This window comes from Lederbergia citrisecunda (assembly GCF_018343695.1).
GTDB lineage: Bacteria > Bacillota > Bacilli > Bacillales > Bacillaceae_C > Lederbergia > Lederbergia citrisecunda.
The window spans coordinates 561-58,231 of the sequence record NZ_JAGYPJ010000002.1; the positions used below are offsets into that span (position 1 = coordinate 561).

Here is a 57,671-nt window from a genome sequence, read left to right on the forward strand (position 1 = left end):
GGGAAGCCGTTTAAATGGGGTGGAACAACGACAAAAGGATTTGATGCTTCTGGATTTACTCAATATGTGTATGCAAAAAGTGTAAAGGTTACTTTACCGCGTACGAGTGCTGATCAATTTAAAAAAGGTAAAGATGTAAAGTTGAAGGATCTTAAGCCAGGGGATTTAGTATTTTATAAAACAAACGGGAAGTCAGTATCATTTGTCGGAATTTATGTAGGGAAGCAACAATTTATTGGTGCAACATCTAATGGTGTTAAAGTTCAATCCATGAACACAACTTATTGGAAGACCAAGTACGCTGGAGCCAAAAGAATTGTAAACTAAAAAAAACTTACAGGAGAAACTATCATGAAACGGGCCAAAATAAAGGAATTCATTCACTTTCTGATTTATATATTAATAGCTGTGTTCCTTTTCGGATTAGTTACTCTCCTCGTTATCTTTTTGTTTATCCAATCCTGATCTTCGTAGTGAATGTAACTAGGGAGATTTTTTATATTAGAATGAAGCACTCTGTAATAGGTATCCTCTTAATATTAATCCAAGAAAAAAAAATAATATTAATTAGACGAAAAAGCTTGATTTTTAATAACATCCTTAGTATAATTGATTTTGTTGTTCAATATTATTATCGCGGGGTGGAGCAGTCCGGTAGCTCGTCGGGCTCATAACCCGAAGGTCGCAGGTTCAAATCCTGCCCCCGCAATTTTTTTTTTTGCGCGGATATTGGTCCCGTGGTGTAGCGGTTAACATGCCTGCCTGTCACGCAGGAGATCGCGGGTTCGATTCCCGTCGGGACCGCCATATGTAAATTTAAAGTGAAAACGAAACTTAGTTTCGTTTTTTTTTCATATTGGGAAAGAAAGTATATAATTTTTAAATAAGGTTTATATATTCGCGGCGAGCCTTTTGTCAAAAAAAGCTCGTCGCTGAACAAGGCGCTTATGCTTTTCTAATTATCATGTACTAAAGAGGGAGAGTTCGAATGGGAAGTTTTGAGTTTAAATCGAATAGCCCCGAAGACACGTATGCTATCGCAAAGAATTTGGGAAAATTGCTTCAAAAAAATGATATTCTTCTATTAGAAGGGGACCTAGGTGCAGGAAAGACTACTTTTACAAAAGGTCTTGCCGCTGGTTTAGAGATTAAAAAAAATGTAAATAGCCCGACTTTTACCATCATAAAAGAATATAACGGAAGGCTTCCGCTCTTTCATATGGATGTCTATCGGGTCGAAGATGGCTTTGAAGATTTGGGAATTGATGAATATTTTTTTAGTGGTGGGGTAACAGTGATTGAATGGGCTCATATTATAGAGGAACAGCTACCACCCGAACACCTGTCCATTTATATAACCCACGATGGTGATCATAACCGAAAATTGAAATTTGAACCGACTGGGGAAAGATATGAAGCCTTATGTAAGGAGCTATTCAATGAAAATCTTAGCGATTGATACTTCCAATGATTGTTTAGGTATTGCACTTATTAGTGAAGAGAAAATAATTGGGGAATACATTACCAATATCAAAAAAAATCATAGTGTCCGAGTCATGCCAGCTATTGAGCGATTGCTTTCGGATTGCGAGACGCAAACTTCCGATTTGAGTAAAATTGTTGTGGCACAAGGGCCAGGCTCCTATACTGGTGTGCGAATTGGTGTGACGATTGCTAAGACAATGGCTTGGAGCCTAGAAATTCCATTAGTTGGGGTATCAAGTCTTGCAGTCTTAGCGGCTGCTCCCCGTTATTTTACCGGTTATCTTTGCCCTCTATTTGATGCGAGAAGAGGGTTAATTTATACGGGATTATATAAGTATGAAAATGGTGTTTTAACGAATGTCTTGGAAGATAGAAATATTTTAGCAAGTGAATGGGCAAAGACATTACAATCTTATCATGAACCTATTTTATTTATTGGAAATGATGTCCCAATTCATAAAGATACCTTTCAAGTTACATTGGAGGAAAAAGCGATTTTTGCACAAATTCCTGAACAAAATCCTAGACCGGGTGAGCTTGGAATGTTAGGAAAAAATCTTCCAGCCGTAGATGTACATTCTTTTACTCCAAATTATTTACGTTTAGTAGAGGCAGAAGCAAAATGGCTGGAAAAACAGGAGCGAACAAATGATTGAGTATGGGCAAGATACTTGTGAAATTTCGTTTCGGATTGCAAGGGAAGATGATATCGAAAGCCTTTTTGATATTGAACAAAAATCTTTTTCTGTTCCATGGCCAAAAGAAGCTTTTTACCAAGATATCATCAGTAATCGTTTTGCGCTTTACTTAATAATGGAGTGTAATAGAAAAGTTGCGGGATATTGTGGCGTATGGCTTGTAATGGATGAAGCACATATTACAAATATTGCCGTTTTGCCTGAATTTCGTGGCCGGAAGCTAGGGGAGGCATTATTAAGAAAAATGATGTCTTTAGCTCAAGAAGCAGGTACAAAAACGATGACGCTGGAAGTCCGTGTCAGTAATATTCCAGCTAGATCCCTGTATAAAAAATTAGGTTTTCAAGAAGGCGGCATCAGGAAAAACTATTATACTGACAACAATGAAGATGCCATTGTCATGTGGGTGAAAATATGAATAAAGATTTAATCGTATTAGGAATTGAAACAAGCTGCGATGAGACAGCAGCATCGATTGTAAAAAATGGGACAGAGATTATATCAAACGTAGTTGCTTCACAAATTGAGAGTCATAAACGATTCGGTGGGGTCGTTCCTGAACTTGCATCTAGGCACCACGTTGAGCAAATGACGATCGTAATAGAAGAAGCATTGAAGCAAGCGAATGTTTCTATAAAAGAAGTTGATGCCATTGCTGTAACCGAAGGTCCAGGTTTAGTAGGAGCATTACTTGTGGGAGTAAATGCAGCAAAGGCTCTTGCATTTTCGCATCAAATTCCACTCGTTCCTGTTCACCATATTGCGGGACATATTTATGCGAACCGTCTTATGACCGAATTAACATTTCCATTATTATCTCTAGTCGTTTCTGGTGGTCATACAGAATTAGTTTATATGGAGAAACACGGTTCCTTCAAAGTAATCGGGGAAACGCTTGATGATGCGGCAGGTGAAGCTTATGACAAAGTAGCTCGTACATTGCAGCTTCCTTATCCTGGCGGTCCTCATATTGACAGGCTTGCCCATGAAGGGAAACCAACTATTGATCTACCTAGGGCATGGCTTGAGGAAGGCTCATATGATTTCAGTTTCAGTGGTCTGAAATCAGCCGTTATCAACACTCTTCACAATGCTGAACAAAGAGGCGAGATCGTTAGCCCTGAGGATTTAGCAGCAAGTTTTCAAGCGAGTGTTGTGGAAGTCTTGACTGAAAAAACAATACGTGCCGCAAAAGAATATAATGTACGACAAGTTCTTTTAGCTGGTGGAGTTGCAGCAAATAAAGGACTGCGAAATTCTTTAACATCTACATTTAATAATGAGCCTGACATTGAGCTTGTTATTCCGCCACTTTTCCTATGTACAGATAATGCTGCTATGATTGCTGCAGCAGGTAGCATATTATTTGAAATGGGGAAAAGGGGCACAATGGAAATGAATGCTCATCCATGTTTAGACATCGAAATATAGATTTGTAAACCCATTAGATAAAAGTCTAATGGGTTTCCTTTTATAAAAAAATGAACGAAAATGTCACTTAAAATGGTTATCCACCTATGTATCGATCAAAATCATTGCTGCAATTAAAATGTCCACTGTTAGATCGATACAGAATAAACAAATACTTCTTTTCCCCATTTATTTATTGTTTTGATCGCTTTCATTCCAATTCGTTCTGCAACTCTCGTAGATGGAATATTATTAACATCGGGTAATGAGATCATCTTTCTTAATTTCAACTGTTCAAACCCATATTCCTTACAAGCTATTGCTGCTTCGGTCGCATATCCATTTCCCCAGGCACGTCTAACAAATAAATATCCAATCTCCATCTCAATGACACCATCTACTTCTTGAGGGACAATTCCACATTGCCCCAGAAAACCGCCTGTTACTTTATCCTCTACGATCCAGAGACCTACACCATATGTAGCATAATTATTTAGGGTCCAGTTAATCCATTCGATCGTTTGTTTTTCATTTTTTGTTGAGGGATAGTATTTCATTGCTTCAGGATCTGAGAAAATTTCCATTAAATTCTCAACATCATCTTTTGTCATTTTTCTTAAAATTAATCTTTCCGTCGCTATGACTGGCGTGATCAAATTTATCCCTCCTTCGATTAGTACAAATTAAATTCAATGTGATACTAGCAAGTCGATATGATGTTAATTGGCTGTTAGTAATTCCACAATTTTTATATTTATCTTAACATTTATCAACAATCAATATTTCCCGTGAAATACATTGTTGAGATACACCTTTAAAGCAATCCGTTAATAAAAGTTTGATTGTGGATAAGTTGTGGATATTTTCATAGGAGAAATGAGTAATCCCAACTGTTCACTTTTATTTGTGGATAAAATTCATTTTCATTGTGGATATTGTGGAAAAACCTTAAAATAACCCTTATTTACAGTATTATGTCTGTGAATAACGTTGTGGAAAAAAACAGCACCCATCACAGGTGCTATTCTTGAAGAAGCTCTGAAACTTCTTCCCATTCTTCTAAGAGCTGATCCATTTCTTTCTTTATTCCTTCAATTTGTTCATTTATTTCCATTACTTTTTCATGATCTTCAAATATATCAGGACGGCAGAGCAGCTCTTCTAGTTCAGTCATGTTCTCTTCCAAAATTCCGAGGCGTTCTTCTATTTCTTCGACTCTACGTTTTCTTTGTCTTTCGAGTCTTTTTGTTTCTTTATCTTGCTGGAAGGAAGTTTTCGTTGTACGGCTTTCCGTTCGTGTTTTTTGTTGTAATTTTTCCGCGTCCAGCCTAGCGATTTCTAGCATCTCTGCTTTTTTCTCGACATAGTAATCATAATCTCCAAGATATTCTATCGTTCCGTTTGGAGAAAGCTCGACAACTTTTGATGCGATTCTGTTAATAAAATATCGATCGTGCGATACAAAGAGAATCGTACCTGGATAATCAACAAGAGCATTTTCAAGGACTTCTTTACTATCTAAATCTAAATGGTTCGTCGGTTCGTCAAGGATTAGAAAATTGGCTTGTTCAAGCATTAAGATGGCAAGGGCAAGACGAGCCTTTTCACCGCCGCTTAAAGTAGAGACCGATTTTTGCACATCATCTCCACTAAATAAGAAGTTACCGAGCATTGTGCGAATCTCTTTTTCTTCTTTTAGTGGATAATGATCCCAAAGCTCTTGTAAAACAGTTTTATTGGAGGACAACTCTGCTTGTTCTTGGTCATAATAGCCAATCGTTACATTTGTTCCGTAATCGACTTCACCCGAGAGCAACGCAATTCTTTTAATAATCGTTTTTAATAAGGTAGATTTTCCAACTCCATTAGGTCCAACTAGCGCGATGCTATCTCCGCGAAAAATGGAAAAACGAATATTTTTCGATAAAGGCGTATGCTCATATCCAATGGCAGCATCTTTAACTTTCAACACATCATTGCCGCTTTGCCTTTCAATGTCAAAAGAAATGGAAGCTGACTTATCCCCACTTGCAGGCCTATCCATTAATTGCATTTTTTCAAGCTGCTTCCGTCTACTTTGTGCTCTTTTCGTAGTAGAGGCACGAGCTAAATTACGTTGGATAAAATCTTGCAATTTCGCAACTTCATCCTGTTGTTTTTCATATAATTTCATTTCACGTTCATAATTTTCCGCTTTTTGCGCTAAATATTTGCTGTAGTTTCCATAATACTTCTTTAATTCATGCATGGAAAGCTCATAAACTTGTGTTACGATTTTATCTAGAAAATAGCGGTCGTGCGAAACAATTAAAATAGCTCCTGGATATCCTACTAAATATTGTTCTAACCAGGAAAGAGTTTCAATATCTAAATGATTCGTAGGCTCATCTAGAATCAATATATCTGGTTTTGTTAATAATAATTTTGCAAGGGCAAGACGTGTCTTTTGACCTCCGCTTAACGTCGCGATGCGTGTAGTATAATCTTGTTCATAAAAACGCAACCCGTGTAGGACCGAGCGAATATCAGATTCAAACTGGTAGCCTCCAGCTTCTTCAAATTTTAGTTGGAGCTGATCATATTCTCTCAATAATTTTTCTGTTAATTCGCCATGCGAACTATTTGCAAGCTCTAGCTCAATATTACGAAGATTTTCTTCCATTTTTTTTATATAATCAAAAACAGAAAGCATTTCATCCCAAATACATAACGATGATTCCAGACCAGTATTTTGTGCTAAATACCCGATCGATACATCTTTCGGTTTTACAATTTGACCAGAATCATAGGATAAATGTCCTGCAATCATCTTCAATAAAGTTGATTTTCCTGCACCATTTCGTCCGACAAGAGCAATTCTATCTTTTGTTTGTATTTCTAATTTTATATTAGATAATATTAATTCAGCGCCGAAGTATTTTGTCAGTTGTTGTACTTGTAGCAGCATCATTATTTTTTCACCTCTTGTTTCATAGTCAGTTTACCGTATAATGAATACTCTCGGCAATATCTCAACCAAAGTCTTGAGAAAAAAGACAGCTTGGATGAAATAGTGTATGATAATAGAGAGGTGTTGGCAGTGAATGATTTAACTCATTTTAATGAGCAGGGGCGCGCTAAGATGGTTGATGTGAGTGGGAAACCTGAAACGGTGCGAACTGCAAGCGCCCAATCAAGTATCGAAGTGAATGAGATTATTTATGAACATATAATGTCAAACAAAATAAAAAAAGGTGATGTTCTTTCCGTGGCGCAAGTTGCAGGCATAATGGCTGCAAAAAAAACATGGGAGATTATACCTATGTGCCACCCATTACCATTAAAAGGAATTAACATCTCATTTGGATGGAGAAAAAAGACAGATGAGAACTGGCAGCTGAACATACAAGCTTCAGTGAAAACAATTGGAAATACTGGAGTAGAGATGGAAGCTTTGACAGCAGTATCTGCTGCAGCGTTAACGGTTTATGATATGTGTAAAGCTGTTGACAAAAGCATGATCATAGGACCGACGTATCTTATTGAAAAAACAGGTGGAACGACCGGAAAAGATTATAAACGACTATCTCACGATGATTAGTGAAAGTCTGGAGGTTTTAGTATGAACGATGAAACAATGAAAATACCGCATGCAACGGCGAAGAGATTGCCTCTTTATTATCGTTTTATAAAAAATTTACATGCATCAGGAAAACAACGAGTATCATCTGCACAATTAAGTGATGCCGTGAAGGTCGATTCGGCTACAATTCGCAGGGACTTCTCTTATTTTGGTGCTTTAGGAAAAAAGGGATATGGGTATAATGTAAACTATCTCTTGTCATTTTTTAGTAAAACGTTGGATCAGGATGAATTGACGAAAGTCGCACTCATCGGTGTTGGTAATCTTGGAACTGCATTTTTAAATTATAATTTCTTAAAAAATAATAATACGAAAATCTCGATGGCTTTTGAGGTAGCTCCTGAAAAGATCGGAACAACGATTAGCGATGTACCTGTTTATGATATGGCTGATCTAGAAAAAAGACTGAATGAAGAAGAAATATCAGCTGTCATTTTAACAGTACCTGCACCTGTGGCACAGCAAATTACAGATCGCCTTGAACATACGGACGTGAAAGGGATTTTGAATTTTACACCAGCAAGACTTTCAGTCCCACCGTCTGTAAGAGTTCATCATATTGACCTTGCTGTGGAACTACAGTCGCTCATTTATTTTTTGAAAAATTATCCGAACGAAGACACGGAAAGTTCACAAGAATAGTGGTTTAGGAATAGTCAAACGGAATATCATCATTTAAAATAAATGAATAAGGAGGTGGGCGCAAATGGTATTAGGTGCGATTGGACCAGGTAGTGCAATCCTAATCGGTATTGTTGCTTTGCTAATATTTGGCCCCAAAAAATTGCCTGAACTAGGGAAGGCAGCTGGAAGAACTCTTCGCGAATTTAAAAATGCTACAGCAGGTTTGGCGGATGATGATGATAAAGAGAAAGAGAAGGATCAGAAAAAAGACGCCGACCAATGATAGGATGAACGTGTAATGAATCAAAATCATATGACGATTTTAGAACATATAGACGAATTAAGAAAACGGCTGATGATCATAGTCGTTTTCTTCGTATTTGCCATTATCATTAGCTTTTTTATAGTACAACCTTTAATTAATATTCTTCAAAATGCAGCTGCGGCAAAAGATCTTACGATGAATGCTTTTCGTGTAACTGATCCTTTTAAAGTATATATGAACATGGTGTTTATTTTGGCACTAATCATGACCTCTCCGGTGATTTTATACCAAATATGGTCTTTCGTAAGTCCGGGTCTCCTTGAAAAAGAACGTAGAGCAACATTAGGATACATTCCAGCTTCTGTATTTTTATTTTTGGCGGGATTAACATTTTCCTATTTCATTCTCTTTCCTTTTGTCATGAAATTCATGCTCGGCTTATCAAGTGACATGGGCATTACATCCACAATCGGGATCAACGAGTATTTTCAATTTTTATTTCAAATTACTCTACCATTTGGTTTTTTATTCCAGCTTCCAGTTGTTCTATTATTTTTAACAAGGCTTGGAATCGTCACACCGATGTTATTAAAAAAGATAAGAAAGTATGCGTATTTCGTGTTATTTGTTATCGCGGCACTTATCACACCACCAGACATCGTATCGCATTTGATGGTAACCGTACCACTTTTGCTGCTCTATGAAATTAGTGTGTGGATCGCGACAATTGGATATAAGAAAGCACAGGCTGCAGAAGCGGAGAGAAGAGCAGAGGAGAATCAGATGGTATAACAAAAGAGGACGCCAGGGGCATCCTCTTTTTTACTTCTTATTTTTCTGTTTCTTTATCCTAAAATGCAGCCCAATCAGCCTAAATCCTGCACCAAAGTCAAAAGTGGCTAAAATGAGCAGTAAATATACGAAAAAATTCCAATCATTCATCGTTACTTGTTGGATTGCGAAAAATGTAAAGATACAACCAAGTACTAGATAAACGACTCCTGAAAAAAACGGAGATCTCATCCAAAAAACCCTCCAATCCAACCGTAAACCATTTCAAAAAGCCCAGCTTGTTTATTCATATAATTAAATTGTACGAGCGTGACAATCGTATTCATCATCATATGGGAAATAATCGGAACGATAATTCTTTTTGTTCTTACATATAAAAAGGCAAATGTGAATCCCATAGCAGTGTATAAAATAATATGCATTGGATCAAAATGGGCAAGTGAGAATATTAAAGAACTTAATAATGCTGCCACCCAAAATGGAAAACGATTGTATAAAAGACCAAAAATGACTTTTCTAAAGACGATTTCTTCTAAAATTGGACCAATAATGGAACTAGCTAACACCACTAATGGAAATAATTTGATTAGGTTCATAATGTTCTCGGTATTTTCGGAACCAGGCTTAATTCCAATAGCTGTTTCGATCAAGACTGCAATCATTTGCGCTACGAAGGCAAGAAAAATTCCACCGATTGCCCAAAGGATAGAGCCTTTTACTGACATTGGGTCTACCTTTTCTACCCTCGTTTGTGGTTCTGCCTTTTTTAAAATAAGAAGAACAATGATTAATCCTACTACAAAGCTAAATACAACCCACATGCCTGTTGCTAATACTTTCATTGTAGCTGTATCAACATGGAACAATAATACTCCAGCAAACATTAACAAAGGCACTCCTATAAATGTAGAAAGTTGCATAGCAATATAAGTGATCAATATATATAGATATTTTTTTTCCATGGACTGAAATCCCTTCAATCAAATTAAAAGCACAACCTTCATTTTACTAATAATCTTCCAACGCTTCAAATAGGAAAGCTTTTAAAAATTTGTAGATGTTTGGAGAAAAAGTTTTTTAAATAAAAGCTTCTTCAGACTTGCAAATCAAAATGGAATTTATTATCATAATAACTGTGTTAGCACTCGATGAGTTAGAGTGCTAATAGATAAAAAAATACATATTCATTTAAGGAGGTTGTTTCACTTGTTAAAACCATTGGGTGATCGCGTAATTATTGAGCTAGTAGAATCGGAAGAAAAAACAGCTAGTGGTATTGTCCTTCCGGATACAGCAAAGGAAAAACCGCAGGAAGGTAAAGTAGTTGCGGTAGGTACAGGCCGTGTTCTTGAAAGCGGTGAGCGTGTAGCTCTAGAAGTATCTGAAGGAGATACTATCATCTTCTCAAAATACGCTGGAACAGAAGTGAAATACCAAGGTACTGAATATTTGATTCTACGTGAATCAGACATTTTAGCTGTTGTCGGAAAGTAAGTCTGATTCTTATTTTTAATTATAAACGTATGAGGAGGTCATTTTTCAATGGCAAAAGATATTAAGTTCTCAGAAGATGCTCGTCGCGCGTTACTACGCGGTGTAGACCAATTAGCAGATGCTGTGAAAGTCACATTGGGACCAAAAGGACGTAACGTTGTTCTTGAGAAAAAATTTGGTTCTCCACTGATTACAAATGACGGTGTAACAATTGCTAAAGAAATAGAGTTTGAAGATGCATTTGAAAATATGGGTGCAAAGCTTGTTTCTGAAGTTGCAAGCAAAACAAATGACGTAGCGGGTGACGGTACAACTACTGCAACGGTTCTTGCACAAGCGATGATTCGTGAAGGCTTGAAAAACGTTACAGCTGGAGCAAACCCTGTTGGCGTTAAAAAAGGTATTGAAAAGGCTGTTGTAACAGCAATTGAAGAACTTAAATCAATTTCTAAGCAAATTGAAGATAAAGAATCCATCGCTCAAGTTGCGTCCATTTCTTCAGGTGACGAAGAAGTTGGTCAACTAATCGCTGAAGCAATGGAGCGCGTTGGTAACGACGGTGTTATTACAATCGAAGAATCTAAAGGTTTTACAACAGATCTTGATGTTGTAGAAGGTATGCAATTCGATCGTGGATATGCATCTGCTTATATGGTAACGAATACAGATAAAATGGAAGCTGAGCTCGAAAATCCATATATCTTAATTACAGATAAGAAAATCTCAAACATCCAAGAAATTCTTCCTGTTTTGGAACAAGTTGTTCAACAAGGTAAACCACTATTATTGATTGCAGAGGATGTAGAAGGAGAAGCTTTATCTACACTTGTTCTCAATAAACTTCGTGGTACATTCAACGCTGTAGCGGTTAAAGCACCTGGTTTCGGTGACCGCCGTAAAGCAATGCTTGAAGACATCGCTATCTTAACAGGTGGCCAAGTAATCACTGAAGAGCTTGGACTTGAATTAAAATCAGCTACAATCGATTCACTTGGACGCGCAGCGAAAGTAGTTGTTTCTAAAGAAAACACTACAATCGTTGAAGGTGCTGGAGATTCTGCAAACATCAGTGCACGTGTTAACCAAATCCGTGTACAAGCAGAAGAAACTACTTCTGAGTTCGACAAAGAAAAACTTCAAGAGCGCTTGGCTAAACTTGCTGGCGGTGTAGCTGTCATTAAAGTAGGTGCGGCAACTGAAACAGAATTAAAAGAGCGCAAACTTCGCATCGAAGACGCATTGAACGCAACTCGTGCAGCCGTTGAAGAAGGAATCGTTTCCGGTGGTGGAACTGCACTTGTGAATGTATATAATAAAGTAGCAGGCCTTCAAGCAGAAGGAGACGTAGCGACTGGTATTAATATCGTTCTTCGCGCTTTGGAAGAGCCAGTTCGTCAAATCGCTCACAACGCTGGTCTTGAAGGATCCGTTGTCGTTGAGCGTCTAAAAAATGAAGAAATCGGCGTAGGATTCAATGCTGCTACAAATGAGTGGGTCAACATGATCGACGCTGGTATCGTAGACCCAACTAAAGTTACACGCTATGCACTTCAAAACGCGGCATCAGTTGCAGCTATGCTTCTAACAACTGAAGCAGTTGTTGCTGACAAGCCAGAACCAGCTGGTCCTGCAATGCCTGATATGGGCGGCATGGGTGGAATGGGCGGCATGATGTAATAATGGTGTAAAATCCTTGTTATATAAAGGTTTTTCGATACAATAGTAGAGTTCAATATCGTGAGAAGTATCCGATAATTAAAAATAAAAAAGCTCCCAAAAAGTTAATAATTTTTTGGGAGCTTTTTTATTCGAATAATACCTTTCTATATTAGATATCTTTACGTTTAAACTTCACATTAAGGACTTTAGTTAGTCCACGCTTAAAGTCCTTAAGCAATTCCTCTTAAGTAAAAATTTACTTTTCCAAGAAGGTTAAACCCCACCCAATGTCAAATATATATATTTTGGTTATCACTAGGAACATTGGGGGAAACAAACTTGGAACATTCAGTACAAAAACAATTTACTTCTGAAATCATGAATAAAATCTTGAGTACCTATCATTTAGACACTAATTTTAAAAAGCTCGGTGATTTTGAGAATTATGCTTTTGAAGTTTATCATGAGGGAGAAGCGAAAATATTAAGAGTTACGCATAGTTCACATCGTACGCAAAAGGAATTAGAATCGGAGTTGGATTGGATTCAATATTTGCATGGTTGTGGAATCAGTATTCCAGCGGTGTTTCTATCTCCGAACGGGAATACAGTGGAGGCATTTCAGGCAGAGGATTCCATTTTCTATGCTTCTTTGTTTGAAAAAGCACCGGGAAATCCTGTGAAGCTAGTTGATTTTGATGAGAAGCTTTTCCGTATTTGGGGAAAAGTGATTGGAAAAATGCATCATTTTACAAAAAACTATCAACCAGGAGAGAACATCCAACCACGTTATCAATGGGATGAAAACGATTTATTGCGTTTAGATTATTACTATCCTGAGTCTGACCAGGAAGCCTTGAAAGCAGCTCGTAATGTCGTGGTAGAAATCGTGAAATTGCCAAAAACGAGAGATTCTTATGGACTTATCCATACAGATATCCATGCTGGAAACTTTTTCTATGATGGGGATTCGATCCATATTTTCGATTTTGATGATGCAAGCTATCACTTTTTTGCGTCGGATATTGCCATTCCGCTTTATTATTCTCTCATTAGTAAGCATTTATATGGAACGAGAGAGGAGCGCAATGAATTTGCAAGAGAGTTCATGCAAGCTTTTCTGGAAGGATATCGTGAGGAAAATGAGCTTTCACAAGAATGTATCGAAACGATTCCATTGTTTTTGAAGCTAAGGGATGTTGATTTATATTCTGTTTTTAGTAAAAAAGTGCCGGCTGAGGAACGAACAAAACGAACTCAGCATTGGATTGCTGAAATCAAGGAACGTATTGAAAAAAATGTGGCAATTGTGGATCTTGATTGGATTAGTAACCTGATATAAGATCACCAAGTCGACACGGTTGTACAACCGGCCTAAGAAATATCATATTATAATAAAACTCTACTTTTTCATGATAAAAAGAAGAGTTTTTTTTGCTTTATGATTATTTGAAATACTAATCGAAGGAATCTTTTAGTTTATAAAACATATTCTTTTGCTTTGTTCCAGCTCTCATAATATAAAATAAATGTGTTAGAATGAGGCAGTTCATTTTCCCGACATAAATATCCCATTCTTTTACGGTGGTAAAGTAAAAGCGGTGCTTTATAGCTATTTCTTTAAGCGATTCTTTAGTGTACTTGTTCCTAGGTTTTATACTGTCTTGTCCAAATATGAATATCTTAGACTTTTGCCAAGTACCAAAATAACTAGCAAACGTTCCCGCCCAGGGGAAAGAGTTTTTCTCTGCATGAGCATTCCACTCTTTAGCAATCTCTTTCAACTCTTCAAGTGTATATTGTGCCTTCACTTTTATATTAGTTTGAGTAGGAGGGGCATCCTTACCGAAAATATGGAACTTAGCATCTTCCCACGGTCCAAAGTGGTGGTTGTATGTATTGCTTGCTGGATAACGGTATTTATTCACATATGTATTCCATGTCATGGCGGTGGTGAAATATTCTCGGTTTTCGTTAGCTATTTGAATTAGTCGTCTCTCAATAAATAGTTTTACCTCATCTTCTGTTAGATTGAAAATTTCCATAATCGCGTTTAGTCGTGTGTGCGTATGTATTAAAATCTGATATATTTCCGCTAATCTATCTGGACAAAGCAATTGAAGATGGCGTCTTGCTAGGAGTAGGAGCCGGGGAATCATACGATGACGAAGATTGAGAGCATGATGCTTTTTTACTAAATTTATATGTTATAATTGTACAGAATACGACATAAAGGGGACAACTTAGAAATGACAACACAGGAAAAACAAAAAAAGCCGAAAAAACCGTTCTATAAAAGATGGTGGGTATGGGTAATTGCTATCATTGTTATTGTGAAGATTGCTTCTGGTGGAGATGATACTAGTAAGGATGTTCAAAAAGAAAGCAAACCAGCAACTACCCAGCCGGCGAAAGAAACGCAAAAAGAGGAACCGAAAAAAGAAGATACGAAGGCAGAGGATGACGTTCCTAATGAATATAAGTCTGCTTTGAAAAAAGCTGAATCGTACGCAAAAACAATGAACATGTCTAAAAGTGCTATTTTTGAACAATTAACTTCAGAATATGGCGAAAAGTTTTCTACAGAAGCATCCGAGTATGCAATGAGCAAACTCGAATATGACTGGAAAGCCAACGCTTTGAAAAAGGCTGAATCCTATTCAAATACTATGTACATGTCAAAACAAGGAATCTATGAACAACTTATTTCTGAACATGGCGAAAAATTTACTGAAGACGAAGCACAGTACGCAATTGACAATCTGGAAGCTGATTTTAATGAAAATGCCTTGGCAAAAGCAAAAAGTTATCAGGAATCAATGAGTATGTCACCTGAAGCGATAAGAGACCAATTAATTTCTGAGCACGGTGAAAAATTTACACAAGAAGAAGCCGATTACGCTATTGAGCATTTAGATAAATAAAAAACGCAAAACACGCCCTCACCTTTTCTTTGGTTGAGGGCTTTAAAATTAGTTTTTATGCCGTGATCAATATCAATATTAATATTATTGTTAGCGAAAGGAGCCGAAAGCCTTGTTTGTTGGCAGCATTCGAAGCCAAAAGAATTGAATCACACTTATTCCTTCCTATCCGTGTAAATACGAGTAAATAATAAAGACAACAATTATCTTTCTTCATACATTCGATCCTCTGTATGGGTAAGTAATTCAATGAATACTATTCAAACGTACCACTTTTTCAACCTCTTGGGATTAATTCAAAATCTTATATTTCCTTTTTTTATCATTAAATATCGGTGATAAACACTACTTGAAATAGGTAGAGTTGGCATTAAGGATAGAGAAATGAGGCTTTTATGTGTGTGTTTTTGAATGTATGTAAGATTATTAAATGGCATGATGTAATAATTGCCTCTAGCCCTTGATATGACTGGGTTTGTGAGTAAGATGAGAGTGGTTTCCTAACATTGAGGGTTTTAACAAGGCTTCTCATAAGTTCACTGAACTTTTGGGAGGCTTCTTTTTTTATTTCTTGCGTAGATGTACACATTTTTCGTAATCTGATCATCAGTATGACCAAGCCTGTCCATGATTTGTTCGAGTGAGACAACGGCTTCTACTAAGAGAGAGGTAGGGGTATGTTTCAAAGAGTGTGGTGTTAAGTCTGTATTTAGTTTAGCGATAGTAAGTAGTCTCTTCTTTCGGTTTTCGGCGAGTCTAACATATACATTTCTGTATTATTAATAGGATTGTAATACTTCTTGGTTATAATTTGATTTAAGTTTGAAATTAGGAGCGTAGAACTACGGGGGTGAAGCGGAATAGGATAGCAGGAGATTATTTTACTGAACAAAAAGAGCAGATCACTCATGAGTGACTGCTCTTTTGCTTGTTTTGGCATTAATGGCTTTATGAGTTTGGGAGCATACCAATGTTACGTGATATTAGTACACTGTCACAACTTTAGAAGGAGAACCAAGCACATTAATTAATGTTAATCATGAAAAAAGGTATTGCTTAGAAATTAGGTTAACATACCTAGTCGGAACCCAGATGACACAACTTGGGTACGATTTTTAGCTTTAAACTTTAACATAAGACTACTTATGTAGTCTCTAATTGTATGCTCGCTTAGATGGAGGAGTTCTCCCATTTTCTTATTATCGTATCCTTCTGCTAGGAGAGTTAATACACTTAATTCGCGATCAGTTAATTCGATAGTATTACTTGGTGAAACATTTTGATTGAAATTCTTTAGGAATAATCCTATTCTGTTGCAAACTTCCTCTATAAGTTGTAAATCCTCTTTCGTACAGTCAAACTCTTTGCCTACCTGATCTAAAGTCATCCAACCGAGAACCTCTTCGTAATGACATATTGGAGCAACAATTAATGAAGATAGATTGAATAACTCTATTGTCTCATTTTTTACAGTATGTAAGGGGTTCTTAATAAATACTGGCTTCCTAGTAATTAGCATGGTATGAAACAGCTGATTCGGATATACGTATCCTTGTGTTTTTTGAACCTTTGATAATTCTTCACCAATAACACCTTTAAACTCATTTGACCAAGGGATATATGCATAGAAAACACATCTTTTAAAGTTAAGCAGCTCTTCGCATCCCTTTATTATTTTTATAAAGTCATTTCTTCCAGAGCAGCTTATGAGAACTTTACTGAATTCATCTAGAACTTTAAGTTTATTTAGTAACGTTTTTTCATCTTGTGCATTATTACTAGCGAAAACATTAAAACGAAACAGATAATTACTGATTGTTTCTTCTTGTTCCTTTTCTAATGTTGTTTTCGGGTATAGATATATGCTAGTTTTGCCAAATTTCAAGGTTAGTGACTGCCCTGATAACTCAATTATATGATTCTTGTTTGTATCGACAATCGGATGAAAAGGAATTCTTCGGACTGTTTCTTCTTCTGATCTTCCCCAACCAAATATGACCGGGTTATTTATGTGATACCGTACGAGATAAATTTGTTGAATTGGAAATAACTCCAAATATGAAAGTAATAAGCTTTGTGAAGAATGGGAATGAAACTCTTCTTTATCTGTATTCTTCCAATTAGAAAATAGGTTGGAAATTTTTGAAGCAATATTAGGTAAGTACAACATATAGGAATAAGCCTTTACGTCTTTTGAATTTTTTAAAAAAATGGCAAAAGCCTTTTCTAGAATAAGGTAGAAGCGATGTAAATAATGATAATTCAAAATCATTGAATACGTTTGTATCCAAGTATTTAAAACAGTGTCTAAGTCGGTTTGATCCTTAGCTTCATTTGGTTCAGTTAAAATTTGCAAAAATGAACTTACGAGAAACTCAATAATAGACTGCTCTTCTTTGGATAGATTTGATTCTAATCTTATTTGCAGATTAATGTTCATTTGAAGTTGGGATTTATTTGTTTTTAGAAAGAATTTAAATTCCTCAAATGATAGATCGTTATGGGGAAATAAATCGGGTCTCATTTATTAAAGTATCTCCTTGATCAATAATTACCTATATATTGAGGGTGTGAAATAGGAATTAACCATCAATATTTAGGATAGTTTTAGCTGGCAGTGAAATTGTAAAATAACAAATGTGAACAATATATGACAGCTTTCAAAAATTGGAATCACTCTTGAGTAAAGTTTCATCATTTATAGAACTTGTGCCTAGTGGTTCTAGCATAAAATTCCCCGTTTTTATATGGAAAATATCACGTTATCCAGCGGGTAAGTGAGATGAACAATGTCTATTATACGGCAACAGCGCTTTGGTATGTAAATATTATGCAATGGAACACAATCAAAGTATTGAAAGCGTTAATCATACGCCCTTAATGGGAGAAATTGGAGTGAATCCATATTCTAATTGAAAGATTTGTTACTATTATTCCCACTATAAGATGATTTACTTCATTAATAAAGATTAAAGGGGTATGGGTATGGAAAAATCATTACCGATGAGTAAGAATTCATTAGAATCGAGTAGGAAATACAACTGGGTTCTTTGGGGAATCATTACTTTTTTGTTTTTTGGGAATTTAATTAATTTCTCTGAAAAAAATATTGTCGGCTATTCAGCGGAGTTAATTATGAAAGATTTTGGTTTGAATTCTGGCCAATGGGGATTGGTGGGAAGTGCTTATTATTGGATATTTCCAATTGCCGGGATTATCGGAGCTGCATTTTCTGATCGTTTTGGAACGAAAAAAATCCTTTCAATTCTCATGCTATCGTGGGGAGTTATACAATTTGGGGCTCTAGCGATTAATGGGTTTAGTGCGCTGATTCTATATAGAGTCCTATTAGGAATCTTTCAAGGCCCATTTGGTCCAGTTGCACTAAGTCATATAAATAAGTGGTTCCCCGCTGAAAAGCGCGGAGTCGCAAGCTCTTTATTTACTTTAGGAGCCACAGCAGGAGGATTAGTTTTAGCGCCTGTAATTGTTGGACTTACAACATTTGGCTGGAAAGTTGCTTTTGCCATATTTGGAGGAGTAAGTGTAATTTGGTTTCTCCTATTTATGTTTACTACAAAAGAAAGCCCGTCCAGTATAGAGCAAAAGGCAGCAACAAAAAATATGGTTGAAAATAGTATTCAAAAGAAAAGTGGTAAAGAAGTAGTAAAGATAATTTTTTCACCAACTTCTATTTTCACTTTATTTCTGGCCTTCTCTTCTTTTATTTTTGTCGTATGGACGGCAATTTGGATGCCGAACTATTTAACTAAAGTGACAGGTCTAACTTCTAGTCAGATGGGGGTAGCTGTATCAATAGTTGGAATAAGTTCCGCTACAATAATTTTTCTAGTGTCGATGGTATCTGATAAAGTGCTAGCAAAAACTAAAAGTTGGCGTTTATCCCGTGTAGTAGTAACTGGCGTATCAGCTGTTATGGGCAGTCTGTTGCTTGCTTCAGTAGTGTTTATACCAAATCCTATTTGGAATGTCATTGCATTTGGTGTGGCATATGGGTTAACGGGTTCAAACTTTGCGATTGCTCCACAAATCATGATGACGCTAGTACCGGAGCGAAGTGGGCTTATGGCAAGTATTTTAATGTCATTTCAAAATGTAGGTGGAATGATAGCTCCTGTAGCCACTGGATTTCTCATTGGTTTATCAAAAGATAATATCATTCAAGGATATAATAATTCTATTTTAATAGTGTCAGGTGCAATTTTATTATTTTCATTATTATTTTTGTTGTTTGTTAATCCGAATTTAAAAAAGCAGGCTTAATTCTATTTTATGATATAGACATCTAATTAAACAAAGGGAGAGTTTATTATGAGATTACAAAACAAAGTTGCAATTATTACTGGCGGAGGAACTGGAATTGGTAGGGAGACCGCATTAAAATTTGCGAAAGAAGGGGCTAAGCTTGTCATTACTGATATTAATAAAGAGGCAGGTATGAAAACTGCTCAAGAGATTCAAGCAATGGGTGCTGAAGCCATTTTTGTACAACATAATGTAAGCAACGAAGACGATTGGAAAACAGTTGTTAGTGAAACAAGAAGCCGTTTCAAAAAAATCGATGTATTATTTAATAATGCAGGTATCTACATCATCAAACCTCTTGCAGAAATTGGATTAGATGAGTGGAATCGTTTAATGTCTATAAATGTGACAGGGGTTTTCCTTGGTATGAAGCATGTGATGCCTGTGATGGCAGAACAAAAAAGTGGTTCTGTAATTAATGCTTCATCAATTGCTGGTTTATTTGGAGCTCCTGGACATGTTCTTTACGGGGCAAGTAAAGGTGCTGTTCGCATCATGACAAAAGATGCTGCTATTGAATTCGCTAGCAAAGGTGTGCGTGTAAACTCTATTCATCCAGGATTTATTGAAACTGCAATGACAGATTATGCTTCAGAAGCAACTGGACGTACGAAAGAGGAATTAAATAATGCGTATCCACTTGGAAGAATGGGTAATACTGAAGAAGTTGCACATACAGTTGTATTCCTTGCATCTGATGAATCTTCTTTCACAACAGGGGCAGAGTTCGTTATTGATGGTGGAGCTACTGCAAGATAATTCAAGACGTTTTCCTGAAGTGAATATCCCTTTATAGCTAAAGAAACAAGCGCTCTACTTAGTGCTTGTTTCTTTAATTTTTGTGGAACATCTTAAATAATAAGACTCATGAAAAAAATCTAATTCATCATATGATTGAAATTTATAAGCATTCCTAGAAAAAACAGTATGATTTGGCTGATATAAGTATAAGGTTTCAGATATTTTATGTCGGAAAAAGATTTAACATTCATAATTTAGTAAAACTTCGATAAAATGCACTTTTTTCACAAAATGTTAAAAAGGTTTATACAAAAGGAATTGCCTCTTTTCAGCAATTCCTTTTTATGTGCTTTAAGTTAAGGGTTTGTATTGCCCATCTTACATTTTACGCGTAATCTAGCAATATTAATCTATTTTGCACAACGATTTCACTCTGCCTCATTAAATATATATTTATTCAAAAAGTTATTGCGAAACTTACCATTCGGATCATACTTCATAAGCAGTTGCTGAAAAGCGGGCATCTTTTCATAAAGTGATTGTATTTTTGCAGGTGAGGTAGTGAACAGTTTTCCCCAATGTGGCTTTGCTTGAAAAGGTTCAAGCTGGGCTTCGATGAGTGGTAGCACCTGCTGAACTTCCGCCCATTTGTCCTGCCATGTAAAGTGAATGGCAACCGAATCCTGCTTATAGGATGGGCTCATCCATAGCTCGTCCTGTGCAATGGTCCGCACTTCTGATATAAATAGATGTGGTGCGATTTGGTCGCGGATACCACTAATCGCACAAAGAGCGTCATAGGCATGCTCGCGAGCCAAAATATATTCACTTTGCAGCTCTTGACCTTTACTTGGGGTAAAGTCCATTCTAAAGTGTGGCAAGCGATCTAGCCAATCTCCTGGCACACCTAGCTGCGCTGTACAATTCTCTGCTCCAACCTTTGGTACGGGATGGAGATTTTCTTTAGCTGCTTTTGCTCCATAAAAGTCTTTTTCTAACACAAAAGTCTGATCATCCGTCAGTTTGCTCTTCAGCCACACCTGATTAAACGTTTCGTCCTGCCAATCCGTAAAAAGACTTACGCTATAGGCACTGGAATATATGGTATCAAAATCGCGAGCTAGCTGTGCTAACGGTAGATTTTCGTAAACAACCTGCCTCATTTGACAACTTGGTAGGACATCTAGTGTTAATTGTGTGACGACACCGAGTCCACCTAGCCCAACAACTGCGCCATGTAATTCATCTTCTGATTTCTCCCTTGAAAAAGTTACAATACTTCCATCAGCTGTGACAACTTCCATAGCACGTACAGCTGCAGCTAAATTTTGATTGTTATTACCTGAACCATGTGTTGCTGTTGCACAAGCTCCAGCAACTGAAATGTGCGGAAGAGAAGCAAGGTTATGTAAGGAATAACCATGTTGCTGAAGCACATTACAAAGGTCGCCATACTTGATTCCTGCCTGCACGGTTACGGTTTCATTTTCACGATCAATGGATAAGATTTTGTTGATCTTTTGCAAGGATACTATATTCTCATTTGAATCTGCGATACTATTAAACGAATGACGCGTTCCAATCACACGTAGCTTTGTTAAGCTTGAGACTAATTGTTGAAGGTCTTCAACAGATTCAGGTTCATGCCAGTTAGTCGTGCTATATTGAAAATTACCTGCCCAATTTCTTTTCATATCTATTAATCCTACTCCTTTTTTACTGTTTCATTAGCTTAACTATACGCTTAAGAAGAAAAAATTTTCAATCAATTTTACCTCTGCATAACAGCATGAGACAAAAAACAACAAAACACTGCGTTGCTGTTTTAAGAAATTTTCTTCAAATCTATTTTTTAATGTCCATCAAAAGGGATACACATTAATATGCCTAAGCTCTTTTTATTATGGCAGAAAAGATCACGTTAATGTTTTTTAAACCTATTTTTCTTATTTTGGATAGTTATAACTGGGCGGCATGAGGTATACAGTATGAAAAAAAACAACAATTATTATAGTTTATGTGCGCTGTACACGTATTTGTTGGATGATAGTAAGATATTGATAGTAAATGAAGTAGTACCTAAATTTTGTATGCTGCCCTTACTCAATTAATGGTCGATTGTTTAGTAATAGTAGTAGCATTTGTTAAACAGGCAGGCTGGTGAAAGAAGGACCTAGAGTAATAATACAGAATAAGATTTTAGTATATTACTGGAGGATAGAATTTTATGAGACTGAGACAAATGGCAGTGGCTCCTACTTAATGAGGATCAGGAAGTTTTATTTCTTCAAAAAAAAGGCGAAAGACGATTTTCTGGCAGGTTTTTTAGTTCCAATAGGTGAATCTGAAATGAGTTCATAGGCTTGGCCATATATCATATCATTTACTAAAGTATTTTCATAAGCTAAAATTTTTTCTACAATATTTAAGCATTTTCCCTTAAATAATTCTATTGCTTTCTTGGCCCATCTTGCTTATCTAATGCTTTGAAGTGCCTAAAATATTTTCCAAGTGATTCATCGTTCATTTCTCATTTTTTGGAATTTATTTATGTAAGTACAATATCAATATTACAAACGTTTGTTCTATTGTAAAATGTTCACTACATTTGAATTTAGTGCCAAATTAAAAAAAGAAAATCCTTATTCCCCCATCTGTTGTCCGTTTGTTTACAAGGACAAGAATCTCTAAACTGCTTCTCAAGTAATTATCAATCCCATTAAGATCACACCTTTAATTGAGGAACTGCAGAAACAGTTTAGACTTTCCTGTCCAATGTTCAAGGAGCTTAGAATTTCTTGTATCCGATCTGTAACTGTCTATTATTCATATATTTTATGATTAATGGCAATAGCAATAATTCAAAGTTGCCAGTGTGATATTATCAATCTCCATCCAATAACCAGTTAATGTACGCTGAATTTACGTCATTTTTCCTTTTGACGACTAAGGTTTTATATTCCCTAGTGGATAGTTGAACATTTTCAAATAACTCAATTTCCTTTGAAGAGGAAACGATACGGACATTGTTTTTGACCTTAATTGTAAAATAATTTAGCAAGCCGGGCGGCTTTGATTTAAAACCGGAAAGCTTTGAAAAATCAAGATAACAACCAGACGAATCTGCTTTCAACGATACCTCTGAATGATAAACCACTTGACTGAATCCTTCTGCCGTGTTGGCAGCTAGCATCGTGTCGAATCGATTTTGATACGGTTCTAGGAATTTAACCCAACGGCTCACCACTTCTCCATTTCTCTCGGGATCGGGATGGAGCAAATTTGGCCAGTGCATGCCACAAATTGGACCGTTAATATTACCGCTTACTTCCGGCTCGAGCACGTTCCATAAATATAGGTCCGTTCCGCGATTTACCGCAATTAAGGATCCGTCAAATCCGAAGAGTTCCGATTCCGGTTGCTTCGACCTAGGCATACCTTCAAATGGAAGGGAATGATACTTCACGCCGAATTGCTCAAGTATGAATGCAAGCCCTTCTTCACCGGCCCCATAATGGTGTTGATGCGCGGTGGCTACGAATGATTCGGGAAAAGGTCCGAGATCGTTTTCTTTAAGTATTTCAGCGAATGCCTCCAAGTGTGCTATTACGCTTTCTTTTGGTCTCATGTTTCCGTGTACGTCATGCCATTCCGCCCTCTCCATAACGCCTCCGTTACCCCAATATTCATGACCGATACCGTGCAAGCCCACTTCAATAAAACGGTTCTCGTTTCGAATGATAGCTGCAGCCTCTTTTAACAGTGGAGAAGATTTCCATGGATTCCTCCACTGTTCACCTAAATATGTTGCGTCGGGCAGCGCCCTTAGGCGGTCGGTCAAGTCCCACTCACATAAAATGAATGAAGCCTGCGGACGCATGCCTAGCCGTTTGCCAAGTTCGGCGATCGCTGTATAATCCAATGGATGATGGTCTCGATTTATGTCTGATCTCCACGGCCCATTCTTACTGACGCTAGAACTGCCTGTCCACCATCCAGCATCATCTATTACCACTTGTATTGCAAGAGGAATACTTATCAAATTCATGCAATCAGATCCTTCCATGTTCTATTCACATATTTTTAGTAACGATTGAACTTCTCCTTGCTTTTTTTGGTAATATGTTGGACCACTATAAAAATCGTCAAATAACAGAAATCCTGCAGCTGAACTCATTTGTTTACCTGACAAAACATGCCTTTTGATTGCACGCTGCAATGAAGTCTCTTCCGGTAAAGTATGCAAATCTTTTGGTTTGGATATAAATACAGTTTCAAATACTGAATCATCATCAACAATTCTGTACAAATAAAAATCACGCTGGAATTTCACCAAATTGGAATCCTCAGGTAGAATTTTCTGTAAAAGTGGATCAAACATCCAAGTATGACATATAAAACCCTTGAACTGTTGTTTAGGAAACAGCTTAGGATAAATTGCCATTGCGCTTCGATACGATTCATCCAGCAAGTCATATTCCAATTTTCCTCCGCGTGGAATATGGACATCCAGCATGAAGTCCCCCTTTATTAATACTGCTTCCCATTCTGCTAAAGATAATTTTACTGTTTTCGACAGAACCCTACCGAGTGGGGTTATAGGGAACCCTTCAAAGAAATTACCAGTTAATTGACACTCCCCCTCTAATGCAATCACCATTCTGGTATTCATGTGGCGGTAAACACTGATATGTTGATCAAATTTTTTAGGCATGTATTGCAGACGGCCAATGCGGAAGAGCCCGCCCTGAAAATGATTTTTTAACCATTCAAGAAGGAAATTTTCAATTCCCCAGACACCTGTTCGTTTTCTCGATTCTTCCATAATGATTCCGATATCGGATAAGGTATCAAAAAGAATGGATTCCGTGATGCCACGCATCTTATAATTCTCTCTTAACCATGGAAGGTTTGAAACTGCAATAATCAAGGGAAACATCTGTGCCATAGCACCCATTGCCACTTCTGGTATGGGCCAGCTTGCTACGTCATAAGCGTCCGTAGGACTATTTTCTTCATAAAGCAGGCATTTCCAAAGCCATGCAAAAGTGATCAAATCTTCTCTTCCTCTAATAAGCTCCAAAGCATGATAAAAAGCAGCAGATTTCTCTTCATTTAACTTGAAATAAAGATTGGCCTCTGATATATATTCGCTTCTTAAAAAATACAGCTGCTGATCATCTTTATATAGAGCTATTACAGATTCCCAGTTTTCAACCCACACCTCCGGAGGATTATTGATATGTAGTAAGGTCATCAACTCATGAAAGCATTGTATGAGTTGAGTTTTTTTTCGATTTGGCCGCAGCATGTCATCAACACCTTATCTTCTATATTTACCGCGAGGCTTAGCTTTATTAAAATGTGTTTTGTATTTAGATTATCGATTCTATATTACAACTATAATTTTAAACCAACTGCTCCAAAAATAAAACACCAAAAATGGGAATATACCAATAAGTCGGAATAATTCGTAATATATTCATATTGAAAATGATTCTTACTTAAAATGCAGATTGTAAAGGCTATACTTAAACTGACAGAATGCTATTCTTAAAGAAGTCAATATGCAGTAGCGTGAGGAGCTTTAGGAAAATGGGTGGGATATAAGAAGATCCTTCAGCCACTACCCTTGAAATAGCTAAACACTATAACGAATTAGGTAAATCTACTGAAAAAGTGTATGAAGTTCAATGAAATCTTTAGAAGGATACCCTGAAATTACTTGGGGACTCTTAGAAGATTGGGAACTGATTATGAGCTTTTCATCAAGAAGGAGGAAGTAGATGTATGAAAGAAGACTATCAATTTATAAAAAAGATTGAAACGGAAGAAGAACTACGGTCAATTATTGGTTTTCCGAGTGAGCTAGTAAAGAGAAAAGTGATTTCATATATTGATCACAATTGTTCAGAATTCATATCTAAATCACCGTTTTTGGTTTTATCTACCTCGGATGAATTTGGATTTTGTGATGTCTCTCCTCGAGGAGATAAGAGAGGTTTTGTTCAAGTGTTAAGTAAGAAGCAGTTAATTTTACCTGAAAGACCTGGAAATAAGAGAATAGATTCAATGCGAAATATCTTATTAAACCCAAGAGTAGGTCTTATCTTTTTTATTCCAGGATGGAAACATTAAGAGGTTATGATTGGGCGGAATGATGTTAACATTTGGTATTTAATAGATTTATGCTTCATATTTCTAACATTGTGAATTAACAAAGGCTTCTCATAAGTTGAGTAAACTTCTGAGAAACTTCTTTTTTTGCCTCTTGTGTTACAATGAACGGTAACATTTTTATTTCAGGGGGCGGAAAAATGTACACTGTTCTTACATATTTTGTTACCCTATTTGTCATAGTAATATCAGTCTTTATTTCACTATTAATTAAATATGAATTAGAGAAAATGTTTCGAGAAAAAAGGGATGTAATCCCTTTTCATATATGTAATGTGCTGATTACATTAATGGTTTCCTTTGGGGCCCATACTGTCATGACAATTTATATCGTTGGGAAAGAAGTTAATTTCCTATTACAATTAGTCATTCTCCTGTTCATGATCTTTCCCATTTATTTTGTAGGTCACTTAGCATTTGTAAAATATAAATTTAAATACTGGCCATACGAAACTACTGACAACGAGAAAGTGATAGTCCTTAACGAACAATACTTAATAAAGAAAAAACTGCCTTTAAGATTGAGAAATTATAATGCTGCTGCCAAGGAAAATAAATCAAAGAAGTAAGTATAAAATCTTAGGAGGATGACATGGACGTTTTTGCAAAATATTTAGCAGGTATCGATAACCTCGACCACCGCGACCGAACAAATGAAATTTTGGCGTGGATTGCTAATAAATTCCCAAAATTGGAACCGCAAATCAAGTGGAATACACCAATGTTTACCGATCACGGCACATTTATTATCGGCTTTTCCACAGCGAAGCATCATTTAAGCATTTCACCCGAAGAAGTAGGCATTGAGCGCTTTGCCGATGATATAACAAAAGCTGGCTACAGCGCTACCAAAGGTTTGTTTCGAATTCCGTGGAATGATCCGGTAGATTACGAATTGCTTGAGAAAATGATTGAGTTCAATATACAGGATAAAGCAGAATATACGAATTTTTGGCGTAAATAATACATCACGCATTATCAAAAAACGTATGACACGAAAAGATTGTCATGCGCTTTTGCGATTCAATTAAGGTGCAAACTGCTAAATAGTGGCCGTATGCGAACCTCTCGTCAAATAGGATGTAGATGATAATAGTTTTTTCATACTAATCAATTTGATTTTAGCCGTTATACAAAAATATAAGGGTATATTGATGTTACAAGGTGATCTGCTTTTATAAATTTCATTTTAATATCAATAGGAATCATAAAAAGGCTTCTCATAAGTTCACTGAACTTATGAGAAGCCTTTTTTTGTGAGGTAGAGGTACACATTTTTGTGATTTGATTATGTGTATGAGCAATCCTGTCCATGATTTGTTTCATGTCCCTAGTATCTAGAATCGAAAGAATGCTTTTCCTTTCGTTTGTATTTTGGTTAAATATGGAAAAATAAACTAGTGTCAAAGCTTTACAAATATTATCAGGGTGAGAAAATTAGGAATCTTGAAGATAAAACGAATAAAATTCTGCATTTCACCACAGCTGTCTATGATACCTCTTATGAAAAAAATTATATTTGAATAATTTTGGGGTTGATATCGAACTATAATTAGAATAAAATAAAAAACGTTCGGTTATTAATTTCACTTTCTGTATAAAAGATACTTTTTTTTACTATTTACGCATCAAAAGCAAACAATGGTATAGAGTAAATATACAATATGCGGTATTGAGATGAGTCTCAAAGGATCCTCATTAATCACAAAAATATGAAAATGAAAATAGAGATATATTGAAATATCAAGTTATATTAATAGATTTTGGTTAAAGGGGTTAACAAAATGATTTTCAAAAAGCAATACGAGGAAATAAAAAAGATTGCAGAAGATATATATTATCATCCGGAATTAGGATATAAAGAAGAACGCACAAAAGAGAAGATTGTAGCTTCTTTAAAGTCTATGAATCCGAATATTGAAATTGAAGAATTCAGTACTACTGGTTTCAAAACAACGTTGGGAGATCAAGATAAAAAACTACAAGTTGCTTTTATTGCAGAATTAGACGCAGTGTATACCCCTTCACATATGTATGCAGATAAAATTACGGGTGCTGCCCATAACTGCGGCCATTACACACAGGTTGCCATCGCACTTGCTTTATACAATTATTTGGTGAAGTCGAATGTATACAAGGATTTTAATTATAAAATCTCCTTTATCTTTGTCCCAGCAGAGGAATATTTAGATCTAGCATATCGCGACGAGTTAATCAAACAAAACAAGATTACGCATTATGGTGGTAAGCCAGAAGCAATGAAGCTTGGTATTTTTGATGATATTGATTTGGCCATCTGTGTTCATGCTATAGGCGGAGAATTTGCGAAACGAACGATCAATACAAACTGTGATTTAGCCGGATTCCTGTATAAAAGATATAAATTTATTGGAAAAGCAACTCATGCAGGGTTTGATCCGTTCTCTTCAAAAAATGCGTATAACATGTCTACATTGTTTAATGTAGCTGTCGGCTTAAGCCGTCAACAACTCAAAGATTCAGAAAAGGTACGAATTAATCCGATTGTGATGGAATCAGATATGTCAACCAATGTGATACCCAATGCTATTACAATAGGGACAGATTTGAGGACATTATCCATTGAATATATGAAGGAAGCTGCGATTAAACTAGATGCTGCTGCAACGGGAAGTGCAATAGCCCTGCAAGGAGATGTGGAAATTTCCACACAGATGGGTTATTTACCTTTTAAACAAGACCGTTATTTATCAGAATTTGTATGGGAAGCATTTAAAGAAAATGATGAAATTGAAGTGCTGTATAATGATGACCCGATCAGTGCAGCTGGAGATATTGGCGATCTGTCTTATATGATTCCTTGCATTCAGATTGGTTACAGCGGGTTTACGGGAACGATTCATGGGGATGACTTTATCGATATCGACCCTCCATTTATTTATGAGATATTCCCGAGATTTTTAGCACAGGTTTTTGAAAAAATGAATGGGAATATTGACTCTTCAAGATTATATAGAAGAAGTTACAAAGATTATATCAATTTAATGAATGAAATTATGGATAAGGAAGGGAACGAAGAAAATGAATAAGAATTTTATTTATCTCATTATATTTGCACTAGCAGTCATTACAGTTTCTGAAATGATTGGGTTCCAAAGTGTTCAGATTGGTACTCTTTCAATTGGCTTATTGCCGCTTGTATTTGCCATTATCATCACTATGGTTTTAGGAATGACCTTTTTTCGCAAAGGTTTTTGGAAAAAAGTCTATAGTAAAGAGAATGTTGAATTTGCTGGGAAATACTTGATTTTTATCATGCTGCCACTTATGGCGCGATATGGTGCAGATGTTGCCCCGAAATTAGGTGAAATTCTACAGATTGGCTGGGTATTCATTACTCAGGAACTTGGAAACCTCGGAACTGTCTTATTAGGTCTACCGGTTGCGCTTTTGCTTGGGTTACGACGAGAAGCAATTGGAGCTACACTAGGAATTGGTCGTGAAGGGGAACTCGCCTATATTTCCGAAAAATATACTTTGGATTCTGATGAAGGAAGAGGGGTATTATCCCTATATATCATCGGTACATTATTTGGAACGATATTTTTCAGTGTTTTTGCCCCGTTATTACTTAAATTTGGTTTCAGTATTGAAGCCTTAGCTATGGCATGCGGTATGGGTTCTGGAAGTATGATGAGTGCCGCTTCTGCTTCTTTAGTTGCACAAGTTCCAGACATGGAGAGCACCATTTTAGCCTATGCATCTGCAAGTCAGCTGCTTACTAGTTTCCTAGGTACTTTTACAATGGTATTTCTTGCAGCTCCATTACAGAAATTTATTTACAGACTTTTAGTCAGAGGTGATAAAAATGCAAAACGCGCTGCGTAATTCATATATTAAATATGGTTTAATTATTTTATTAAGTCTTTTACTTATCTTATTTACTCAGTTTATTAAACATTTGAAAAATCCTGATTCTATGGCAGTTACCTGGATGACGATAGTGGGATTGATTGCATTATGGGTGTTCTCTATGATTGGAATTTTAATTTCGGAAAAGCTTAAAACAAGTTCAATTAATTTTCTTAAAGAATTCCCGGTATTAGGATGGGTTGCGATTATTTCACTTGTTATGTGCTTGATCTCTGACTTTTTTGTGCAAGCTATTCGAGCGGTGGATTTCCTTTCCATCACAACACCAATTCTTACTTTTGCCGGAATTTCTGTAGCAAACCGTTTGGTGGATTTAAAGAATACTTCTTGGAAAGTTGCCATTGTTGCAATTTTCGTATTTAGTGGAACATATATTGGTAGTACATTGATGGCGCAAATTGGGTTATTTTTTGCAGGGAAGTAGCAAATATTTGCTATTGAATATTAATGAATTTGTGTGAGTAAAATGCTAACATTTTGCTAACGAAATCCCATGAAGCCACCCTTAAGATGAAAGTGTGTAATATCTTGAACGATATGTGCAAAAAATGTGGTAAATCAAGATTTTTTGCAAATCAGGATAGTAACAAACAGTAATTTCCTGTTCAAGATGTAAACCTTGTTACATCAAGATTTCTGGCTGTGATTAAAACTTTTATTATACAAAAAAACAAATTTAATTTTACGAAAGGCTTTCGTTATGAATCGAACATAATGGAAGCCTCTTTTATTTAGTGACAATAAAGTCGTTTAATTTAGATGTGTTATACCTGTAAATTAAACGACTTTATTTGTAATTAACCAACTTATTTGTCACTCAACATGTATAGTGGAAAATGACCATTTAATGGTTTATCAAATTAAGAAATTATATCTATTAAATGGTACCAATTAAGGGACTTTATTAGTAAATTAAGGGAAAATTGGGAATAAATGTGGAAGCTTAATTATTTTTATGCTTTAATGAAATTGTATTTTGAGCGAAAGGAGATATGAAAATATGAAAATAGGTAAAAAAAGTATTTGTGTTTTAGGAACATTAACAACAGTATTTAGCATGAGTCTACTAGGAACTGATAATGCTTCAGCAATGACTACTGTCTCAAAGCAACATATCTCTACAGAAAACTCAATTAATCGCGCTTGGGAATATGTTTGGCCAGTGTATAGACTAACAACTCCTTATACTGTAGGAGGGAACGATCTTGAGCTTATACAAAGAGTGGTTGGAGTAAAGTTAGATGGGATTTATGGTCCTGCTACAGCCAATGCTGTTAAAACTTTTCAGAGTAGAAATGGATTAAAGGCAGACGGAGTAGTTGGACCAGCCACTTGGGAAAAGATATGTAGAGCTGCGCCTGTACTTAGATCAGGTTCTAGTGGTGGGTATGTGTCACTTGTTCAAAGGTATTTAGGGGTACAGCCTTATGATGGTATTTACGGGTCAAAAACAGTTGCAGCAGTGAAAAATTATCAAAAATTTCATGGGATCACAGCAGATGGAGTAGTTGGACCTAACACTTGGAAGTATTTAGTTATGGAAGGTATTTGGGAATGACAATGGTGTTAAATTCTAAACATGTTCGAGTAATTTTCTGTAGCTTCCTTTACTAAACATTTACTATTAAAAAATCTCCTTTTTTATTTCAAACTTTGCATTGCTAATCTATGTTTGATATCTCCGTCATAAAAAACATCCCGTCCTTTGAAAGTGAACGGGATGTTTTGCTCATTTTAGATTCTAATAGCTCTTAAAATTACTCATTCTATGCCGTTTTGAACTGACTAACATGCATCTGTAACTCTGTGGCCATTTTGGATAAAGCAGTTGCAGAAGAAACAATTTCCTCCATGGATGCTAACTGTTCCTCTGAAGCAGAAGCAACATTTTGAGTATTAGCAGCAGAAACTTGAGCTATCCGAGAAATCTCTTCGACTGAGGCATTGACTTGTTCTACACTTGCAGACATTTCTTCCGATACGGCTGAAGCTTCTTGAATTTGGGTTGTAACCTGATCAATTAATTGTAAGATCATTTTAAACCCTTCTTCTGCTTCATGGACAACTTCCACACCAACCTTTACTTCTTGGGTTCCTTTATCCATGACATTTGCGGCATGGGATGTATCACTTTGTATCTTTTGAATCAATTCTGCAATTTGATCTGCCGAATCCTTCGATTGCTCAGCAAGTTTTCGGACTTCATCGGCAACCACTGCAAATCCTCTTCCATTTTCACCTGCACGGGCAGATTCAATGGCGGCATTGAGGGCTAACAAATTCGTTTGCTCGGCTATGGAGGTGATCACGTCAGTAATTTTTCCGATTTGCTCTGAGTGTTCTCTTAATTCTTTGACGACAGTTGCTGAATCATTGACAGCTTCATTAATATTATTCATTTGTAGGATGACTTTTTGCAAAGACTCGTGTCCATTGATTGCTTCTTTACTTGTTCCCGTTGCTAATTCGGATACAGAGGAAGTTGTCTCCGCAACTTGCTGCATGCCATTCGCCATCTCACTCATGGCTACAGAGCTTTCATTTGCTCCTTGTACCTGAGTTTCTGTACCGCTAGCTACCTCTTGGATGGATGTAGTAATTTGATTCGTTGCGTGGGTGGTTTGTTCAGCACTTGCTGTTAACTCTTCAGAAGAAGCAGCCACTTGTTCAGATATTAAATCAATTTGACGAATCATAGCACGAAGGTTTTTAAGCATCTTATTAAAAGAATTGGCTAAATCGCCGACTTCATCTTGTGAATAGACCGAAAGTTCTTTTGTAAGGTCTCCTTCTCCTTCTGAAATCTCTTTTAATTGTTTATTAATCATTACGATTGGTCGTACAATTGATCGAGTGAAAATAATACTTAATATAATGGCAAGCAACCCTACGATAACTAGGACGATAGCAAACAATAATATTACTGATAGAACCGTGTCATGAATAACCTTGATTTCTGGTCCTACTAGCCACATGCCAATAACTGCGCCATTTTGATCTTTGATTGGTTTGTACATTGTCAAGTGTTTCGTTCCTACAATGTCGGCTTCACCTTGGTATATTTCCCCTTTTTTTAGTACAACATCTGTTACTTTTGGATCTGCTTTCTTTCCCATTGCCCTTTGACCTGTATTAACCTTTACATTGGTTGCAATACTAGTATCCCCTTGAAAAATGGTTGCTGCTCCATTAGTCATCTCGCCTATTTGATCAAGCAGTGCATTGTTGTTGTTGATGATTATATTTCCCTTGTATAGCTCTCCATCTTTAATAGACCATTCACCTGGATAAGTCTCATTTATCCAATTGTATCCTAATGCCGAGACACTCTCGACCCTGCCTTTAAAAGATTCCATCATAGCTTTTTCAATTTGGTATTTGGCTACTAAACTGATAATAACTGATAAAAAAAGAATAATACCAATTACTAAAACATTGAATTTCATACCTATTTTAAGTCTTATAATATTCATTAATTTGAATACCCCTTTGTTAGTTTTAATCTTATTTTTCTCTCAAAGTCTATTTGAAATCACCTTTAAATAGGTTAAGTGTTCATTATTACCTATGTACTTCTTGTAAACTGTTATTTCGTATAATCTAGAGAAAGCATCCTATATAAGTTGCACAATATTTTACCGTGAAGAATAAACCTCCTATCTGTTTTTTAATATCAAAAATTTAAGATGACAAAATAAAAAAGTAACCAAACATATCGATAAAAATACCGAAAAGAAAGGTTACTAATTAAAGAGATTTTTCGGTAACTGGCTGGCATCGTAAAGATTTTTACATTAGCCCCTATAGTTTTGCGTCCACCTCTTTAGAAGTGTTTGCCTTTATCGTACATTCTGCTACAAGATACATGGCTATTTTACTATGGAATTTGACTAATTTTCTGTTACTTCAGAACTATTATAATAGATTGAAAAATGTATAACAAGTCATTTGTCGTTTTATACCTGATTATGTAAAAAATGGTAGGGTGCGTTTAGGACCTATTACAAATACGAGAGCATCATAGAAAATGAGCAATACATTTTAGGGAGGATATTGTGGAAGATGGTTTTGCGACTGCGACCATTTTTTTAGTTGAATAGTAGAAAATCTCATATTTTTAAATCAAATACTAAGTTTTAATTCTAAAGAGATGAAGGAAAATATAAGTTTTTGTCGAATGTCTAGATGTTAGAGACGTATAGAGAGGATGAAAAAATATGTACGAGCATATGGTATTTTTTAAATTTATTGAAACTATTACTCCAGAAAAAGAGCAGGAACTTTTAGAAAAGCTACTACGTTTTAAAGAAAAAATTCCTGGGATTGTAGAACTTACTGCAGGCTTTAACGTTACGGAAGAGGAAGAGCGAAAACAAGGCTACAGCTTAGGTTTACGCGTGACCTTCGAAAATAAAGAGTCTTTAAATCAATACGGTCCACATCCAGTTCATCAAGACTTTGTAAAATCTTTGGACGGTGTAATTGAGAATGTAGTTGTGGTGGATTATCCAATAGCTTAAGGAGAAACTGAATATAAAGAGTTGTTGGGTTACCCCTATTTATGGAAATAAATACTGTGAAAGAATGTACTTAAACGAAAGGAGGCTTTAGTTATTAAACTTTCATTATAAAAATACTTCACTTTAATATAAAAACTCCATTTTGATCAATCTTTTTTTAAAATGGAGTTTTTGCTTTTGTCTGTTGTGTAATATTTTGATATAGAAGTGCTATGGTTGTTTCTAGCGAATAAAGTAATTTCTATGAATAAAGAGTCCGATAGAGTAGTATCAGAACTATACTTAATGAATTGTTGTTTGTCCTCGTAACATTTTCAATAAGTTAAAATACGTTTAAAAGAAGCAAAATAAAACGGAAAAACTGCCAAAAGAGAATGATAAAAACGACTTCATTGTTATTTAATTTGTGGATAATGAATATAGATTAAAGAAAATTAAACTACTATTTTTGGAACGCCAATCCATTTCGGAATAGTGTTTTGTGAGAAAAGCCTGTACCATTTGACTCAGCGCATGTGGGATTCAATAAAAAACTCTCTCGCCAAAAGCAAGAGAGCTTGATACATGTTAAAAGAACATATTGAGTATAAAATAGCTTATAGCTGCGAGTGTAGCAGAAATAGGCAATGTAATCACCCACGTAATGAGCATAGTTTGTGCCGTTCCCCATTTTACACCTTTCAAGCGGTGGGAAGCCCCAACCCCTAGAATAGAAGAAGAAATGACATGGGTAGTACTTACTGGCATATGGATAAAAGTAGCTCCGAAAATAACCGCTGCCCCAGTTAAATCTGCTGCTACACCACTGACAGGTCGAATTTTCATGATTTTTCCGCCAACCGTTTTAATAATTTTCCATCCACCCACGGCCGTCCCTAGTGCCATAGCAAGAGCACAAATTAATTGAACCCAAAATTGAATATCACTAGAATTCTGATATTTATTGACAATCAAGGCCATTGTAATAATCCCCATTGCCTTTTGCGCATCATTTGTTCCATGAGAATATGCTTGCAATGCTGCTGTAGCGATTTGTATTCTTCTGAACCTTTTGTTCGTCTTAGTCAAATTATTATTTTTAAAGATTATTTTTATAATACTATAGACAATAAAACCAACTGCAAAGGCCAAAATTGGAGATAAAATGAGTGCCTTTAATATGGTAAGAAAACCACTGTAATTTAATGAGTTAAAACCAGCCGCCGCAATTGCTGCACCTGCAATCGAACCAATTAACGCATGTGACGAACTGCTTGGAATCCCATAATACCAAGTGATTAAATTCCACGCGATTGCCGCAAATAACGCAGCGAGTATGACAGTAGATCCATTTTGTAAAGTAAATGGATCTACAATATCTTTTGTAATGGTCTTTGCTACTCCTGTAAACGTCATTGCGCCGATAAAGTTCATCACAGAAGCCAATATAATGGCATGCCTTGGTTGCAAGGCCTTTGTTGATACTGAAGTCGCAATCGCATTAGCAGTATCATGAAATCCGTTAATAAAGTCGAACACTACTGCAAAAACAACAATTAAAATTGTTAGGATAAGGATTGTATTCATGCTCTCTATTTACTCCTTACGCATTTTTCATAATAATGGCTTCAAATGTATTAGCGACACTCTGACAGAAGTCAGCCACTTCCTCAAGTTCTTCGTAAATTTCCTTATACTGTATAATGCGTATAGGGTCTTTTTCGACTTCGAATAAATTCTTAATCGAAACCCGTAAAATCGCGTCACATTGAGATTCATAGTCTTTAATTTTTATCGCATTTTCTCTAATTAGTGGGAGGTTCTTTTTGGATAATAAATTAATGGCTTTATCAATTTCAATCACACATTTCTGGATTGCCTCAACAAACTGAAGCATATAAACATCCGCAGTTGTCACAGAATACATATCAAATAACGCTGCTGTCTGCTCAAGTCCATCTAAGACATCATCCATATTCATGGCTAGAGCTAAAATATCTTCCCGTTCAATGGGTGTAATGAACACATTATTTAAGTCTATTATTACTTGATGACAGAGTGAATCTCCCTTCTTTTCATATTCCTTCATTTTTTCTGAGAAAATTTTCAAGTCTTCTAAATTGGTTAACTTATAATCTAGAAAATAATTCATACTTTCCATTAAGTTAGAAGAGATATTAGTCAAATGAATCGAAAATTGGTCCTCTTTTTTCTTAAACATATTGGTTACCCCCTTAAATAAACACAAGTTCTCTAATGATAGCGTAATTTGTCGAAATAAAACATATTCTTAACGAAACATTTACATAATCTTTACAAAAGGGGGAGTTCTTCCTTCTTCATACTTTCACTATGTACAAAAAGAATTGGTATTGTTCGCTGATGTTTTACAATGTTTTATTACGTTTTCTAATTGGAGCAAAAAATAGAATATTATTCCTTAAAACTGAAAGATATATCATTGGTAGTCATTAACGCGGAGTAGTTGATAACCCATTAGATATCCTAGAAAGTGAAGCGTCTGACACGATGCATTCTTATGAAGATTTTCACTATAATATATTATTGAGTTTTTAACGTTAATAATGAAATTTCCTAGAAAATAAAAAAGTTCCAAAGACCTATTTTGCTTTTGCAGATAAGTGCTAACATTTTTCTATAGAAAAAAACAAGAACCCTAGTCACAAGATTAGTGCTCAGTTAGAAGTCAAAGTCTTGTTATTTTTCATTTTAATGACTAGTTAAAAAGATCTATTTTTTTATAGACCCCTTAAAAATTGATAGTTTTTTCGAATAACTAGATGTCTACAAAAAAGGACAAAAATTGACGAGGTGATGAAAGATGAAAGAGAAATTGAAGAAAACTGGAGCAGCTCTACTTATTGCAGGTTTTACAGTAACTGGAACAGGTTATGCATGGGCAAATGGATTAGATTCTTTTGAAAAAGATTCTACAGAGTATGTGGCTGAGGAATCACAAGAAGTGGAAGTAACTAAAGAGGAAAATGTAGCGATTGATGAAATAGATTCAGATGATGAAACTGTTAACGAAGAGCTAGAGAATGAAGCAGACGAAAATGTTAATGATTCTGATCAAGAAAATGAAGATGAAACAGTAGTAGATGCTGATAAAGAAGATGAAGAGAATGATGACGAATCAGTAGAAGACTCTGATAAAGGGGAAGTAGAGGACGAAGCTGGCGAAGATGAAGTCGACCAAGAAGAAGAAGGCGAAGTAGAAGATGGAGCAACTGAAACGGAAGAAAATACACTTCCAGCTACACCAGAAGGTTATAAGGCTGGTAATCTAGCTGCTCTTGGAAAAGCTTACGAAAATGTGAAAAATCCAAAAGCAAAAGCTGCTATTAAGCGTAATATGGAACGTTCAGTTGAAAGATGGGAGAACAAGCAATCGAAAGCTGAGTCAAAGCAAACTAAAGAACCAAAGCAAACTGAAGTAAAAGAAGAAACCGTTAAAGCTGAATCACCAATTAAACAAGAAAAGGCTACTAAGGAAAATAAGGTAAAAGCTCCACAAGCTCAATTGAATAAAAAGCATGCCGAACAAAGAAAAGAGTTAAGAAATACTCAAAAAGCAGAACGTGAAGCGCAAAAAACAGAACGAAAAGCGGGAAAAGAACAAAAGCAAAAGAATGGAAAAACGAACTAATATTCCAGAAAACAGCTTTTCAATTTTCAATGCAGCCTTAACAATTAAGATGAGTGTTGATATGGAAAGAACGGAGAGATACCAATGCTTTTGTCTATCATACAAGGAGTATTCAATAATAGGGCCGATACAGAATTGAAAGAGCTTGTATTGAAGGCAAAAAAAGGCGATGAGAAGATCATGAACGAACTTCTCATCGCTTATACTCCGTTTATGAAAAAAACAGCTTCAATTGTCTGTAAACGATTTATTAATGAGCATGATGATGAATTTAGTGTAGCTTTAAAAGGCTTCTATGAAGCTATTTTACAATTTAATCCTGACGAAAAGACTTCATTGAAGACTTTTTCACATTTAATTATAAAACGACGTCTTATTGATTATATGCGCAAAGAATCAAGAAGAAATGAAGAATTATTGTTATTAAATGATGAAGATAGGGAAACAGGTGCAGATCCTCAACATTATGTGTTCAACGAAATGTCGATATCCTCATTTTTAAAAGAACAGCAAGCAGCAGAACGTCGTGAAGAGATTAAGGAATATTCACAGGTTCTTAAGGAATTTGGCTTGTCGTTCCAAGAGTTAGTTATATCCTCACCCAAACATGATGATTCAAGAAAAATAGCTTTTAAAATCGCACAAATCATTTCTTCAACACCCGATTTTTATTACTATCTTATCGATAAGAAAAGGCTACCAATAAATGAGCTTACATCCATTACCAACGTATCAAGAAAGACGATTGAACGACACAGAAAATATATAGTGGCGGTTACATTGCTAATGAACAGTAACTTCGTATGTCTAAAGGAATTCATTAGAGAGGAACTTTTATGATGTGGAAGAAAAGAGGCATTGTTTGTGAAAAGAAAAAACATTATTCTATCTTTTTAACAGATAAAGGGGAATTTTTACGAGGAATTCCGATGAAAGAAAAAACAGATATAGGAGATGAAGTTGAATTTCATCAAGTCTATTGGCCTTTTCTATTCCGTAGAAAAGGAAAACCAGCATTTTTTGGAGCTGTTATGATTGCAGCAATGCTTCTCTTTTTTTCCGTGTCATTCTTGTTGCCGAATATGAATACTGTGCTGGCTTATGTACAACTAGATACAGACGAGGCAATGGAGTTTGGGGTCGATGAGAAAGGTAATGTTGTTTCCTTGCGCCATTTGAAAGAATCGTCTTCAGAATTGGAGAATAGCTTTGATAAGTGGAAAGGGCAACCTTTACGTGATGTATTAGAGAGTGCTATAAAGGATTTATCAACGAATCCTAGTGAAGTACAAGTTATGATTACAACGATTTTTCCTAACGACGAGAAAAAACCTTTAGTACACGAAATTGTGGAAAGTGTTGTAAGTGATGTTCAAAAGACATATAAAAAAATGACCTTAGAAGTTAACGAAAGTACATTTGAAGACAGATTGACCGCAAATAAACAGCAAATGTCCGTTCATGAATATAAAAAAAGTAATCAGCAAGTGCCTGAGCCGGAATTAAAGGAATCTTCTGCTGAAGTTGAAAAAGAGATACAAATAGATTCTAATAATCAGAAGACAGATCAAGATCCTATACAACAAAAGGAAAAGCAAGAGCAAATATCAAAATCTAAAAATCTGGAAAAAGAACAAGAAAAGAAGCTACCGCCAATAAAACAGCAGAAAAACCAAGAATTCTCGAAACAACCGAATAAGAAATCAGATTTTCGAAATCCAGCAAGTGAGAATCAAGGAGAAAACAAAAAACCTAATAATTCTAATACTACAAAAGAAAAAAGGAATAATCCTAAAAAAGATAAAGCTAAAGATTCCGAGCATCCTTCGAATAAGAAGGAGCAGTCTACTAATCCTTCTGCAGAGAAGAACAAAGGGAATAAGAAAAAACAGGATTCCTCATCTAAAGGAGAAGAAAATAAATCAAGTAAAGATAAGAAACCGTGATCCATCGTCAGTTTAGCTCCCTAAATATGAATACGACTTAAAGAATCATTGTTGTTGCTACTGGATTTTAATGGAAAATGGAAAAATAATCTGTGGGGACTGTTCTGTAAAGGAGGACAGTCCCCAATATTGATATTTTATTAACATATGTAGGCTCTTTATCTAAAGATTTATATTACATATCGTACCTTTCTAGTATTTCAGGGTATACCTTACAGGCTCTATCCAAAAGATTGGCTGATTTTACCGAATAGCTTTTTAGCTATCTCGTCGCGTTCTTCTTTTTCCGAGGGTCTTGTTTAGTTAAAATCATATACAAGTTCTTTGCCTCATAACCTATCTCTAGGAAGTCCTACTCTCATATCAGAAAATGAAGGTCCCCAACTCAGTTTTTTCCGTTGTGAAAATGTTGAATTTGCTGCTACACTAATCGAATATATATTATTTTGTAAAAAGTAAGAGTTAGGTGTATAGAACTTTCTCCTGTGATAATCTTAGAGTAAAGAAATTACATACAATGAAGGTGGAAATCGTGAAATCAATTCACAAGCAGCTTGTTGAATATGGTATGGATGCTCATATTGCTGATTATGTAGCTGTAATTATCCAAATTCTTATTATTGCACTACTTTGTATAGTGGCTAATTTTATTACGAAGAAGATCTTTATTAGGATCATCAATCATTACGTTAAAAAAACGAACTTCAAATGGGGCAATATTATATTGGAAAGGAAAATTTTTCGCAAGTTATCCCATATTGTTCCTGCACTCATTATTTATTACTTTTCGTCGACCTTTCCTAGTCATCAACATTGGATCGTAAAGGGAGCCATTACATATATCATCATTGTCGTACTGACGATAATAGATAGCTTTTTAAACGCAATTGATGATATTTATAGGACCTATGAAATATCTAAGATTAAACCAATAAAAGGATATATTCAGGTCGTAAAAATTATTGTTTTCATCATCGGCGGAATTATCATTATTGCTGCCTTGATGGGTGAGAGTCCAGTCATTCTTTTAAGTGGTATTGGTGCACTATCAGCTGTCTTCATGCTAATCTTTAAAGATTCGTTATTAGGTCTTGTAGCTGGCATTCAGTTGACTGCGAATGATATGGTTCGGGTGGGTGACTGGATTGAGATGCCTAAATATGGTGCAGATGGAGACATCATTGAAATTTCTTTAAACACCGTAAAGGTTCAAAATTTTGATAAAACCATAACGACAGTACCTAGCTATGCCCTTATATCTGACTCTTTTAAAAACTGGAGGGCCATGCAAACTTCAGGTGGTCGACGGATAAAGAGGCCTATTTTTATCGATACAAACAGTATCACCTTTTGCACTGAAGACATGATTGAGAAATTTAAAAACATCCATTATCTTAGGGATTATATTATTAGCAAGGAAAGAGAAATAGAAGAGTATAATACGAATCATGAAATAAATAGAAATAACAAGGTGAACGGAAGGGGCATGACGAATATCGGTGTCTTTAGGGCCTATATTACAAATTACTTAAAGAACCATCCTGGAATTAATCAGGAAATGTCACAAATGGTTAGACAACTGGAGCCAACAGAGCATGGTTTGCCATTAGAAGTTTATGCATTTTCGAATGATGTCAGGTGGGTAGTGTATGAATCAGTACAATCAAATATTTTTGACCATCTCTTTGCGGTAGCACCTGAATTCGGACTTAGAATTTTCCAAAATCCAACAGGGTATGATTTTAGAAATGTATTAGAGGAAAATCGATTTATGAAAGGTGACAGTACCCCATAAATGAATACTAGCAATCATGACATTTGTAGTAAATGAAAGAAAATACTTTAGTATAATTAATTAAACTTCCTCGTTATTTGAGTAGTTATACCCTTACCCTATTACTGTAAAACATATTATTCCAAAGAGTTATTTTCGGAAAAAAATAAAACAATATCATGTAAAGAAAAGACCTTTTGTAAATAAGTGTATCAATACAAAAGGTCTTTTTATTATCGGTTATCTCGTTAAAGGAAACTATTTTTTTACAGCATATACGTAATGAATGGTTTCAAATGCTGTTAAATAATCATTTCGATTTTTAAAATAAAGCTCATTAATTTCCTCTGGCGATAAATGTTCGTAAATAAGAAGACCCGAGTTTTCTAACATACTCTCAATTTCGGAATATGAAAAACTCGATTTCATCGGCTCTCCTCCAGCTGCAACCATTTTAACCATGTTTTCTACTCTATTAGAAATTCCTTTTTCATCAAAAAGATTTTCGTCTGCATAATCAAAAACTATGGAACTGCCCGAAGGTACCGTCGCAAATACATGATCGATCAAGCTTGATAATTCTTTCTTCGTTAAATAATAGGAAACACCTAAAAGACTAAAAAATGTTTTTTGATTCTCAAATCCTTGATCGATTAATTGTTGAATGGAATACTTCTTAGTGAAATCCATTGGAATGAAATGAAGATTACCCGGTATTTTGAAGTTTGTTTCTTCTAATCTATTCTTTTTAAAATCTTGTGTGGCTGGGTAATCAATTTCGTATATTTCTAGAATACTGTCCAATTCTGGGTGACGGAAGCAAAATGTATCTAATCCGGCACCGAGTATAACATATTGTGTTACTCCTAACTTTATTTCATTCTCTAGTACCATTTCGCAATAAGCTGCACGTGCTAGTGGAGTTGGTGATAGTTGAACTTGAGTAATCCATTTTAATATTTCTTCTGTATTCCCTTTATATTTTTCTGCAATATCTTTGTTGAAGAAGTGAATACCTTGTACCATGTTTTCTTTAATGTCATTAAATTCTTTCTTAGAAATTAATCTTTCGGCCATAAAGTCATTAAAGATAATCGGCCTATCATTTTGACTATGATAAGCTCTTGTAAAAGCAGAAACTAATGAAGTCACACTGGATTCGCCTTTTTTCATAAGAGTACACTCCTTCATTTAAAAACAAAAATAGGATTCCCCCTGGCCAGGAGAATCCTATTATAAACACAATAATTTTAATTGTAAATTATAACATAAATAAATTATTTTGTCAAGTTGTGGCTTTCAATATTATCAACTATCTCTTTTCGTTAGTCAGCCACCATTCCCTTAGCTTTTTCTCTTTTCTGTTTACCGAACATGCATTTCATTTGGATCGGAATTATGGCGCTCGCCACGATCCAAAGCTGCAATTTTGTCCATGTCTGCTTCGGTTAATTCAAAATCAAAGAGATCAATATTTTCTTTCATGCGTGAAGGCGTGACTGTTTTTGGGATCACAATGACATCGGTTTGCAGCTGCCAGCGAAGAATGACTTGCGCAGGCGTTTTTCCGTATTGTTCCGCTAATTCTATTATGACTGGATCTTCTAACACTTTCGTTCCGTTCATAAGCGGACTGTATGCTTCTAAATAGATCCCATGTTTTTTACAAAATTCCTTTAATTCTTTCTGCTGTAAATAAGGATGGCACTCTACTTGGTTGACAGCAGGCACTACTTCACATTCATTCATGATTCGTTCGAGATGTTCAATCTCAAAGTTGCAAACGCCAATTGCTTTTGCACGTCCGTCTTTATAGATTTTTTCCAATGCTTTGTATGTGTCTACATATTGATCGAATTTCGGAGTTGGCCAGTGAATTAAATAGAGGTCAACATAATCGAGCCCTAGTTTTTCTAAGCTTTCATCAAAAGCTTTTAATGTATTTTCATAACCTTGATCCGCATTCCAAACTTTTGTAGTTATGAACAATTCCTCACGAGGAACGGTGTTCTTAGCAAGCGCCTCTCCAACACCAAGTTCATTCCTATAAATCATGGCGGTGTCAATTAAACGATACCCCGTTTCGAGTGCCTGTTCTACTGCAGTTGCAGCTTCCTCATTAGGTACTTTCCATACCCCATAGCCAAGTTGTGGCGTTCGTATACCGTTGTTTAATGTTATGTATTTCATGGAATCGCTTCCTTTCAATCGTTTTACCAAAGTCTATCACAGATTTTGGAGAATTTGAATTATAATACATAGTTGGAAATCCACCCACAAAGAGTGCTTGTGGATGGACTTATGATCATTATTTTAAAAATAAAATTAAAAAAGTTGTAGCAATCCCAACATAAAGTCAAAGCGAATAATCCTTTGTGCAGGAAAACAGTTTTTCATACATTCAGATTTTTACATATATGTATGCAGTGAAATCTAAAACTTTACCTAGATGTGCTTTAAACACTGCTTTTCATTGCATTTCTTTTGTTGGTCCCATGACAGGAGGTACAGTTAAGCCTGCTTGACGAAGTAAAACGGTCATTTGTCCACGATGGTGCGTTTGATGATCGATTAAAGAGCGTAAAAGTGCCCCACGTGGTAACGGACGACCAAATCCTGTTACTTCTTCAAGTAAGGATTCATCAGTAAGTTTTGGAATTTCTTCTTTATAGGAACTAATGATTTTTTCATATGCAGCAACTATCTCTACTACATCATTAGGAACAGGATGATCTTGGCTAGGACCAGGTACGTCCAGTCCTGCAAAATGACCAAATGCATCTGCAGCACCAACTAAGTGCCAAGCCAACCATCCAAGGCTATTATGACCTTCGGCAATGGATTGATCCAGCTTATTATTGGTCATTGCTTTCATTACATTTAAAGTTGCAGCAGAAGCAACATTCCAATCTCTCATAAAGTCTTCCACTTTTCGGTACACTCTGAACACTCCTTTTTATTAAATTCGTTTCAATTATAGCTAATAGGAGATAAACATGTCCAAATGGTAGTCTTATTTAGTTCATTTGAAGAGATTAGTTGACCGGAAGAGAGGATAAGTTGTTATGTATTTTTTAAGAAAAAGTAGATACCACTTTTTTAGAGTTGTGATCCTTCCTGTTACGGAAAAAAGTGATGGTAAATGGAGCAAGCGTCATATTAGTGACCTATGGCCCAGGGAAAAAACATGATGAAGGTCACCAATCGAGGTATTGGTGACCAGTGATGTGGAAAAAATCATGGTAAAGGTCACCAATCATCATATTACCGCCCTTTACCATAAAAAAACGTGTGAGAATAGACCATCAAAACCATGGTTCCATTTCAAACTGCTAAAATCTATTTGGAAATTGTTTCACGATTGCTTCAGCTATCATATCTGACATTCCTAAAGCTTGCGCCTCAATTTTATCAAATATTGCGACGTCGGACTTATAATCCCTTTGAATCATTTTGACCGCTTCATCTTTAGTTAAATCTAAATGCATATAAAACATTTTTCTTACATCTTCTTTACCTAAATGAGGATTAATGCTGCTTAAAAATGCTGCGATATCATCTGCGTTCCGATACCATTGTTTATTCTTTTCGGCTGCTGTTTTGGTATCCCCTTTTACAGATGCAGTTACTAATTCGGCTGCCAAAATCAAATGTTCTTTTATAAGCATCGCGTATTGATCTGCAATTTGATTGCCATAAAAAGGTCTTAGACAATTTCCCATGTCGGTAGCATTCATCAACAGCCGTTCTTGTACAAATTGTAAATCAGGCAAATTAAAAACTATGCTAATAATGGTCATTCTCGTCCAGTTGACATGTTCTTCCCAAAGGAGGCGATTCATACTGATAAAATCAACGACATTTTTCCGGATTAATTGGGTGCTTGGAATAGTAGCTGTTTTTGTTAAAACATATCGTACAGGTGCCGTATATTGTGAAATTGGTCCCCAGTAAATGGGTTGCGTATAAGTAGGTAATGTATTTCGAAAGTAGAACATTCTACATTCTCTCCCTAAATCTATAAATTAGTTTTTATACTAATATATTCCAATTCATACATTTAGGTGATTGTCCTTAATATAAAATAAACTCGTTCAATTATAACGAGTTTACTTGACTTATTTTTCTATGAACTTTTGACCTTCGGCTCGCTAACCCATAATAAGACAGTAGGGCGAGTGAACTTGCTGTAAAAATAATAATTCCCATTGGCAAGGCTGTATTTTCACCGGCTATTCCGACTAGAGGTGCAGAAATAGAGCCCAAAATAAACGGAAGTAAACCGAGTAATGCCGCTGCACTACCAGCGATATGACCTTGCGATTCCATTGCCAATGAAAAAGATGAAGTAGAAATGACACCAATGGAAGAAACAAAAAAGAAGAGTGAAATAACTACTGCAAAAAGTGGACCCTTAAATAATAAAACTGTTAATAATGAGATGCTAGCAATACTAGACATAAATAATCCCGCTTTTAAAAATCTCGTTTCGGAAATATAATCCGATAACCTTCCGACTATTTGTGTACCCATCATGATGCCTAACCCATTCATCCCAAATAATATACTAAATATTTGCGGAGAAACCCCATATATATTCTGATATACAAAAGGAGTTCCAGATACATAGGCAAAGATACCGGCGACAGTAAAACCTTGAGCAAGTGCATAGCCAGCAAATTGTCTATCAAAAATGAGAGATTGGAAGTTTCTAAACGTTTGCCCAATATTACTCGGTACTCTATTTTGTACTGGAAGTGTTTCATTAAGCTTCATAGATACTGAAAAAACTAGCAAAACACCAATTGCACTTAAAGCAATGAATACACCATTCCATTCCGTTAGCTTAAGAATAATTCCTCCTGCAACGGGCGCTAAAATTGGTGCAAGATTGTTGATAAGCATCAGTAATGAAAAGAATTTTGTAAGCTCTTTTCCGCTATATAAATCACGTACAATAGCCCGTGAAATGACAATCCCGGCCGCTGCTGAAAATCCTTGTGTAAACCGTGAGGCTAAAAATATGTAAATATTAGGTGCAAATGCACATGCGATAGAAGCAATAAAGTACAAAGATAAAAAAATGATCAATGGCTGTCTTCTACCTCTAACATCACTCATCGGTCCAATAATTAACTGTCCGAGTCCAAGTCCGAGCAAGCACGCTGTTAAACTAAATTGCACAAGAGAAGCATTTGTACCATAATAGGTTGCTATTGTTGGAAACGAAGGTAAATACATATCGATAGTTAGTGGTCCCATAGCTGCCAGCGTTCCAAGTAGCAAGACTAACCCTAATCGTTGATTCGCTTTTGATTTCAAATATATGCACCGTTCCTTATCAATACATTTGACTAATAAAAGAGAGGAAATGTTCAATGTCTTTCTCAATTGTTATTTATTATACAATAGTATGTAGCTATTTAACATAATTTGGTGATTGAAGAGACTTATATTATGATAGATAAAAAAAGTTATCCGTGAGGGGATTTTATGCGTTTTAGAAAAATTGAAGAAAGAGATATTGTAGAGTTAGATCATTTATTTCGAAGTTGCTTAACAGATTTAATCACTCGAGAAAAAAAGGAATCTAATCTTATTATTGATGAAGTTGAAAGATTAAATCGAATTGTACAAGAGAGCTTGATAAATGGTGATTCGCTTTTTTTTGTAGTGGAGATTAATAATCGAATTGTGGGTTCAATTGCACTAACAAAACCTAACCAATTCATAACCGAAAATATTAGTACAGTTCAAAATCAATATGAGGTTTCTTGTGTATACATACTTCCCAGCTTCCAACGGCAAGGCATTGGTAAATATATGTCCCAACAGATAAAAAAAGAATTGGCTCGTCTTGGCCAAGTGCAATTTTATCTAGATGCAGGTTTTTTAAGTTCTCAACAATATTGGAAACAAGTATTAGGAAAACCATCATTCGTACTTGTGGACTATTGGGGCAAAGGGGAGCATCATCTTATATGGGTTGGAAAAATACCTTGACCCACCTGTATTTATATAATATTAATTAAGTAATATTTATCATTTTTGGATATGTTGCCTATACAAATTGACAAACGCCTTCGTAAGATATGAGCAAAAGCCTGTTTTTTCATCAGCTTTTCATGGAGGTGACATATTTATAATGGATAAAGCTTTAGATCGAATAAATGATTTTGAGAAAACAGAGATAAAAGCCCATTCAAGCGAGTGTATTTTCAATATTCAAGGAGATTTGAAATGTAGATTAGACCATTCGGATGTTATTCAGGAAAAACTCTATCCACATATAACTGTTTCTGTATGTGGATTCATTGAAATATATGTTAAAAGCAATGGCGATTGTTATAAGTCTAAAAAACTAAAAATCCATCAGACAAAAGATATTTCAATTATTATTCCTCCTAATTCCAAATTAAAGTCAGAAATAAGCAATTTTCGTATTATCCCATCCAGTCATTCTAATAAAAAAGCACCTATAAAACTACTCTTCTGTTGTAACACCTTTGTTATTCAAAACAACGATTGTATGTCAAAATGTTCAGTTTTAGTATCTAACTATGAAATTATCTTAAACGATATAAAATTTGAAAAAATCCCAAATATGGATATCGTCCCTATTGAATTCATGATAGCGTCCAATATGTTAGAACCAGAATGCAACATTCAAGATGAAGTCCATGATTATTTTGAAGCTACAAATGGTAGAAGACCTAAGTGTAACTGCCAAGTAGCTTGCACCTGTAGTCCCTCAGGTGATATAGAGCCTACTCAAAAAAGTTACTTAACTCAAATGCAGGATAGTAAATTCATTCAAAAAGATAGATCTAAGAAGGGTATCAAACACGTTTCAAAAAAGAAAATCCTCCAATATATGAAATCGATTAAAGAAGATGAATTCACGCAGAAAATTAAGCCAGTTCCAGATAACGAATCTGCACAGGAAATTGATCTGATTCATGAAGATGAACCAGAACAGAATAACCACCTCATTCAAGAGGAAGATTCCTCAGAAGGAATCTATTTAATTGAAGAAGAATCATCACAGGAAATCGACCTATTTGAAGAAGAATCATCATCACAGGAAATCGACCTATTTGAAGAAGAATCATCATCACAGGAAATCGACCTATTTGAAGAAGAAGAATCAGGACAGGAAATTGACCTATTTAAAGAAGAAGAATCAGGACAGGAAATTGACCTATTTGAAGAAGAAGAATCCGGAACGGAAATTGACCTATTTGAAGAAGAAGAATCAGGACAGGAAATCGATCTATTTGAAGAAGAAGAATCAGGACAGGAAATCGACCTATTTAAAGAAGAAGAATCAGGACAGGAAATCGACCTATTTGAAGAAGATGAACCAGCAACGGAAATCGACCTATTTGAAGAAGATGAATTAGAATCAGAAATCATGCTAGTTGAAGAAGATGAATTAGAATCAGAAATCGAGCTAGTTGAAGAAGATGAATTAGAAACGGAAATCGACCTATTTGAAGAAGATGAATTAGAACCGGGAGTTGATCTAGTTGAGGAAGATGAATCAGGACCGGAAGTCGAACCAGTTGAAGAGGCAGAAATTGAAATCGATCCGATTCAAGAAGAACCCGAATCTAATGAACTTGCTTTGGAAATAGAAATGGTAGATCTAACTGAAACAAATGATCCTAATAAGCGCAATGATTTGCGGCTTAATAAATTGAATCATCTAATTAGGAAGAACTATCCGCAAATACAAGATTATCTTATTAATGCGGATGCAATTTTAGTTTCGTCAGGAGATATAGGCCAATTAGTAGACGATTTGGAAACAGTTCATTTTGATAAAGTCTGGTTTAAAGAAGAAAGACAAAACGATTTCCAATATGATTATGCTGGGAAATTGAAGGTTCATGAGCCTGGTGATTATCATATCTCCTATTATGTATTATCAGATGAACTTGCCCATTTTTCTGTTAATGCTAATGACAATCTTATTTCTCCATCAAGTTATTACAGTGGAACTGGTAATGGTTACCATATAGATTCAGGGGAAATAGCCATAAATGTTCATAACGTTCCTACAGATCTACATTTGATAAACATTACAAACGACGCTGTTATTCTATCTCCAAATGAAGAGAGCATAGCCTTGTTGATAATAAAGAGAGTAAATTAACAACAATATATTAAGTAAAAGGGGAGAATTTTTCTCCTCTTTTTCATGATGAAAGAAAAGAGTAAAAACATTTTATTTAGAATGCTTATTTGTTCAGCTATCGTTTATTTGTTTGTAAATTTGTTGCCATTTAACTACGAATACCACTATACCTGTACATTCATCGATTTTAACCAGTGTTATTGTATCTACAAGTACAGACGCAGCGAAGTATTTTCTCGTCTTTTTCATGGAGCATTAGTTTTATAAATCGATGTAGAAATTTTCAAGCTTTGAATCATGCTATAATAAAAATAAACCGAACTGATCAGAAAATAAAAATTTATCAATATTATTTCATATCTTGAAAAGATATCGGAATTCTTAAAGGGAAAATGAAACATGTCTATTAGAAAAATTATTTTTATTGTAACAGCATTTTTGGTAATTCTTACATTTTTTCGTTTGCTTTGGCTTAATTTTTATACGGTTCCAGCACATCCACGTGCTTTACATGGAGAATTGGATTTGCGTAATTGGGAATCAATTACCGAATATTCGATACCACTAGATGGAGAATGGGAGTATTATCCTGGATTGTTTATCATACAAGATAATGATGAACTCCACTCTACCAACGAAAAAAGAGAATACGTCCAAGTTCCACATAATTGGAAGGGTTCCGGTGACTCATCCAGTACGTATGGTTTTGGCTCGTATCGTTTAAGAATAAAAGTTGATCCATTGCAAGGAAAAACATACGGGATTCGTATTCTAAATATCAGTAATTCGTCAGAAATATATGTAAATGGAAAGTTGCTGGCACAATCAGGGGCTCCGTCGCAAGAAAAGCAAACCTACAAACCGCTGAACTCACCATATACAGTCTATCTTCCTTTAGAAAAAGAAGAAGAAATCGATCTCGTCATTCAAGTTGCAAACTATGATGATCCCCTTAATGGTGGCATCGTTCGTTCATTGAAATTTGGCTTAGAAGGTCCTTTAAGAGAGAATATCAATTTCTCTACTGGAATCGTTTTAATAGCTTGTGTTATTTATATGATTCACTCCTTGTATAGCTTTATATTATTTCTTGTGGGAGATCGTGATAAGAGGTTACTATATTTTTCTTTGATGATTCTGTGTGTTGTCATAGGAACGCTAAGTGGAGAGCGATTATTATTAGAGTGGTTTCCTATTAATTTTGATTGGAGTATAAAAGTTATTTATCTTTCAGCGATTGCTGGGGGGTATTTTCTGCTGCAATGTATAAGGCAGCAATTACCTGGAATGTTTCGCACCAAATTGTTTACCCCTTATGTAAGCTCTTGCGGTTTATTAGTGTTGCTTATCTTATTTTTACCGGCTACATATAATATAAAATTAACTCTCGTATATACCATAGTCATGCTTATTCCATGTTTTTTAGCACTGCTAATAGTGTATCGGGCCACAACAAAGATTGATAAGGACAGCATCTTTTTACTTTTGGCCGGGGTTGCTGCGATTGGCAGCTTAATATGGCTGGTCATTATTATGGTATTACAAATAGAGATGATATCGTATCCTTTTGACTTAATGATCGCGACTATTTGTTTTGCTACATATTGGTTTAAAAAATATTTTCACGTACTAGATGATTCGCAAAGTCTAACAAAGAAACTACAGGAGGCAGCTAAGCAGAAGGATGAATTCTTACTTACTGTTGCACATGAGATGCGGAATCCACTCCATGGCATTTTAAATATTTCACAAGCTGTAAAGGAAAGAGAGAAAGATTCTCTTGGGAAGAAAAGTATACAGGATATGGAATTGATAAATACGGTAGGCCGTCACATGTCGTTATTACTTAATGACTTACTTGAATTGGAAAGGTTTAAGGAAAACCGTATTATGATCCAAACACGGGACGTCTCTCTTCATAGTGTTGTAGAAGTTGTGATGAGCATGCTGCGTTTTATGACAGAAGGTAAGCCAATAGAACTCGTCAATCGGGTTCCAAAAGATTTCCCGTATGTTAGTGCTGATGAAAATAGATTAAATCAGATTTTGTTTAACCTCCTTTATAATTCGATAAAATACACCCATGATGGAGAAGTGTCGGTACATGCATCCATTAAGGACAATATGGCAAGAATTTCGGTGCGTGATACGGGTATTGGTATTGATGAAGATTTTCTAAGCAAGGTTTTCGAGCTATACGCACAAGCTCCTAGTTTAATGGAAGGCGGATTTGGATTAGGGCTAAGCATTTGTAAACAACTTGTGGAATTACATGGCGGTAATATGAAAGTACAATCAACACTCGGTGAAGGCTCAGTTTTTACGTTTACTCTTAAATTATCAAACACTTCGACACAGCGAGAAGTTGAGATTAATAGCGAGCCTATGGAAGGTGTAAAGCAGCAAAATGCCATACAAGAAGTCGCAGTATCATCGGATTTAGATAATAGAAGAGATGCTGTCCATCAAAATATGATGTTCCTGCCTATTCGTATATTAGCTGTAGATGATGATCCAGTGAATTTGAAAGTACTAGAGAGTATTTTTGAAACGGACCAGTATTACATTTATACAACAACAAGTGGTCAGAACGCTCTTTCTATGCTGTACGGACGTGAATGGGATTTAGTCATTGCTGATGTAATGATGCCCAATATGTCAGGATATGAACTGACTTCACTAATTCGAGAGCAATATTCTATTTTGGAACTTCCGATATTACTGCTTACCGCATATAACAGAGTTGAAGATATAGAAGCTGGATTCCAAGTAGGCGCCAATGATTATGTAACGAAACCGGTAAACGCACTTGAACTTAAATCTAGAGTGCAATCGCTAACTAATTTGAAAAAGTCCGTGAGTGAAAGGTTGCGTTTGGAAGCTGCATGGTTGCAGGCTCAAATCAAACCACATTTTATCATTAATACATTTAATTCCATTGCCGCACTAAGTAGAATTAATCTGGATAGAATGGATACCTTAATCCATGAACTATCCACTTATATTCGACTTAGTATTGATTCTCAAAATACGCATGGTGTAGCGCCACTTTCGTATGAACTTGAACTAGTTCGATCATATTTGTTTATCCAAAAAGAACGTTTTGGCGAAAGACTACGTATAGTCTGGGAATTAGATGAAGGGATTGAAATAGACATTCCTCCATTGACGATTCAGCCTCTTGTAGAAAATGCTATACACCATGGATTAATGACACGTATTCAAGGTGGGGAAGTTTGTATTTGCATAAAAGATAAAGAAGAAAAAGTAGAGATATCTATAATAGATAACGGGATAGGAATGAATCTTGAAACAATCAATCCATTGATAGACAGAAGGCTAGACAAACAATCAGGAATTGGTCTTCTCAATACCGATCGTCGATTAAAGCAATTATTTGGCCAAGGATTAATCATCAATAGTAAGTTGGGAGAAGGTACTACCATTTCGTTCACTGTTCCTAAAACAGGAAGCAAATTGCATTTTAACGAATGAATTAATTAAAATCTTTAAGCAATCTATTAAACCCTCCACGATATAATTAATTGGAGGGTTTAAGTTTACGTTAAATTATGTTAATATTCGAAATATAACACATTTTTTCAGACATCACTTGCAGAAAAACAATGTTTTTACAAGGGAGGAAGAGAAATGTTAGATGTAACAGAGAAGAGTACATTTGCCAATTATCCACAGCAGCCACATGGCGGAAAATTAGTGAATAAAGTGGTAACTGGCAAAGAATTGGAGGAAGAATTAATCAGGGCGAAGCAGCTCCCAACCATCATGGTAGATTTGGAAGCTGTTATTACACTTGAAATGATAGCGACAGGTGTTTTGTCCCCAAATGAGGGATTTATGAATAAAGAAGACTATCATTCCGTACTCACGAGCGGTCGATTAAAGAATGGATTAATATGGCCAGCGCCCCTTAGTTTTGCTCCAATCGGAAATCGTAATAAAGAAGTTATTTTGTCCCTTTCAATAGGTGATGAGGTTACATTAGCTGATGAAAATAATGAACCTGTTGCAATTTTAAACATAGAGGATATTTTTGATTACGATAAAGAATTCCGTGCATCTCACCTTTTTGGTACGACGGATCGCAATCATCCTGGAGTCGATGCCATTTATCGGCGGATGGGAGATACTGCTTTAGGGGGACCGATTAAGTTATTGCGTCGAGTTAATTGGGGACCATTTGAGAAACTTCGACTAGAGCCTAAAGATACGTGGCGAATATTTTATGAAGAAAAGAAGTTTCGTTCAACAGCAGGTTTTATCACAGGAGCAAATCCCTTACATAGAGGGCACGAATATATTCATAAGAATGCACTAGAAGAAGTGGATGGATTGTTTTTACAACCTTTAGTAGAGATGGCGAAACGCGAGTATACTCGTCATGAATTTCGCATGCTTGCCTATAAAAGTGTCTTAGAAACGTATTATCCTAAAGGTAGATCCATTCTTGCTCCACTAAGAGTTACGTATATTTTTGCTGGTCCAAGGGAAACGGTTTTACATGCTTTAATTATGAAGAATTATGGCTGTACTCATGCCCTTATTGGCCGTGATCATGCAGGAATTGGTGATTATTATGATAAGTATGCGAGCCATAGAATTTTCGATGAGTTTAATCCATCAGAGCTAGGGATCGATGTTCGTCTTTACCATGAAGTTTTTTATTGCACCCGCTGTGATGCACCAGCTACGGTACAATCATGTCCACATGATGAGCGCTACCGAGTGAGTATTTCAGGCACTGGAATTCGCGAGATGCTTCGTCACGGCATAATGCCGCCGAAAGAAATTGTCCGTCCTGAATCAGCGCGTATTGCGATGCAGGGAGTTCAGCCTAAAGGGCTTGATGAAGTTGGTAACGCTATCTCACCTGTTGGAAAAACAATAAACAGTATGTTCCCATTCTATTTGGATAGAACTAGACTTGGCGGACCGAAACGGACGACTCCTTTGACAGTCGAAGAATTGACGAATTTCGATTTAGAAATGGCGAATTTGGATGTCCGTTCTAATGCTGATCGTATTTATAGGGAAATTTTTGAAGAGTATAGTAGTGTAGGGGATATCAATCGTAATTTACAACCGGAATGGGTGGCCGATGCACGAGAGGCGCTAAAACATCAACAAGAAATGGTCATCGAGGATTTGGAGGAAAAAGTAAAACAAGCCCCATCCACAGCTTCCGATGAATTCATGTATCAGGATAAGGAAGAAGCAGAGCGGGAGCTTCAAGTGGCGAAAAAGATTCTTTCCGACATTCCTAAGGTACTGGGCGATGATAATATAAAATATCGATCCTGGAACACATTGCCATACCATCGTTATCGTGGTAGTGATGAGCCTAGCGAGAAGAAAGATTAAGAATAAATTTTAAGTAATATCCGCTAATTGGCAGAACCTGTTAGCGGATATTTGTATTTACAACTAATGGGGGATCTGTTGTATAATACATACGTAATTGGTGGAGGTGATATCACATGACGAATATATCAGCGTCAGGGGTTGGAACGTCTCATGCAAAGCCTATTATGAAAAGGCGATTCTTTGCATGAGGTAGAAGATGAAATAACATCGCCTAATATCATGATGGCTTTGCCCCTTATTTCAATGAAAATTTTTAAATAAGGAGCTGTCTTAAATGAATAGCCATATGAATACAAAACCTTTTATCCGATGTGACCAATATAATTTTATAAAATTTCAAGTGAAACACTTAGTTCAATCATATTCAACAATAAAAGATCAAGATGTTCTTAGAGCAATATCTTATAGTTCTCTAGATAAGGTAATTAATTTATTCCCGGAATATGAGCTTTACAGAGAGATTTTCGAAAAAATTCCTGAAATCAAAAGCGATATTCAAGCAACTCATTTTCTTGATGAGTTAAGACCTTATGTGATTCCGTTTAGAACAGTATCAGAAAAAACGATAGAAAAATTATTTCCTAAAGCGAAGAAATTGAAACTCCCACCAATGGAATTAGATTTAAAGGAAATTTCATATTTGGGATGGTATGATATTCGTTCAGAGAGGAAATATCTTGTTTTCGATTACGATGGAAAACTGGTAGGAATAAACGGAACATTTAGGAATGTAACAAAAGGAATTTGCTCAGTTTGCAATGGTCATGAGGAAGTAGGATTATTCATGGCAAATGTAAAAAGTGGGAAAGAAACGTTTACCAATAGAGGTAATTATATTTGCAATGATAGTCAGAGATGCAATCAGAACATAAAGACTCTAGATAAACTATACAATTTTATAGAATTAGTTAAAAAGTTATCATAGAAACTAGCCCACAACGTTTTAGGGAGGGCACTGGAAAACTATCATTTTTTCAGGAAAATAAAGTACTTGTACAAAAAAGACTCTTAAATTCAGAACGTGAATTTAAGAGTCTTTTATTAAAATTGGGAATCGTTATTCTTAAAAAAAGGTATAATTCCATCTGAATATGAGGTATTATAGCTTTTTTTTGCATTTGAGTGTAAGTCCATTATTGTCTTTATTTAAGAAGTACTTATTCAGTGCCCTCTGTTATAGGAAGTGGGTCTATTTATGGAAATCAATCATCCAACAATCCGTTCTGCTTGTCTTTTCCATCTGCCACTATGATATTGAATAAAGGATGGAATTAGCCCTAATGCCCATCCAATTGGCCCCGCATACCAAACTCCGATATAGCCGAACATCATCCCTAATATAAAGGAAAGTCCCACTTTTGCTATTAATTCGACAATCCCTGAAAATAGAGGTATTGCGACCTCGCCCATTCCACGCAAAGTGTTATTGTAGAACCAAATGAGTCCTAAAAATGGGAAGAAACAAGCGCCGGCAAATAAGTTTTCTTTTGACATTTTTACAATTGCCTCAAGATGAGTATCTTGATTAGAGATAAATAGTCTAACGATCACATCTCCAAATGTAATGATCAAAACTGAAGAAACGATCGTAAATGCAATTACAATAAGTCCAACCTTTTTAAAGCTATCTTGGATTCTTGAAAACTTCTTTGCACCTAAATTTTGGGCAGCAAACGTAGAAAATGCTTGAGAAATATTGAAAAAAGCAAGAGTAGCAAACTGCTGAACTCTCATTCCAGTAGCATAAGCAGCTACCGCGTTCGTTCCGAAAGAATTGACCACACCTGTTACAGTCATTTCTCCTACTGAGAGTAATAAACTTTGTAAACCCATTGGAATACCAATTTTAGAAATCATACCAATATTACCAAAATGAGGACTCCAATCTGTACGCTTCACACGGAAGATAGGAAACTTTGTATAAGTGTAAATGATACAGATTAAAGCTGAAACAACTTGTGATATAACTGTAGCCACGGCAACGCCACCGACTCCCATACCAAAACTTAGGACGAATAGTAAATCAAGCAGGACGTTAAGTACAGATGAAAGAATTAAAAAATATAAAGGTGTTTTACTGTCGCCAACTGCACGGAGGACTGCTGATGCAGCATTATAAAAAAGCAACC

At 35.8% G+C, this 57,671-nt stretch carries 50 protein-coding genes, 2 tRNA genes, 1 pseudogene and 1 riboswitch (1 of these 54 only partly in view); of the genes and pseudogenes, 34 read left to right on the plus strand and 19 right to left on the minus strand.

The window, feature by feature from the left end; translation table 11 throughout:
* The 7 genes from KHA93_RS22200 to tsaD all read left to right on the plus strand — a co-directional run.
* On the plus strand, positions 1–327 hold a 327-nt coding region (locus KHA93_RS22200; RefSeq protein WP_213113107.1), incomplete at its 5' end, for a C40 family peptidase.
* A gap of 308 nt (positions 328–635) precedes the next feature.
* Positions 636–709 (plus strand) — tRNA-Met (locus KHA93_RS22205).
* A 22-nt stretch (positions 710–731) separates the two neighbouring features.
* Positions 732–807: transfer RNA gene (locus KHA93_RS22210), tRNA-Asp, on the plus strand.
* 181 nt (positions 808–988) lie between these two features.
* The gene (tsaE, locus tag KHA93_RS22215) at positions 989–1,459 is read left to right on the plus strand and encodes a tRNA (adenosine(37)-N6)-threonylcarbamoyltransferase complex ATPase subunit type 1 TsaE (RefSeq protein ID WP_213113108.1); all 471 of its coding nucleotides are present in this window, start codon (positions 989–991) and stop codon (positions 1,457–1,459) included.
* Complete coding sequence (gene tsaB, locus KHA93_RS22220; protein WP_213113109.1) at positions 1,440–2,141, plus strand: tRNA (adenosine(37)-N6)-threonylcarbamoyltransferase complex dimerization subunit type 1 TsaB; 702 nt, start codon at positions 1,440–1,442, stop codon at positions 2,139–2,141. Before tsaE ends, tsaB begins: the two co-directional genes overlap by 20 nt.
* Entirely contained in the window at positions 2,134–2,601 is a 468-nt protein-coding gene (gene rimI, locus KHA93_RS22225; RefSeq protein ID WP_213113110.1) for a ribosomal protein S18-alanine N-acetyltransferase, read from the plus strand. The genes tsaB and rimI overlap by 8 nt, the downstream gene beginning before the upstream one ends.
* Positions 2,598–3,614 carry a tRNA (adenosine(37)-N6)-threonylcarbamoyltransferase complex transferase subunit TsaD gene (gene tsaD / locus KHA93_RS22230; protein ID WP_213113111.1) on the plus strand — a complete coding sequence of 339 codons (1,017 nt, stop codon included), beginning with the start codon at positions 2,598–2,600 and terminating at the stop codon, positions 3,612–3,614. Before rimI ends, tsaD begins: the two co-directional genes overlap by 4 nt.
* A gap of 128 nt (positions 3,615–3,742) precedes the next feature.
* Here the strand turns inward: tsaD and KHA93_RS22235 are convergent, their stop codons facing one another.
* Both KHA93_RS22235 and KHA93_RS22240 read right to left on the minus strand, forming a co-directional pair.
* Positions 3,743–4,249 (minus strand): GNAT family N-acetyltransferase, encoded by a 507-nt coding sequence (locus tag KHA93_RS22235; RefSeq protein WP_213113112.1) that lies wholly within the window; start codon positions 4,247–4,249, stop codon positions 3,743–3,745.
* Positions 4,250–4,614: 365 nt separating this feature from the next.
* Positions 4,615–6,543: an ABC-F family ATP-binding cassette domain-containing protein gene (locus KHA93_RS22240; RefSeq protein WP_213113113.1), complete on the minus strand. Its 1,929-nt coding sequence runs from the start codon at positions 6,541–6,543 to the stop codon at positions 4,615–4,617.
* Between the two features lie 129 nt (positions 6,544–6,672).
* On the opposite strand from KHA93_RS22240, the gene moaC reads away from it, so the two are divergent.
* The 4 genes from moaC to tatC all read left to right on the plus strand — a co-directional run bounded on the left by moaC (position 6,673) and on the right by tatC (position 8,896).
* Positions 6,673–7,173 (plus strand): cyclic pyranopterin monophosphate synthase MoaC, encoded by a 501-nt coding sequence (gene moaC / locus KHA93_RS22245; RefSeq protein ID WP_213113237.1) that lies wholly within the window; start codon positions 6,673–6,675, stop codon positions 7,171–7,173.
* Between the two features lie 21 nt (positions 7,174–7,194).
* Positions 7,195–7,857, plus strand: coding sequence for a redox-sensing transcriptional repressor Rex (locus tag KHA93_RS22250; RefSeq protein ID WP_213113114.1), 663 nt, complete (start codon positions 7,195–7,197; stop codon positions 7,855–7,857).
* A gap of 64 nt (positions 7,858–7,921) precedes the next feature.
* Positions 7,922–8,122 (plus strand): twin-arginine translocase TatA/TatE family subunit, encoded by a 201-nt coding sequence (locus tag KHA93_RS22255; protein ID WP_213113115.1) that lies wholly within the window; start codon positions 7,922–7,924, stop codon positions 8,120–8,122.
* Between the two features lie 15 nt (positions 8,123–8,137).
* Positions 8,138–8,896, plus strand: coding sequence for a twin-arginine translocase subunit TatC (gene tatC, locus KHA93_RS22260; RefSeq protein ID WP_213113116.1), 759 nt, complete (start codon positions 8,138–8,140; stop codon positions 8,894–8,896).
* 30 nt (positions 8,897–8,926) lie between these two features.
* Here tatC and KHA93_RS22265 read toward each other — a convergent pair whose 3' ends face one another.
* Together KHA93_RS22265 and KHA93_RS22270 are read right to left on the minus strand one after the other, a co-directional pair.
* On the minus strand, positions 8,927–9,127 hold the full coding sequence (locus KHA93_RS22265) for a YdiK family protein (protein WP_213113117.1): 201 nt from the start codon (positions 9,125–9,127) through the stop codon (positions 8,927–8,929).
* The gene (locus KHA93_RS22270; RefSeq protein ID WP_213113118.1) at positions 9,124–9,858 is read right to left on the minus strand and encodes a CPBP family intramembrane glutamic endopeptidase; all 735 of its coding nucleotides are present in this window, start codon (positions 9,856–9,858) and stop codon (positions 9,124–9,126) included. The genes KHA93_RS22265 and KHA93_RS22270 overlap by 4 nt, the downstream gene beginning before the upstream one ends.
* 244 nt (positions 9,859–10,102) lie before the next feature.
* Here KHA93_RS22270 and groES point away from each other — a divergent pair, with 244 nt between their 5' ends.
* From groES to KHA93_RS22285, 3 genes are all read left to right on the plus strand, one after another.
* The gene (gene groES, locus KHA93_RS22275) at positions 10,103–10,390 is read left to right on the plus strand and encodes a co-chaperone GroES (RefSeq protein WP_213113119.1); all 288 of its coding nucleotides are present in this window, start codon (positions 10,103–10,105) and stop codon (positions 10,388–10,390) included.
* Positions 10,391–10,438: 48 nt separating this feature from the next.
* Positions 10,439–12,067, plus strand: a complete 1,629-nt coding sequence (gene groL / locus KHA93_RS22280) for a chaperonin GroEL (protein WP_213113120.1) — start codon at positions 10,439–10,441, stop codon at positions 12,065–12,067.
* A 321-nt stretch (positions 12,068–12,388) separates the two neighbouring features.
* Complete coding sequence (locus KHA93_RS22285) at positions 12,389–13,390, plus strand: phosphotransferase enzyme family protein (RefSeq protein ID WP_233711629.1); 1,002 nt, start codon at positions 12,389–12,391, stop codon at positions 13,388–13,390.
* 115 nt (positions 13,391–13,505) lie between these two features.
* On the opposite strand, the gene KHA93_RS22290 is transcribed toward KHA93_RS22285, so the two are convergent.
* Positions 13,506–14,207, minus strand: a complete 702-nt coding sequence (locus KHA93_RS22290; protein ID WP_213113121.1) for a hypothetical protein — start codon at positions 14,205–14,207, stop codon at positions 13,506–13,508.
* Positions 14,208–14,297: 90 nt separating this feature from the next.
* On the opposite strand from KHA93_RS22290, the gene KHA93_RS22295 reads away from it, so the two are divergent.
* A complete protein-coding gene (locus KHA93_RS22295; protein WP_213113122.1) occupies positions 14,298–14,972 on the plus strand; it encodes an Ltp family lipoprotein in 675 nt (224 codons plus the stop codon).
* A 536-nt stretch (positions 14,973–15,508) separates the two neighbouring features.
* Here the strand turns inward: KHA93_RS22295 and KHA93_RS23425 are convergent.
* Both KHA93_RS23425 and KHA93_RS22305 read right to left on the minus strand, forming a co-directional pair.
* Positions 15,509–15,658 (minus strand): site-specific integrase, encoded by a 150-nt coding sequence (locus KHA93_RS23425; protein WP_233711630.1) that lies wholly within the window; start codon positions 15,656–15,658, stop codon positions 15,509–15,511.
* A 377-nt stretch (positions 15,659–16,035) separates the two neighbouring features.
* On the minus strand, positions 16,036–17,412 hold the full coding sequence (locus KHA93_RS22305) for a LuxR C-terminal-related transcriptional regulator (RefSeq protein WP_213113123.1): 1,377 nt from the start codon (positions 17,410–17,412) through the stop codon (positions 16,036–16,038).
* Positions 17,413–17,957: 545 nt separating this feature from the next.
* Between KHA93_RS22305 and KHA93_RS22310 the strand changes: the two genes are divergently transcribed.
* Positions 17,958–19,256, plus strand: coding sequence for an MFS transporter (locus KHA93_RS22310; protein WP_213113124.1), 1,299 nt, complete (start codon positions 17,958–17,960; stop codon positions 19,254–19,256).
* A 48-nt stretch (positions 19,257–19,304) separates the two neighbouring features.
* Positions 19,305–20,057 (plus strand): SDR family NAD(P)-dependent oxidoreductase, encoded by a 753-nt coding sequence (locus KHA93_RS22315; protein WP_213113125.1) that lies wholly within the window; start codon positions 19,305–19,307, stop codon positions 20,055–20,057.
* A 410-nt stretch (positions 20,058–20,467) separates the two neighbouring features.
* On the opposite strand, the gene KHA93_RS22320 is transcribed toward KHA93_RS22315, so the two are convergent.
* The 3 genes from KHA93_RS22320 to KHA93_RS22330 form a co-directional block, all read right to left on the minus strand.
* The gene (locus KHA93_RS22320; RefSeq protein ID WP_213113239.1) at positions 20,468–21,739 is read right to left on the minus strand and encodes an FAD-binding protein; all 1,272 of its coding nucleotides are present in this window, start codon (positions 21,737–21,739) and stop codon (positions 20,468–20,470) included.
* Between the two features lie 1,184 nt (positions 21,740–22,923).
* Entirely contained in the window at positions 22,924–24,087 is a 1,164-nt protein-coding gene (locus KHA93_RS22325) for a hypothetical protein (RefSeq protein ID WP_213113126.1), read from the minus strand.
* 21 nt (positions 24,088–24,108) lie between these two features.
* Positions 24,109–25,296 carry an acyltransferase domain-containing protein gene (locus tag KHA93_RS22330; protein ID WP_213113127.1) on the minus strand — a complete coding sequence of 396 codons (1,188 nt, stop codon included), beginning with the start codon at positions 25,294–25,296 and terminating at the stop codon, positions 24,109–24,111.
* 533 nt (positions 25,297–25,829) lie between these two features.
* Here KHA93_RS22330 and KHA93_RS22335 point away from each other — a divergent pair.
* From KHA93_RS22335 to KHA93_RS22365, 7 genes and pseudogenes are all read left to right on the plus strand, one after another.
* Positions 25,830–26,165 (plus strand): annotated as a pseudogene (locus KHA93_RS22335) (pyridoxamine 5'-phosphate oxidase family protein); the annotation flags it as partial.
* A 191-nt stretch (positions 26,166–26,356) separates the two neighbouring features.
* Positions 26,357–26,785, plus strand: a complete 429-nt coding sequence (locus KHA93_RS22340; RefSeq protein ID WP_213113129.1) for a hypothetical protein — start codon at positions 26,357–26,359, stop codon at positions 26,783–26,785.
* A gap of 23 nt (positions 26,786–26,808) precedes the next feature.
* Positions 26,809–27,180, plus strand: coding sequence for an iron chaperone (locus KHA93_RS22345; RefSeq protein WP_213113130.1), 372 nt, complete (start codon positions 26,809–26,811; stop codon positions 27,178–27,180).
* An 820-nt stretch (positions 27,181–28,000) separates the two neighbouring features.
* Entirely contained in the window at positions 28,001–29,284 is a 1,284-nt protein-coding gene (locus KHA93_RS22350; protein WP_213113131.1) for a M20/M25/M40 family metallo-hydrolase, read from the plus strand.
* Entirely contained in the window at positions 29,277–30,083 is an 807-nt protein-coding gene (locus KHA93_RS22355) for a DUF3100 domain-containing protein (protein ID WP_213113132.1), read from the plus strand. Before KHA93_RS22350 ends, KHA93_RS22355 begins: the two co-directional genes overlap by 8 nt.
* The gene (locus KHA93_RS22360) at positions 30,064–30,552 is read left to right on the plus strand and encodes a hypothetical protein (RefSeq protein ID WP_213113133.1); all 489 of its coding nucleotides are present in this window, start codon (positions 30,064–30,066) and stop codon (positions 30,550–30,552) included. Before KHA93_RS22355 ends, KHA93_RS22360 begins: the two co-directional genes overlap by 20 nt.
* A gap of 576 nt (positions 30,553–31,128) precedes the next feature.
* On the plus strand, positions 31,129–31,686 hold the full coding sequence (locus KHA93_RS22365) for a peptidoglycan-binding domain-containing protein (RefSeq protein ID WP_213113134.1): 558 nt from the start codon (positions 31,129–31,131) through the stop codon (positions 31,684–31,686).
* Positions 31,687–31,894: 208 nt separating this feature from the next.
* Here the strand turns inward: KHA93_RS22365 and KHA93_RS22370 are convergent, their stop codons facing one another.
* Positions 31,895–33,601: a methyl-accepting chemotaxis protein gene (locus KHA93_RS22370; protein WP_213113135.1), complete on the minus strand. Its 1,707-nt coding sequence runs from the start codon at positions 33,599–33,601 to the stop codon at positions 31,895–31,897.
* A gap of 286 nt (positions 33,602–33,887) precedes the next feature.
* A riboswitch (cyclic di-GMP riboswitch) is annotated at positions 33,888–33,976 on the minus strand.
* A gap of 369 nt (positions 33,977–34,345) precedes the next feature.
* Here KHA93_RS22370 and KHA93_RS22375 point away from each other — a divergent pair.
* Entirely contained in the window at positions 34,346–34,648 is a 303-nt protein-coding gene (locus tag KHA93_RS22375) for a Dabb family protein (protein ID WP_213113136.1), read from the plus strand.
* A 567-nt stretch (positions 34,649–35,215) separates the two neighbouring features.
* On the opposite strand, the gene KHA93_RS22380 is transcribed toward KHA93_RS22375, so the two are convergent.
* Together KHA93_RS22380 and KHA93_RS22385 are read right to left on the minus strand one after the other, a co-directional pair.
* Positions 35,216–36,214, minus strand: coding sequence for an inorganic phosphate transporter (locus KHA93_RS22380; RefSeq protein ID WP_213113137.1), 999 nt, complete (start codon positions 36,212–36,214; stop codon positions 35,216–35,218).
* A gap of 16 nt (positions 36,215–36,230) precedes the next feature.
* Complete coding sequence (locus KHA93_RS22385; RefSeq protein ID WP_213113138.1) at positions 36,231–36,848, minus strand: DUF47 domain-containing protein; 618 nt, start codon at positions 36,846–36,848, stop codon at positions 36,231–36,233.
* 621 nt (positions 36,849–37,469) lie between these two features.
* Here KHA93_RS22385 and KHA93_RS22390 point away from each other — a divergent pair.
* The 4 genes from KHA93_RS22390 to KHA93_RS22405 all read left to right on the plus strand — a co-directional run bounded on the left by KHA93_RS22390 (position 37,470) and on the right by KHA93_RS22405 (position 42,038).
* Positions 37,470–38,297 carry a hypothetical protein gene (locus KHA93_RS22390; protein ID WP_213113139.1) on the plus strand — a complete coding sequence of 276 codons (828 nt, stop codon included), beginning with the start codon at positions 37,470–37,472 and terminating at the stop codon, positions 38,295–38,297.
* A gap of 84 nt (positions 38,298–38,381) precedes the next feature.
* Positions 38,382–39,137 carry an RNA polymerase sigma-I factor gene (gene sigI / locus KHA93_RS22395; protein ID WP_213113140.1) on the plus strand — a complete coding sequence of 252 codons (756 nt, stop codon included), beginning with the start codon at positions 38,382–38,384 and terminating at the stop codon, positions 39,135–39,137.
* Positions 39,134–40,243 carry an anti-sigma factor domain-containing protein gene (locus tag KHA93_RS22400; protein WP_213113141.1) on the plus strand — a complete coding sequence of 370 codons (1,110 nt, stop codon included), beginning with the start codon at positions 39,134–39,136 and terminating at the stop codon, positions 40,241–40,243. The genes sigI and KHA93_RS22400 overlap by 4 nt, the downstream gene beginning before the upstream one ends.
* Before the next feature lie 532 nt (positions 40,244–40,775).
* The gene (locus KHA93_RS22405; RefSeq protein ID WP_432806359.1) at positions 40,776–42,038 is read left to right on the plus strand and encodes a mechanosensitive ion channel family protein; all 1,263 of its coding nucleotides are present in this window, start codon (positions 40,776–40,778) and stop codon (positions 42,036–42,038) included.
* A 237-nt stretch (positions 42,039–42,275) separates the two neighbouring features.
* Here KHA93_RS22405 and KHA93_RS22410 read toward each other — a convergent pair whose 3' ends face one another.
* The 5 genes from KHA93_RS22410 to KHA93_RS22430 all read right to left on the minus strand — a co-directional run bounded on the left by KHA93_RS22410 (position 42,276) and on the right by KHA93_RS22430 (position 47,339).
* The gene (locus KHA93_RS22410) at positions 42,276–43,190 is read right to left on the minus strand and encodes a class I SAM-dependent methyltransferase (protein WP_213113143.1); all 915 of its coding nucleotides are present in this window, start codon (positions 43,188–43,190) and stop codon (positions 42,276–42,278) included.
* A gap of 192 nt (positions 43,191–43,382) precedes the next feature.
* Positions 43,383–44,207 (minus strand): aldo/keto reductase, encoded by an 825-nt coding sequence (locus tag KHA93_RS22415; protein ID WP_213113144.1) that lies wholly within the window; start codon positions 44,205–44,207, stop codon positions 43,383–43,385.
* A 280-nt stretch (positions 44,208–44,487) separates the two neighbouring features.
* Positions 44,488–44,958 carry a DinB family protein gene (locus KHA93_RS22420; protein WP_213113145.1) on the minus strand — a complete coding sequence of 157 codons (471 nt, stop codon included), beginning with the start codon at positions 44,956–44,958 and terminating at the stop codon, positions 44,488–44,490.
* A 391-nt stretch (positions 44,959–45,349) separates the two neighbouring features.
* Positions 45,350–46,015, minus strand: coding sequence for a hypothetical protein (locus KHA93_RS22425; protein WP_213113146.1), 666 nt, complete (start codon positions 46,013–46,015; stop codon positions 45,350–45,352).
* Between the two features lie 100 nt (positions 46,016–46,115).
* A complete protein-coding gene (locus KHA93_RS22430) occupies positions 46,116–47,339 on the minus strand; it encodes a Bcr/CflA family multidrug efflux MFS transporter (RefSeq protein WP_267917778.1) in 1,224 nt (407 codons plus the stop codon).
* Positions 47,340–47,510: 171 nt separating this feature from the next.
* Here KHA93_RS22430 and KHA93_RS22435 point away from each other — a divergent pair, with 171 nt between their 5' ends.
* The 5 genes from KHA93_RS22435 to KHA93_RS22455 all read left to right on the plus strand — a co-directional run bounded on the left by KHA93_RS22435 (position 47,511) and on the right by KHA93_RS22455 (position 56,467).
* Positions 47,511–48,020 carry a GNAT family N-acetyltransferase gene (locus KHA93_RS22435; RefSeq protein WP_213113147.1) on the plus strand — a complete coding sequence of 170 codons (510 nt, stop codon included), beginning with the start codon at positions 47,511–47,513 and terminating at the stop codon, positions 48,018–48,020.
* Between the two features lie 142 nt (positions 48,021–48,162).
* A complete protein-coding gene (locus KHA93_RS22440; protein WP_213113148.1) occupies positions 48,163–50,175 on the plus strand; it encodes a midas domain-containing protein in 2,013 nt (670 codons plus the stop codon).
* Between the two features lie 381 nt (positions 50,176–50,556).
* Positions 50,557–53,652 carry a hybrid sensor histidine kinase/response regulator gene (locus KHA93_RS22445; RefSeq protein ID WP_213113149.1) on the plus strand — a complete coding sequence of 1,032 codons (3,096 nt, stop codon included), beginning with the start codon at positions 50,557–50,559 and terminating at the stop codon, positions 53,650–53,652.
* A gap of 156 nt (positions 53,653–53,808) precedes the next feature.
* Positions 53,809–55,539 (plus strand): sulfate adenylyltransferase, encoded by a 1,731-nt coding sequence (locus KHA93_RS22450; protein ID WP_213113150.1) that lies wholly within the window; start codon positions 53,809–53,811, stop codon positions 55,537–55,539.
* A gap of 289 nt (positions 55,540–55,828) precedes the next feature.
* Positions 55,829–56,467 carry a FusB/FusC family EF-G-binding protein gene (locus tag KHA93_RS22455; protein WP_213113151.1) on the plus strand — a complete coding sequence of 213 codons (639 nt, stop codon included), beginning with the start codon at positions 55,829–55,831 and terminating at the stop codon, positions 56,465–56,467.
* Between the two features lie 281 nt (positions 56,468–56,748).
* Here KHA93_RS22455 and KHA93_RS22460 read toward each other — a convergent pair whose 3' ends face one another.
* On the minus strand, positions 56,749–57,671 hold the 3' portion of the coding sequence (locus KHA93_RS22460; protein ID WP_213113152.1) for an MATE family efflux transporter. 418 nt of this gene lie beyond the right edge of the window; 923 of the gene's 1,341 nt are visible here — the last part of the coding sequence; the start codon falls outside the window, past its right edge; its stop codon occupies positions 56,749–56,751.

Excerpts from the sequence above, each read along its gene's own strand:
- tsaE (WP_213113108.1), top strand. The coding sequence starts at position 989 with ATGGGAAGTTTTGAGTTTAAATCGAATAGCCCCGAAGACACGTATGCT.
- tsaB (WP_213113109.1), top strand. The coding sequence starts at position 1,440 with ATGAAAATCTTAGCGATTGATACTTCCAATGATTGTTTAGGTATTGCA.
- rimI (WP_213113110.1), top strand. The coding sequence starts at position 2,134 with ATGATTGAGTATGGGCAAGATACTTGTGAAATTTCGTTTCGGATTGCA.
- tsaD (WP_213113111.1), top strand. The coding sequence starts at position 2,598 with ATGAATAAAGATTTAATCGTATTAGGAATTGAAACAAGCTGCGATGAG.
- KHA93_RS22240 (WP_213113113.1), bottom strand. The coding sequence starts at position 6,543 with ATGATGCTGCTACAAGTACAACAACTGACAAAATACTTCGGCGCTGAA.
- KHA93_RS22250 (WP_213113114.1), top strand. The coding sequence starts at position 7,195 with ATGAACGATGAAACAATGAAAATACCGCATGCAACGGCGAAGAGATTG.
- KHA93_RS22255 (WP_213113115.1), top strand. The coding sequence starts at position 7,922 with ATGGTATTAGGTGCGATTGGACCAGGTAGTGCAATCCTAATCGGTATT.
- tatC (WP_213113116.1), top strand. The coding sequence starts at position 8,138 with ATGAATCAAAATCATATGACGATTTTAGAACATATAGACGAATTAAGA.
- KHA93_RS22265 (WP_213113117.1), bottom strand. The coding sequence starts at position 9,127 with ATGAGATCTCCGTTTTTTTCAGGAGTCGTTTATCTAGTACTTGGTTGT.
- KHA93_RS22270 (WP_213113118.1), bottom strand. The coding sequence starts at position 9,858 with ATGGAAAAAAAATATCTATATATATTGATCACTTATATTGCTATGCAA.
- groL (WP_213113120.1), top strand. The coding sequence starts at position 10,439 with ATGGCAAAAGATATTAAGTTCTCAGAAGATGCTCGTCGCGCGTTACTA.
- KHA93_RS22290 (WP_213113121.1), bottom strand. The coding sequence starts at position 14,207 with ATGATTCCCCGGCTCCTACTCCTAGCAAGACGCCATCTTCAATTGCTT.
- KHA93_RS22295 (WP_213113122.1), top strand. The coding sequence starts at position 14,298 with ATGACAACACAGGAAAAACAAAAAAAGCCGAAAAAACCGTTCTATAAA.
- KHA93_RS22305 (WP_213113123.1), bottom strand. The coding sequence starts at position 17,412 with ATGAACATTAATCTGCAAATAAGATTAGAATCAAATCTATCCAAAGAA.
- KHA93_RS22310 (WP_213113124.1), top strand. The coding sequence starts at position 17,958 with ATGGAAAAATCATTACCGATGAGTAAGAATTCATTAGAATCGAGTAGG.
- KHA93_RS22315 (WP_213113125.1), top strand. The coding sequence starts at position 19,305 with ATGAGATTACAAAACAAAGTTGCAATTATTACTGGCGGAGGAACTGGA.
- KHA93_RS22325 (WP_213113126.1), bottom strand. The coding sequence starts at position 24,087 with ATGAATTTGATAAGTATTCCTCTTGCAATACAAGTGGTAATAGATGAT.
- KHA93_RS22330 (WP_213113127.1), bottom strand. The coding sequence starts at position 25,296 with ATGACCTTACTACATATCAATAATCCTCCGGAGGTGTGGGTTGAAAAC.
- KHA93_RS22340 (WP_213113129.1), top strand. The coding sequence starts at position 26,357 with ATGTACACTGTTCTTACATATTTTGTTACCCTATTTGTCATAGTAATA.
- KHA93_RS22345 (WP_213113130.1), top strand. The coding sequence starts at position 26,809 with ATGGACGTTTTTGCAAAATATTTAGCAGGTATCGATAACCTCGACCAC.
- KHA93_RS22350 (WP_213113131.1), top strand. The coding sequence starts at position 28,001 with ATGATTTTCAAAAAGCAATACGAGGAAATAAAAAAGATTGCAGAAGAT.
- KHA93_RS22355 (WP_213113132.1), top strand. The coding sequence starts at position 29,277 with ATGAATAAGAATTTTATTTATCTCATTATATTTGCACTAGCAGTCATT.
- KHA93_RS22360 (WP_213113133.1), top strand. The coding sequence starts at position 30,064 with ATGCAAAACGCGCTGCGTAATTCATATATTAAATATGGTTTAATTATT.
- KHA93_RS22365 (WP_213113134.1), top strand. The coding sequence starts at position 31,129 with ATGAAAATAGGTAAAAAAAGTATTTGTGTTTTAGGAACATTAACAACA.
- KHA93_RS22370 (WP_213113135.1), bottom strand. The coding sequence starts at position 33,601 with ATGAATATTATAAGACTTAAAATAGGTATGAAATTCAATGTTTTAGTA.
- KHA93_RS22375 (WP_213113136.1), top strand. The coding sequence starts at position 34,346 with ATGTACGAGCATATGGTATTTTTTAAATTTATTGAAACTATTACTCCA.
- KHA93_RS22380 (WP_213113137.1), bottom strand. The coding sequence starts at position 36,214 with ATGAATACAATCCTTATCCTAACAATTTTAATTGTTGTTTTTGCAGTA.
- KHA93_RS22385 (WP_213113138.1), bottom strand. The coding sequence starts at position 36,848 with ATGTTTAAGAAAAAAGAGGACCAATTTTCGATTCATTTGACTAATATC.
- KHA93_RS22390 (WP_213113139.1), top strand. The coding sequence starts at position 37,470 with ATGAAAGAGAAATTGAAGAAAACTGGAGCAGCTCTACTTATTGCAGGT.
- sigI (WP_213113140.1), top strand. The coding sequence starts at position 38,382 with ATGCTTTTGTCTATCATACAAGGAGTATTCAATAATAGGGCCGATACA.
- KHA93_RS22400 (WP_213113141.1), top strand. The coding sequence starts at position 39,134 with ATGATGTGGAAGAAAAGAGGCATTGTTTGTGAAAAGAAAAAACATTAT.
- KHA93_RS22410 (WP_213113143.1), bottom strand. The coding sequence starts at position 43,190 with ATGAAAAAAGGCGAATCCAGTGTGACTTCATTAGTTTCTGCTTTTACA.
- KHA93_RS22415 (WP_213113144.1), bottom strand. The coding sequence starts at position 44,207 with ATGAAATACATAACATTAAACAACGGTATACGAACGCCACAACTTGGC.
- KHA93_RS22425 (WP_213113146.1), bottom strand. The coding sequence starts at position 46,015 with ATGTTCTACTTTCGAAATACATTACCTACTTATACGCAACCCATTTAC.
- KHA93_RS22435 (WP_213113147.1), top strand. The coding sequence starts at position 47,511 with ATGCGTTTTAGAAAAATTGAAGAAAGAGATATTGTAGAGTTAGATCAT.
- KHA93_RS22440 (WP_213113148.1), top strand. The coding sequence starts at position 48,163 with ATGGATAAAGCTTTAGATCGAATAAATGATTTTGAGAAAACAGAGATA.
- KHA93_RS22445 (WP_213113149.1), top strand. The coding sequence starts at position 50,557 with ATGTCTATTAGAAAAATTATTTTTATTGTAACAGCATTTTTGGTAATT.
- KHA93_RS22450 (WP_213113150.1), top strand. The coding sequence starts at position 53,809 with ATGTTAGATGTAACAGAGAAGAGTACATTTGCCAATTATCCACAGCAG.
- KHA93_RS22455 (WP_213113151.1), top strand. The coding sequence starts at position 55,829 with ATGAATACAAAACCTTTTATCCGATGTGACCAATATAATTTTATAAAA.